This window comes from Fuerstiella sp. (assembly GCA_022447225.1).
GTDB lineage: Bacteria > Planctomycetota > Planctomycetia > Planctomycetales > Planctomycetaceae > S139-18.
Genome location: JAKVAZ010000014.1, coordinates 57,672 through 115,342, shown reverse-complemented (window position 1 = coordinate 115,342; position 57,671 = coordinate 57,672). Strand labels below are relative to the sequence as shown.

Annotated in this window: 39 protein-coding genes, 2 tRNA genes and 1 pseudogene (2 of these 42 cut by a window edge); 16 read left to right on the top strand and 26 right to left on the bottom strand. The window is 55.0% G+C overall.

Features of this window, described 5'->3' with window-relative positions; all coding sequences use genetic code 11:
* Positions 1-348: the beginning of a hypothetical protein gene (locus MK110_16295; GenBank protein MCH2212863.1), read on the bottom strand. The gene continues 1,134 nt to the left of window position 1, outside the view; only the first 348 of its 1,482 coding nucleotides appear in the window; its start codon is at positions 346-348; its stop codon lies beyond the left edge, outside the window.
* Between the two features lie 365 nt (positions 349-713).
* Here MK110_16295 and MK110_16290 point away from each other — a divergent pair, with 365 nt between their 5' ends.
* Positions 714-2,573 carry a hypothetical protein gene (locus MK110_16290; GenBank protein MCH2212862.1) on the top strand — a complete coding sequence of 620 codons (1,860 nt, stop codon included), beginning with the start codon at positions 714-716 and terminating at the stop codon, positions 2,571-2,573.
* Between the two features lie 8 nt (positions 2,574-2,581).
* On the opposite strand, the gene MK110_16285 is transcribed toward MK110_16290, so the two are convergent.
* Positions 2,582-3,163: a hypothetical protein gene (locus tag MK110_16285; GenBank protein ID MCH2212861.1), complete on the bottom strand. Its 582-nt coding sequence runs from the start codon at positions 3,161-3,163 to the stop codon at positions 2,582-2,584.
* Positions 3,164-3,505: 342 nt separating this feature from the next.
* Here MK110_16285 and MK110_16280 point away from each other — a divergent pair, with 342 nt between their 5' ends.
* The 3 genes from MK110_16280 (at position 3,506) to MK110_16270 (ending at position 7,470) form a co-directional block, all read left to right on the top strand.
* Positions 3,506-4,579, top strand: coding sequence for a nucleoside hydrolase (locus tag MK110_16280; GenBank protein ID MCH2212860.1), 1,074 nt, complete (start codon positions 3,506-3,508; stop codon positions 4,577-4,579).
* A complete protein-coding gene (rbsK, locus tag MK110_16275; protein MCH2212859.1) occupies positions 4,580-5,506 on the top strand; it encodes a ribokinase in 927 nt (308 codons plus the stop codon). It abuts the gene before it with no gap.
* A 404-nt stretch (positions 5,507-5,910) separates the two neighbouring features.
* On the top strand, positions 5,911-7,470 hold the full coding sequence (locus MK110_16270) for a sodium/solute symporter (GenBank protein MCH2212858.1): 1,560 nt from the start codon (positions 5,911-5,913) through the stop codon (positions 7,468-7,470).
* A gap of 42 nt (positions 7,471-7,512) precedes the next feature.
* Here the strand turns inward: MK110_16270 and MK110_16265 are convergent, their stop codons facing one another.
* The 3 genes and pseudogenes from MK110_16265 to MK110_16255 form a co-directional block, all read right to left on the bottom strand.
* A complete protein-coding gene (locus tag MK110_16265) occupies positions 7,513-8,244 on the bottom strand; it encodes a carbon-nitrogen hydrolase family protein (GenBank protein ID MCH2212857.1) in 732 nt (243 codons plus the stop codon).
* A 168-nt stretch (positions 8,245-8,412) separates the two neighbouring features.
* Positions 8,413-8,895 carry a glutathione peroxidase gene (locus tag MK110_16260; protein ID MCH2212856.1) on the bottom strand — a complete coding sequence of 161 codons (483 nt, stop codon included), beginning with the start codon at positions 8,893-8,895 and terminating at the stop codon, positions 8,413-8,415.
* A 162-nt stretch (positions 8,896-9,057) separates the two neighbouring features.
* Positions 9,058-9,333 (bottom strand): annotated as a pseudogene (locus MK110_16255) (response regulator).
* A gap of 1,148 nt (positions 9,334-10,481) precedes the next feature.
* On the opposite strand from MK110_16255, the gene MK110_16250 reads away from it, so the two are divergent.
* Both MK110_16250 and MK110_16245 read left to right on the top strand, forming a co-directional pair.
* The gene (locus MK110_16250; protein MCH2212855.1) at positions 10,482-11,630 is read left to right on the top strand and encodes a hypothetical protein; all 1,149 of its coding nucleotides are present in this window, start codon (positions 10,482-10,484) and stop codon (positions 11,628-11,630) included.
* A 629-nt stretch (positions 11,631-12,259) separates the two neighbouring features.
* Positions 12,260-12,499 carry a hypothetical protein gene (locus tag MK110_16245; GenBank protein MCH2212854.1) on the top strand — a complete coding sequence of 80 codons (240 nt, stop codon included), beginning with the start codon at positions 12,260-12,262 and terminating at the stop codon, positions 12,497-12,499.
* A gap of 310 nt (positions 12,500-12,809) precedes the next feature.
* On the opposite strand, the gene MK110_16240 is transcribed toward MK110_16245, so the two are convergent.
* Positions 12,810-13,253, bottom strand: a complete 444-nt coding sequence (locus tag MK110_16240) for a hypothetical protein (GenBank protein ID MCH2212853.1) — start codon at positions 13,251-13,253, stop codon at positions 12,810-12,812.
* A gap of 206 nt (positions 13,254-13,459) precedes the next feature.
* The gene (locus tag MK110_16235) at positions 13,460-14,689 is read right to left on the bottom strand and encodes a DUF3592 domain-containing protein (GenBank protein ID MCH2212852.1); all 1,230 of its coding nucleotides are present in this window, start codon (positions 14,687-14,689) and stop codon (positions 13,460-13,462) included.
* A gap of 434 nt (positions 14,690-15,123) precedes the next feature.
* On the opposite strand from MK110_16235, the gene MK110_16230 reads away from it, so the two are divergent.
* The 3 genes from MK110_16230 to MK110_16220 all read left to right on the top strand — a co-directional run bounded on the left by MK110_16230 (position 15,124) and on the right by MK110_16220 (position 19,668).
* Positions 15,124-17,643 (top strand): hypothetical protein, encoded by a 2,520-nt coding sequence (locus tag MK110_16230; GenBank protein MCH2212851.1) that lies wholly within the window; start codon positions 15,124-15,126, stop codon positions 17,641-17,643.
* Positions 17,644-17,826: 183 nt separating this feature from the next.
* A complete protein-coding gene (locus tag MK110_16225; protein MCH2212850.1) occupies positions 17,827-19,437 on the top strand; it encodes a redoxin domain-containing protein in 1,611 nt (536 codons plus the stop codon).
* 157 nt (positions 19,438-19,594) lie between these two features.
* Positions 19,595-19,668: transfer RNA gene (locus MK110_16220), tRNA-Arg, on the top strand.
* A 79-nt stretch (positions 19,669-19,747) separates the two neighbouring features.
* On the opposite strand, the gene MK110_16215 is transcribed toward MK110_16220, so the two are convergent.
* The 5 genes from MK110_16215 to MK110_16195 form a co-directional block, all read right to left on the bottom strand.
* Positions 19,748-20,890 (bottom strand): site-specific integrase, encoded by a 1,143-nt coding sequence (locus tag MK110_16215; protein MCH2212849.1) that lies wholly within the window; start codon positions 20,888-20,890, stop codon positions 19,748-19,750.
* Between the two features lie 638 nt (positions 20,891-21,528).
* Positions 21,529-21,873: a hypothetical protein gene (locus tag MK110_16210; protein ID MCH2212848.1), complete on the bottom strand. Its 345-nt coding sequence runs from the start codon at positions 21,871-21,873 to the stop codon at positions 21,529-21,531.
* 396 nt (positions 21,874-22,269) lie between these two features.
* Positions 22,270-24,516, bottom strand: a complete 2,247-nt coding sequence (locus tag MK110_16205; protein MCH2212847.1) for an AAA family ATPase — start codon at positions 24,514-24,516, stop codon at positions 22,270-22,272.
* Positions 24,517-24,522: 6 nt separating this feature from the next.
* On the bottom strand, positions 24,523-24,795 hold the full coding sequence (locus MK110_16200; protein MCH2212846.1) for a hypothetical protein: 273 nt from the start codon (positions 24,793-24,795) through the stop codon (positions 24,523-24,525).
* 120 nt (positions 24,796-24,915) lie between these two features.
* Positions 24,916-25,842, bottom strand: coding sequence for a hypothetical protein (locus MK110_16195; GenBank protein ID MCH2212845.1), 927 nt, complete (start codon positions 25,840-25,842; stop codon positions 24,916-24,918).
* A gap of 314 nt (positions 25,843-26,156) precedes the next feature.
* Here MK110_16195 and MK110_16190 point away from each other — a divergent pair, with 314 nt between their 5' ends.
* Positions 26,157-26,594, top strand: a complete 438-nt coding sequence (locus MK110_16190) for a hypothetical protein (GenBank protein MCH2212844.1) — start codon at positions 26,157-26,159, stop codon at positions 26,592-26,594.
* Between the two features lie 393 nt (positions 26,595-26,987).
* On the opposite strand, the gene MK110_16185 is transcribed toward MK110_16190, so the two are convergent.
* From MK110_16185 to MK110_16170, 4 genes are read right to left on the bottom strand one after another with little or no spacing between them, the layout of a single operon-like run.
* A complete protein-coding gene (locus MK110_16185; GenBank protein MCH2212843.1) occupies positions 26,988-28,028 on the bottom strand; it encodes an RNA-directed DNA polymerase in 1,041 nt (346 codons plus the stop codon).
* Positions 27,991-28,488: an HRDC domain-containing protein gene (locus MK110_16180; protein MCH2212842.1), complete on the bottom strand. Its 498-nt coding sequence runs from the start codon at positions 28,486-28,488 to the stop codon at positions 27,991-27,993. Before MK110_16180 ends, MK110_16185 begins: the two co-directional genes overlap by 38 nt.
* Positions 28,488-28,658, bottom strand: coding sequence for a hypothetical protein (locus MK110_16175; GenBank protein MCH2212841.1), 171 nt, complete (start codon positions 28,656-28,658; stop codon positions 28,488-28,490). The genes MK110_16180 and MK110_16175 overlap by 1 nt, the downstream gene beginning before the upstream one ends.
* Positions 28,655-32,173 carry a bifunctional serine/threonine-protein kinase/formylglycine-generating enzyme family protein gene (locus MK110_16170; GenBank protein MCH2212840.1) on the bottom strand — a complete coding sequence of 1,173 codons (3,519 nt, stop codon included), beginning with the start codon at positions 32,171-32,173 and terminating at the stop codon, positions 28,655-28,657. The genes MK110_16175 and MK110_16170 overlap by 4 nt, the downstream gene beginning before the upstream one ends.
* Positions 32,174-32,361: 188 nt before the next feature.
* Here MK110_16170 and MK110_16165 point away from each other — a divergent pair, with 188 nt between their 5' ends.
* A complete protein-coding gene (locus MK110_16165) occupies positions 32,362-34,998 on the top strand; it encodes an FHA domain-containing protein (GenBank protein ID MCH2212839.1) in 2,637 nt (878 codons plus the stop codon).
* Here MK110_16165 and MK110_16160 read toward each other — a convergent pair.
* Complete coding sequence (locus tag MK110_16160) at positions 34,964-36,058, bottom strand: M48 family metallopeptidase (GenBank protein ID MCH2212838.1); 1,095 nt, start codon at positions 36,056-36,058, stop codon at positions 34,964-34,966. The genes MK110_16165 and MK110_16160 overlap by 35 nt on opposite strands.
* Before the next feature lie 727 nt (positions 36,059-36,785).
* Here MK110_16160 and MK110_16155 point away from each other — a divergent pair.
* Positions 36,786-36,867 (top strand) — tRNA-Leu (locus tag MK110_16155).
* A gap of 437 nt (positions 36,868-37,304) precedes the next feature.
* Here MK110_16155 and MK110_16150 read toward each other — a convergent pair.
* Positions 37,305-38,738, bottom strand: coding sequence for an SUMF1/EgtB/PvdO family nonheme iron enzyme (locus MK110_16150; protein MCH2212837.1), 1,434 nt, complete (start codon positions 38,736-38,738; stop codon positions 37,305-37,307).
* A 167-nt stretch (positions 38,739-38,905) separates the two neighbouring features.
* Positions 38,906-39,157 carry a hypothetical protein gene (locus MK110_16145; protein MCH2212836.1) on the bottom strand — a complete coding sequence of 84 codons (252 nt, stop codon included), beginning with the start codon at positions 39,155-39,157 and terminating at the stop codon, positions 38,906-38,908.
* Positions 39,158-40,020: 863 nt separating this feature from the next.
* On the opposite strand from MK110_16145, the gene MK110_16140 reads away from it, so the two are divergent.
* Positions 40,021-40,683 carry a DUF3488 domain-containing protein gene (locus tag MK110_16140; protein ID MCH2212835.1) on the top strand — a complete coding sequence of 221 codons (663 nt, stop codon included), beginning with the start codon at positions 40,021-40,023 and terminating at the stop codon, positions 40,681-40,683.
* Between the two features lie 72 nt (positions 40,684-40,755).
* Here the strand turns inward: MK110_16140 and MK110_16135 are convergent, their stop codons facing one another.
* Positions 40,756-41,406 (bottom strand): hypothetical protein, encoded by a 651-nt coding sequence (locus MK110_16135; protein MCH2212834.1) that lies wholly within the window; start codon positions 41,404-41,406, stop codon positions 40,756-40,758.
* Positions 41,407-42,766: 1,360 nt separating this feature from the next.
* Between MK110_16135 and MK110_16130 the strand changes: the two genes are divergently transcribed.
* The gene (locus MK110_16130) at positions 42,767-44,119 is read left to right on the top strand and encodes an MFS transporter (GenBank protein ID MCH2212833.1); all 1,353 of its coding nucleotides are present in this window, start codon (positions 42,767-42,769) and stop codon (positions 44,117-44,119) included.
* A 43-nt stretch (positions 44,120-44,162) separates the two neighbouring features.
* Here the strand turns inward: MK110_16130 and MK110_16125 are convergent, their stop codons facing one another.
* The gene (locus MK110_16125) at positions 44,163-45,206 is read right to left on the bottom strand and encodes a zinc-binding dehydrogenase (protein ID MCH2212832.1); all 1,044 of its coding nucleotides are present in this window, start codon (positions 45,204-45,206) and stop codon (positions 44,163-44,165) included.
* A 400-nt stretch (positions 45,207-45,606) separates the two neighbouring features.
* Between MK110_16125 and MK110_16120 the strand changes: the two genes are divergently transcribed.
* Complete coding sequence (locus tag MK110_16120) at positions 45,607-46,896, top strand: hypothetical protein (protein ID MCH2212831.1); 1,290 nt, start codon at positions 45,607-45,609, stop codon at positions 46,894-46,896.
* A 264-nt stretch (positions 46,897-47,160) separates the two neighbouring features.
* Here MK110_16120 and MK110_16115 read toward each other — a convergent pair whose 3' ends face one another.
* The 3 genes from MK110_16115 to MK110_16105 all read right to left on the bottom strand — a co-directional run bounded on the left by MK110_16115 (position 47,161) and on the right by MK110_16105 (position 53,157).
* Positions 47,161-50,334, bottom strand: coding sequence for a PQQ-binding-like beta-propeller repeat protein (locus tag MK110_16115; protein ID MCH2212830.1), 3,174 nt, complete (start codon positions 50,332-50,334; stop codon positions 47,161-47,163).
* 199 nt (positions 50,335-50,533) lie between these two features.
* Positions 50,534-50,713, bottom strand: coding sequence for a hypothetical protein (locus MK110_16110; GenBank protein ID MCH2212829.1), 180 nt, complete (start codon positions 50,711-50,713; stop codon positions 50,534-50,536).
* Positions 50,714-50,940: 227 nt separating this feature from the next.
* Positions 50,941-53,157 carry an SMP-30/gluconolactonase/LRE family protein gene (locus MK110_16105; protein MCH2212828.1) on the bottom strand — a complete coding sequence of 739 codons (2,217 nt, stop codon included), beginning with the start codon at positions 53,155-53,157 and terminating at the stop codon, positions 50,941-50,943.
* Positions 53,158-53,346: 189 nt separating this feature from the next.
* On the opposite strand from MK110_16105, the gene MK110_16100 reads away from it, so the two are divergent.
* On the top strand, positions 53,347-54,069 hold the full coding sequence (locus MK110_16100) for a sulfite exporter TauE/SafE family protein (GenBank protein MCH2212827.1): 723 nt from the start codon (positions 53,347-53,349) through the stop codon (positions 54,067-54,069).
* 130 nt (positions 54,070-54,199) lie between these two features.
* Here the strand turns inward: MK110_16100 and MK110_16095 are convergent, their stop codons facing one another.
* Positions 54,200-55,633 carry a DUF1501 domain-containing protein gene (locus tag MK110_16095; protein ID MCH2212826.1) on the bottom strand — a complete coding sequence of 478 codons (1,434 nt, stop codon included), beginning with the start codon at positions 55,631-55,633 and terminating at the stop codon, positions 54,200-54,202.
* Positions 55,634-56,055: 422 nt separating this feature from the next.
* Positions 56,056-57,671: the 3' end of an excinuclease ABC subunit UvrA gene (uvrA, locus tag MK110_16090; protein ID MCH2212825.1), read on the bottom strand. 5,458 nt of this gene lie beyond the right edge of the window; the window shows 1,616 of its 7,074 coding nt (coding positions 5,459-7,074); the start codon falls outside the window, past its right edge — the gene reads right to left on this strand; the stop codon is at positions 56,056-56,058.

Here is a 57,671-nt window from a genome sequence, read left to right as displayed (position 1 = left end):
CGGACCGGCGGACTGCGGGACACGAATCCTCACTTTTCCGTCATCATCCGACTCCTGAACCGGAACAGGTCCCCAGCGGGCATCATCCCAGTCCTGGACACCCGTCTTTGACATCACAAGACAAGGAGAAACTCTGGCACCGGACAAAGGGTGACCATCTTCATCGCTCACTGTCACTTCAACAGTGTGGAATTCCGGGGCTGAACTGAGGCTTCCGGGACGGACGGCGTCGGCATTTGGGGTCGCAATCATCCAGAGTACAACGGCAGTAAGAAACCGCAGACAATCCTGAGCGAGCACCGTGCGGCGCGCAGTGCAGAGCAGGCCGTTCACACATTTACGTTTCATACGTACCTGTGCGGCACAACACCTGCAGCCGTCAAAAACAATGGAGCTGAAAAGTACGATCAGTCGGTCCTGAATCATTGCGAACAAGTAAGAAGTCAGGGGCCCTGATTCCAGAATACCCGAACAAGCCGATGCCTCAAACCGTGCAGACCAAAGCCCGCATCGGCCGCTGAATCTGATTCATCTGCAAAAAGTTTACCGAAACAGAATGCCCGTCCGGCATCTGTTTTCCGCTTTCGTACTTCATCCCGGACATCCGGACTGGTCAGTGCCCGATTACTCCCGACAATGGGCACCCTCCCCGCAGAGATGGTGAGATCATCGTGATCCGCCCCGGTCGTTTCGGTTTGTTCAGAGTGATGTTCGTGTCCAGCGTCCTTCAACTGGGATCAAAGATCACCGTCCTGCCTGTGATTCACGGCAGCGGCGACTTTGCTATCGAGGTGCGGCGTCTGATGCTTAATCATCAGTTCGACCACCTGGCCGTCCCTCTGCCACCGTCGTTTCAAGCGGAAGTTGAATTCGGAGTGGAACAGCTGCCGGCTGTCAGCGCCGTGGTTCAGCCGCGGTCCGGGCCGGATCCGCATGATCACGACCGGACTGACAGCGATGGTGCCGCCACCTATGTACCGATTGATCCATGTCAGCCCGTGATCGCTGCCCTGCGAATTGCCGCTCAGGAACACATCCCCCGTTCGTTCATTGACATTGAGGACGACGACTACCAGCCCGCAGCCGACACTCTGCCGGACGCTTACGCACTCAAACAAGTGGCTGTGGAACGTTTCGCCGCCGCCGTTCTGCCCGCGCTCGCTCCTCCGCAGGAGGGGTCTCAGACAGCACGTATTCACTGGATGGCCAACGAACTGCATCGTCTGACCAAATCATACGATTCCATTCTGCTGGTTTGCGGAATGCGCGAGTGGCCATGGATACGCGATGCCTTTCAGACCGTTGTTGATCGTCCCCCGGATCCTCATGAGCCATTACATCCGGCCCGGATTTATTCGGTTCAGCCTGAGACTCTGCTGTTCATGCTGGGTGAGCTGCCGTTCATCACCGGACTGTACGAACATGCCCGCAGAACTCTGGACGACGATGAAAACCTGTCGATCGATGGAGTCAAAACACTGTTGCTGGCGTCACGGGACCGATATCAGCAGGAGTTCGGCAGCCGGGCACGTCCGATCACACCACAGTTGCTTGGCGTGTGCCTGAAGTACATTCGCAATCTGTCACTGTTGGAACGGCGTTTCACTCCGGATCTCTATACCCTGGTACTCGCTGCCCGGCAGACCGCCGGTGATCAGTACGCGATCCACCTGGCCGAAACCGCTCGTGATTATGCGTTCGATGCCGCCGACGAAACGCCAACGGTGCAGTTTGGAGTCGATCGGATCCGGCTGCCGGACGGCGATGTGGTGTCGACCGTCAGTCGTCTGCCGGGACATCCGGTGAACTGGAGATCATGCCGGCTGAAAGCGCGTCCGGACAAACGCAGAAAGATCCGGTGGAAAAAGTCATGGAACCCGTTCGGACAATGCAGCTGGCCACCCGAAGACGTTGCGATTGAACGATTCCGAACACACGTTAAGGACGTCGCCCTGACCCTGCTGGGTAACGATCTGGCCCGCACCGAAAAATTCACCTCCAGCATTAAAGACGGGCTCGACATTCGAGAGACTCTGCGCAACTGGCACACCGGGGAACTCTATATTCGGGAGTACCCACCGGCCCGTGGAAACCTGGACTGCGTGGTCATGCTGTTTGATTCTCCTGCAGACCCACGGGACTATCCGTGGCGTATCACGTGGCAGGCGGAACATCATGACGAATCCACCCTGTCACTGTTCGCCACAGACTTCAGTCAGGAGCACATTGGTCCGGGTGTCGCCGTTGCCCGTTACGGAGGCTGTCTGTTTCTGTTTCCGCCGCGCCCGGTCCCGGACGTATTTCGCGATCCTCAGTTCGACTTCACCGATACACTGGAAGAACGTCTCATCGCAGCGGCCGTGCATTACAGCAACGAATCTCATATCGCTCTGTTGAGTCATCTGGCTCCCGGTGCAGGCTGGCGGCGACTGGCCAAACGCAGCGGAAAGAAAATCATCCATGTTCCGCTGAATCGGTTTGGATCTGCAACAGTCGACCGGCTGAGAACCGTGCACGTGCTCAACGGCCAGCACGTGCGCAGCTACGCCGCGCAGTTCATTCGGGAACCCTGAAACGAACTTTAAATCAATACCGGCGTTCCACCGGGCACTTCCAGCCCTACCCCCGGCGGCCCGTCGAAATTTTCCTCGACGAAACGGTCCCAGGTATCGCGTGTCTGTTTCGATATCAATTCTGACATCGACGCTTCACAGTCGTGACAGATCATCAGCGGAGACTGTGTTTGTGGTCCCTGCTGCACAACCAGGTTCCGTTCACTGCACAATCCGCCGATCGTATAACGATGGCACTCGGCACGCAGCCGGCTGCAAATGATGCACTGCTCGACACATTTGTGCAGCACGTCATGCATCCCAGTACATTCTTCGAATTCGATTTCCCGACGTCGGAGATACTCCTGCAGAAAGGCCTGAACGGCTCGATTCGTTTCTTCGGAACACCGGGAACTCATGTTCGCTCGGCACGTATTGCAGATCGCAAATTCAAAGACCGGTTCCGTCCCTACATAAGACTTCTGCAGAAGATAGAAATCACATGTCTGCAGTTCACCCCCGCAGTCGACGCATTGAGAAAACGGCGATTCGGAGTACTCTGACCAGAACAGTTCGGGAACCGGAATGAACCAGACGTGAGGAGGAATCATGGCGTAGCAGGAGTTCCAGGAGTACGAGATGTTCAGAGCAAAACAGGAAGTGTATCGTTGTCAGACCCGACTGGTACAATTCTGACACCAACGGCCTCAGATTTCTCAGGACGTTCCGAAGAAACCTCATCAGGAACATTCCGAACCACGTCCGACGAATACCAAAGAACTCTTTCGCAAACCGGAAAACATAAAAAGAGAAATGTAAGTCACGTTCATACGCGTTGATTCTGCTCAAAGGAACGAGGGGCGCGGCTGTGGGATGTGAATGCTTCACCACGGAAGCGACTTCAGCGATAATGCCGGCTCACAGGCTGTTGTTCGATCCGGAAGGTTTGTTTTATGCTGCAATTTTCTGTCGCTGCTTTGACGATTTTTGCCCTGTGTCTGGTGAACGATGTGTCCGGCAAGGAACCCCACAAACCCGTCCCGCTGATCTTTGATACCGATATCGGCAACGATTACGACGATGTCCTGGCACTGGGCATAATCCATGCGCTGCAGTCCCGGGGAGAATGCCGGTTGCTGGCAGTGACCATCACCAAAGATCATGAACTGGCGGCCCCTTTTACCGACAGCGTCAACACGTTCTACGGTCGCGGCAACATCCCGATCGGCGTCTGTCACAGCGGGATCACAAATGACGAAGGAACGTTCAATGACCTTGCAAACAGGGTCGACGGGAACCGTCTGCGCTATCCACACAATTTGCAGTCGGGCAGCGATGCGCCCGATGCGGTGGATGTCCTTCGCAGCGTGCTGGCGTCAGCGGAGGATGGTTCCGTGGTGATCGTGCAGGTTGGGTTTTCCACTAACCTTGCCGGTCTGTTGTCGTCACCGGCAGATTCGTTTAGTCCACTAAACGGCACAGAACTGGTTAGAAAAAAAGCACGTCTTCTGTCAATCATGGCCGGAGCATTTCAGCAGATCCCGGACGGGGACGGCAGGCTGCAGGACCACCGGGAATACAATGTTGTGACCGATCTTCCGGCCGCAAAGCAACTCTGCGAATCCTGGCCGGTACCAATCGTGTGGAGCGGCTTTGAAATCGGCCTGAATCTGCCGTATCCGCATCAAAGTATTCGGGAAGACTATCGCTACGTAACCCATCATCCACTGGCAGATGCCTGTGTTGCTTACAGTCCGCATCCTGATGACCGCCCCACCTGGGATCTGACATCGGTGCTGTATGCCGTGCGTCCGGAACGCGACTATTTCGATATCAGCGAGCCAGGCCGTGTAATGATTCAAAACGACGGCCTGACAACATTCGAACCGGCCGATGACGGTCGCGATCGATATTTGAAAATTCGTCAGGACCGAAAGGCCCGAACGATTGCCACGCTGACCCTGCTGGCCAGTCAGCCTCCACAGACCAAACTATCCGAAATTCACTCCTCCAGGTCCTCCCGTTAGATGACTTCAGCCGGTCCGAACATCGCTGTGATTGGCTCAATCAATATGGATCTGGTGGTGCGCTGTGATTCTCTGGCACGTCCTGGCGAGACCATTCTAGCCAAATCCTCCGCCGAGATATGTGGGGGGAAGGGCGCAAATCAGGCGGTAGCAGCTGCCCGCGCCGGCGGCCACGTCACTCTGCTTGGCCGCGTGGGAGACGATGTTTTCGCCAATCGTCTGCTCACTAATCTGACCGAGGAACAAATCCGCTGCGATACCGTTCAAACCACAGCCAACTGTCCCAGCGGCCTGGCAATCGTGGCCGTGGAACAAAGTGGCCAAAATTCCATCATGGTGGTGCCTGGGGCAAACGAACGGCTGAGTGTGGATGATATTCGGACATTCCGGAACATCATTGCCGCAGCGGACGTTGTGCTGCTGCAGCTTGAAATCCCCATGGACACTGTTTTGACGGCCATTCAGACGGCCCGTGATGCCGGTGTGCCTGTGATTCTGGATCCGGCTCCTGTCCCACAGAAATTTCCGGACGATTTATTCAATGTTGATGTCCTGTGTCCCAATGAATCAGAAGCTGCAATGCTTTCCGGCGGCCCGGTAGAAACGATTGAACAGGCTGCAGCCGCGGCCGACAAACTTCGTCAACGCGGTGCAGGACACGTTGTCATCACCCTGGGTGACTGCGGCGCGGTGCTGTTCGACGGTCACTCATCGTGCCTGGTCAATCCCTTTGAGGTCACGGCAGTGGATACAACCGCAGCCGGTGATGCGTTTGCCGGAGCATTGGCAGTCTGCTGGGCGGAGGGCACAGAATTTCGGGAAGCAGTCCGTTTTGCGAATGTGGCGGGAGCATTGGCCGCCTCACGTGAAGGTGCTCAGCCGGGCATGCCGACAAGAGCCGAAATCGACGCATTCCTGAAACAATGACAGCGCAAATCCAGCGGTTTCCATACGGACCGTGACTCGAATTTTCCCGTGTGGTTCAAATCCGCTGAGCAACAGACGTCAGCGTTGTCCGCGGCCTGAGACAGACGGCGCCCCTTGACAGCTGTGGAACGACCGATTACAGCGGTGTTACTGGCCGTCGGTTTTCATTGGAGAACAAAGCTGGTTTGCAACTGCACCTACGGGCAATTTGGTCTCTTTTGAGCCGGGAAACCAATTGCCTGATGACAGGAGAGCCGCCGTCTTCAGGTTGTCGGCAGGCACGGAATGCCTGGTACGTAACATCTCCGGTTTGAACAGGCATCCAGCGTAAGCAGCGGCAGAACTCTGCTGCGAGTTCCGATTAAAACATCGGCTGTTTTCAGCCCGAATCACGCAGATCCCTCATGGTCACCGAACCTCTGGCGCGCTGGCAGGACCTGGTCGTGATTGCCATCAATCTTGGCATCATGGTCATCATTGGAGTCTACTGCGCACGCCGAACTCGATCAGCCGACAGCTATTTTCTTGCCGACCGCAGAATGCCGGGGTGGGTCGTCGGATTTTCAATCATGGCGACCACCATCAGCTCAATGACCTTCCTGGCCATTCCCGGAGCAACATTTAAAGACGACTGGCGGTTCGTCCCGGCCAGCGTGCTGTATGTGATTCCGGCGGTGATCACGTATCGGATTTTTATGCCCTTCTTTCGCCGCGGACATATCCGCACGGCCTACGAATATCTGGAGCGGCGTTTCGGTTCGTGGGCGCGGCTTTACGGTGCGACTGCTTTTCTGTTTTATCACGGATTTGGCACCGGGATTATCCTGTACGCAGTGAGCCTGCCATTCCAGAGAATGAGCGGCTTCGACCTGACGTACGTGATTTGCGGACTGGGCGTTATCGTGGCCATCTACACAATCGCCGGAGGCCTGCAGGCGGTGATTTACACGGATTGCCTGCAGGGTTTCGCACTGATTGCCGGCGGCCTGATCTGCACACCGATCATCGCCAATATGGTTCCCGGAGGACTCAGCGGGATATTCAGCGAGGCCTGGGCCGACGGAAAACTGGCCGTCGGCAGCACGGCTTTTCGCTTCGACGAAAAGACAGTATGGGTGATCATCCTGACTTATCAATTTTCGTTTCTGCAATTCCTGTGCACCGACCAGACCATGGTCCAGCGGTATCTTGCCGTGAAGACCGATCAAGAAGCTCGGCGCGGGTTCCTGCTGGGAACCGCGATGTCGATTCCGGCATGGGTCTACTTCAGCTTCGTGGGAACCGCTCTCTACGTTTTTTACAAGCACTTTCCCACTGACGCGCTGGACGGCGCCAAACCGGAAGAAATCTTTCCCTATTTCATACTCACGCAGATACCTGCTGGTGTTGCCGGATTTGTACTGACAGGGATGCTGGCGGCTGCCATGTCAACACTCGATTCCAACATCAACGCTTCGGCAGCAATACTCACCAACGACATTTACCGACCATTTCGGCGTTCCCGAACAGACTCGCGGCACTTGCTCCTGATTGGCCGACTGTTCTCTATCCTGTTTTCGATGATTATGGTCGGCGTGGCACTGACCATTCACTTTATGCGGACCGAAACCCTGATGAATGTCCAGACACTCGTCTACCCGATTGTGACGGCGGGCCTGTTGAGCCTGTTTCTGCTGGGATTCATGACGGTCCGAGTGGGCTCCAGGGCAGCCCTGGTTGCCACGGTGTCTGCTGTCCTGCTGGTGGCTGTGTGGACGGTTCTGACGACCGAATGGGGCATCCGTACGTTTCCCGACATTGCCGGACAACTGCCGGACGCGTTCTGGATTGGCGTGCTGCCGCACTTCTTCCTGCTTGCGCTTGGCTACGGGCTAAGCTGGATCGTACCCCGTCGCTCCACCGCTAGTCTCCAAAACCTGACAATCTGGACAAAGGCACCAGCCGAAACGAACGGTGAGTCCTGATTCCGACGGCGAATGGCATCACATCATCCGACTTAAGAAGATCTACACATCAAGGTCGTGAATCAGGATTTCCTCGCGTCCCTCGCGGTTGGCTTTAGCCAGCACCTCACCGTCGGCTGAGTACACAACACACCCACCGGTGGTGTAGTTCACCCAGGACATACCGATGCGGTTCGTGACCAGCATGGGTGCTCCAACGGCACGAACGTCCTGCCCGAGGACATCGAATTCAGGCAGTGTCCGTCGATTGTTGGGATAGAAAACCACGTCCGGTTTCATGAGCCTGACACGTTCCAGGCAGCGTGGGGACTCACCGTCGGCGCAGATGAAGCAGGTGGCCCGGAGGCCATCGAACTCGAACAGCTCCGGCCCAGTGCCGGGATCGTAACGTGCCCACTCGTTTCTGTACCCGCGGTCATCGGATTCCAGCCAGAGCCATGTCTTGCGGTAGCAGTAGATCAACCCGGCCGGCCCCACAAAGACCTGGGACATGAAATACCGCTCGCCATCCGTCTCAGAAATCCCAAAGTTAATGTAGCAGTCGAGCTCTGCCGCCAGATTCCGCATCAACTTTGTGGAACGGCCGTCCGGCAGATGCTCGGCGAAATCGGCCAACTGCGGAGTGTAGTCGCTGACGGTCCCTTCGTGGAACATGATCCACCGCGCCTTTCTGCTGGCGGCTTCGCGTGCAAGGGCCGTCATTTTATCCAGGTTTGTTTCTACCGCTTCCGGCGCGGCGTCGAACTGAATCAGAGCAACGCGAATCTGGTTCATCCAGCAACTTCCAACCTTGTTGACAAGATCAAAGACACACACAGGCATTGTACAATGAATCAGCCCGTCAGGATCTGACCACCGAAGCAAATGGAATTTGGAAGGAATTCACCATCCGAAGGGAAAAGAACCGGGGCAGCGTTGCTGTTCAGCGAACAGCAATACCTGTCACTCTGATCCCTCTAATGCCTGTTCAATGGCCCTGCGCAGTTTGCCGAAAGCAGGAAAGGTCCACGGTCCAAAACGGGCCAGAGGTATTCCGTTTCGCCCCACAAGGATCTTGGTAAAGTTCCAGTTCACTGACCCCCTGACGGGTGAGTCTTTTCCGACCAATGTTTCATAAACCGAATGTCGATCCGGTCCGTTCACAAAAATCTTTGAGAACACCGGAAAAGTAACTCCGTATTTGACGGAGCAAAACTCTTTGATCTCCTGTTCGGTCCCGGGTTCCTGTCCACCAAACTGATTACACGGAAAACCGCAGACCACCAGACCGCGGCCACGATATTTTTGGTGAATTTTTTCCAGCCCCCTGTACTGGCACGTAAAGCCGCAACGAGAAGCCACGTTCACAATGAGCAGAACCTTTCCCTTGTACTTTTTCAAAGACGTTTGATTGCCATCGATGTCGACAATGGGGTGATCATAGATCGACTTTGAAAAAAGACGAGAGCCGGTTTCCGTAGCGATGCCATGCACCAACTCAGGCGAAACCATCGAGTTCTGTTTTGCGAAGATGATGCGTTCAACAGTGCGTGGCAGGTCTTCGGCCAGTCGACGTTTGGTAACGTAGTCTGCTGCTCCCGCCTTCATGACATCTGTGACGATTTGTTCACTGTCGTACCCTGTCATCACCACAACAGGAATCATCGGATGGTCTTCCTTGATTGACCGCAACAACTCAAGTCCGCCCATTCCAGGCATCTTCAGATCCGTCAGCACGATGTCGGGCCTGCGTGCATCAATGTAACCGAGCGCAGCTTCACCGTTTTCAGCGGTCTGTACGTCACATGTGAACTCACTATTCAAAAGACCAGTGACCAGTGTTCTGTCAGTGAGGGCGTCGTCGACGACAATGATATGGGTCATATCAATCAACCGATCCTTGGGAAGGGCTGAATGTGTTGTACATTCGGTCACATGAAAAGACTCGATGTAGTCTTCGGAGCTTTGGGTACCAAGTCAAATGAGAAACAGAGTTATGCAGGAAACCGAACCGTCCTCACGAAACGCACCTGGTACCGAATAACCGAAAGAACATTAACAAATCAGGATATCATCGGAATGCAAAATCCATTCCGAACACTGTGCTCAGCCTGTAAACGGGGTAAATATCTGTTGATATTTAGCGAAATATGGTCCGGGTGCAGCTTGCAAAAGTCGTAGGCGAAACCTGTGTGTTATTCACAAAATCACGAAACAACATTCAGCACGGTGCGATCTTTGCTGCCTCGTTCTTCATTCCGCAACGCCTCACCCACAGACAGATTCAAATCTTGGCCAAACTTGCCGGTCTCTACCAAAAATATCACACCAAATGACATTGAGACACGGACTAATCCCATACAAAATTTCACACGTCGAGAGCAAATCTGATTTTTCCTTCAATAACAAACAATGCCAGATTCACGATTACTTTTCCCGGAAATTCAGTGCAGCAGGGACAGTCGTATTCACAGAATCCCTGATAATTCTTTCAGCATATTCGCACAGAAACCCGGCACGGCGGCGTGGTCAGTGGGGGGGGCTGTAGTAGCAGGACCTCAACATTTGACATGTCCTGCGGCGGTCAAAAACTCGGCGAACGCTAAGAACATGAAACAGATATGAGTTGAGTGCTAAAGCCTGATCAGGTCCCTCGTGACGTTTTGGCGGCAGAGTGTACTCGGTGCCATAAAATGATAGTTAGCGACACTCAAACTGTTCGGAGTGACCCGGATTCGTACGGTCAATTCTCAGGTTGTTTGTTTACAGATCAGTCAGCTCCTCCAAAACCACAGACTCCGTTGTTTTCCAGAACAGCACGCGGAGACTTGCCGGCAACAGTCGCTTGGGGCCGGTTTCCCGGGACGCTGATTCGCCATCATCCAGCCTGCTTGATGAAAAACATCTAAAAACGACACCTAGTTACACTCTGCGTGAAGTCACTTGAGATGGAATGAATCGCTGGATGTTTCCTGCATGGAACATACAACACGTTCACCGATTATTCTGAGTCCGACTCACAGAGATCTGCCGTGCAACTGTCCAGCTCGTCTTTCGACGTGATCATCCGTGCGGGTCGTATCGTGTGTCCGCAATCCGGCATCGATGGCCCCGGACATGTGGCGGTCCGTGGTGATCGGATTGCTGCCGTCGAACAATCTCACACACCCAACCTCGATCCGACCACCGCCCGTTGCTCGTTCGACTTCCCTGACGGAATCTTGCTTCCGGGCCTCATCGACCTGCACGCGCACCCGGCGAACTCCGGATCGGTTTTTGGCGTTTCACCGGACCAGCATATCGTCCCGTATGGAACCACAACCGTGTTGTCTCAGGGAGACGCCGGAGCGTCCACGATCGACCAGTACGTCGCGGAGACAATTTCAACCTCAAAAACCAGAGTTCTGCTGGCCATCAATCTGTCGCGCATCGGCGAATCGACATCACAGGGCTGCTTTGAGAAACTGGACGACGCCGACGTCGACGCCTGTGTCCAGGCAATTGACCGATATCGCGAAATCATTCCCGCTGTGGCCGTTAACGTGAGCCATTACGCCTGCGGTGATGCCGACCCTCGCGAAGTGATGAGCCGCGGGATTGAAGTGGCTGAGCGAGCCGGACTTCCGCTGCTGTTCGGCATGCGGCGTCCGGAAGACTGGTCGCTGGAACAGCAGCTTAGCCGGCTGCGGGCGGGCGACATCGTAACGTACTGTTTTCGCAGCCAGCCTCACTGCATCGTGCAGAACGGCAAGGTACTGCCGTGTGTTCATGAGGCTCGCGAGCGTGGAATTCTGTTTGACGTCGGACACGCCACTGAAGCCTTTGACTTTGATGTGGCTCAGACAGCCATCGCAGACGACTTCCTGCCGAACACCATCTCGACAGATCTGCAACATTTCCATATCGGTCAGACGATGCGACATGATCTGCCGCTGGTGATGTCTGAACTGCTCGCCGCCGGTATGCCGGAGAACAAAGTGTTTGCTGCCGTCACCAGCACACCGGCCCGCCTGCTGAAACTCAACGACTCCGGAGTGCTGCGAACCAATGCTGCGGCGGACCTTACCGTGCTTCAGGACAGTCACACCGGGCCATTCGGCCAGGTTAACCGGCAATCCTGCCCGGGCACACTCTGGACTGCAGCACTTGTAGTCAGAAGCGGTCGTGTCATTAGAATTTAGTCGTCGGTCAGTTGTCCCGGCAGCACATGAATTTTTCCAGGACTCAAAGGACATGGTTCATTGAAATGCGTTGCCCACGATGTGGACAACGCAGGACGTTTCCGGCCGCAGACATCGAGTGCCCGAACTGTTCGCTGAAATTTCGTCATTTCTGACAGTGAACGCACGATTGCGAACCCACGTACTGTGGAACCTGATGAAATCACTGACATTTCGGGTGCGACTTGTATGAAACAGGTGGAGGTACTCCGACCGCTTAAACCGAAGATCACAGTTCGGTCGCTGTCAACAACGGCTTGAGTGCCCTTACAGTTGAGAAACGTCATGGACAACACCAGAGTGTTATCGACCGGTATGTGTCTGGATTTCTTTCCGTACAACTCAATCTCAAAACGGATGGTGATCTGGTCTAAATCAATATCATGCAGGATACTGACAGTGTTTCTGCCGGATCCGTCATGGCGGATCTCCTTCCGGGGAATCATGGTTGGACCCGATTCTGAATCCCGGCACACCTTCACAAATGAATCTTACTCGTGTGCCTTTCAGGTCTTTGTCTTCAATTTTAAATTGCCGTACCAGCAAGTTCGCAGAGCCAACAATTCGTGATTGAACGAGTGGAGTGCCAAATGAACAAATGGTTCTATTTTGAGATGACAATCAGAAGTGTTTGGTCCATCGTGTCTCTGGTTTTGATGGTGATGATTGCCGTGTGCTCAGGATGGGCCTCTTATGAGGTTTCGGACGGGATGGGTTACGCCATTTTCTGTTTGGGCCTTGGTATTCTGTGGGTATTACCGGCAGCAGGAAAGAAGTTGTGGCGGTATCTAAGGTCGAATTTTCTGCAGTATCCTGATGATCAAAACTAGAAGTTTCTGCAGCGTCCCAATGATGAAGATGAGGTCAGCGCACGAAGTATTCCAGGATTCGAAGAACCTGTTTCCCTGTGAATGATCTCTTTCCAGTCCAACCCATTGTGATGCAGCCTGGTCACGCAGGAAAACAGGAACACGCAGGTTGGCATTGATACCGGCAGAGAGCAGGACAACCGCGAGACAGAGGAGCGAAAAACGGTCACCCGCTAAGCAACAACAGAACAGGAACTTCGTCAGCAGTCTTCCGCGGTTTTGCAAAAATTCGTATACGAACCGGAATGATCAGCCTGGAAACATCGGATCGTCAACGAGCCTTCTTTTTGAGTCTGTAGATGGCCTGTCCTGCAGCCGCCAGTATCCCGCCCACGGTGCCGCATGCGATTTTGAAATATGTATTCCCTAACCAGCCATAACCGTGTGACAGATTTTTGAATACCTGAATGCTTTGCGTAAGACTGGTAACACTCATCAACAGGCCGAACAGAATTCCGACCCACACAACACGGCTCCAGGTGTCGCGCCGGCATTGGGAGCGAACGCCGTAGATGCTGCCGATAAGACCCGCAATTGCTCCGAGCGGAACCCCAAAAAACAGCCCCCCGAACCAGAGACTCATCGTCGTTCCTGTAGGATCCGTCCGCGAAGTGATCAGGAAACTGTAAATCATCACCCAGACCGTGATGACTCCCAACAACGTGCCTACAGCGACCGAGCCAACCACGATCAGAACGTTCTGTAGAATCCACATGAGTTGCCTGTTCCTTCACGTACAGCAGTTCACGGGCACTCAACCATCCAACATAGTACGCATTACCCCCCTGCAGGACTATTCATGGAACAGATTCCTTGATCGAAAAATGAATCGACTGACGGAAGACGTTCGAGAAAAACGACAGGACCACCTGCGAGCAGCTCGACAGGCCCGCACCGGAAAGAGAGCAGAGACGGCCGGCACTACGCAACCTGTACCGGCTCTTCCGATTCGACCTTCAGTTCAAAGGTTTCGGTGTAGTCGGGCCAGCTCACAGCGGCGACACAGACTTCAAGCAACCAGCTGATTTGGTTGTACCTCGCATAATTTGTGTCCACAGCGTCTTCGGGAATGTGCAGATCCAGCGTGGCATCAATCGGGTGATGGGAATCAACCTGGATGTCGCGGGCAACCTCATGTTCGGATTCGTACAGGTCGTCACTTTCCATATGGGGATCGCAGTCATCGGTGTCAGACGCAACCCACTTGCGACAGACCAGTTTGACGGTAACACGTTCGACATAAACCGATTGTTTTGCCGACTGCCGATAGTGCACCCGGAACGACTCGTCGGGGCGAAGGGGATGGACTGATGCGGTCAGCGTGGGTTCGGACAACTTCATCCTGGCCATGCCCATCATGATCGTCCTGATAATCAGATACATGCCGATCACAAGGAACAGAACGATCACCAGCCACGACCACCATGGCACTTCATTGGTTTCAAATAAAAACCAGCACAGTAGTGCGATGGTCCAGATGACGGCGTTCCATCCTGCGCAGAACATGACTCTTTGTCCAAAGGAACTCACGTACGGACCCGGTCCATACGGCTTCAGCGGCACATGGTGACCCCGCGGTTCCGGCGTCACGTCTGTCTGGTGTTCTGACAGTAAATTCATCCATTGTTCTGAAGCGGAACTCTCCAGACGCAGTCGCCCGCCTTTCATGCGCCACACCCACAGGCCGATGATGAATCCCAGCACGATCACACCAATAGTCAGAAAAATGGCAGGAAAGAAGCTGAACGAATTATCGATCACGGCCACATCGGGTTTGTTCGGGTCGTACCATGCCCGAACTTTTGAACCCACGGGATAGCGACGGACGACCTCCTGCTTGCCGCTTCGACCACTTGAGCTAATCACCATAATCCTGTACCGGCCGGTATCATGTGTTTGGCCGTCCACTGTGTAGCGGAAGTGGATGTCCGGGTAGAACGTCGTTCCCTCGGTACTCCTGTTAACGCCAACATCGGAAAGCGTCACCTCACCCTCGACCGGCAGAAACTGGCGAACTCGAAACTGCTGGTAGACACCCCATCCGCCAAACCCACCGAAGCCCAAAACGAACATCAACAGGAACACGGTGAGACAGCCGATGCCGAATGGGCTGCGGTTCTGTGTCGACCCAGCGATATTTTTCACAACCACGGTATCCTCCTTTGGCGTCGCGTTCGTCAAACAGAAGCTCAGGCAGACATCGATGCCTGCAGGTGTTCAGCTTCTTTGTTTCGAAGACCTTGCCATGGATCGGAACGCGACCAGGGCGATATCGGACTTATACCGTTCTGAATTTTCAGGCAGAAGATGTGATTTTCAGAATAAAGGGCTCAGAATTTGAGTTTGGTACAGATTCGGCCACGTTCACACAGCGAAGACACGCTGAATGACACGTCGTTCACCCGAAACGGCGGGAGGTCACCGGCCCCATTGAAGCCGGAACAACGTCGACCAAAACTCCACTGCCCTGCCCCACTGCGCTACACCGCCGCAGCGAATCTGCCACAATGATCGGTAATCCTATTTCGGATCCGTTTGGTGACGGTGTAAAACAGGTTCCTGTTCATCAATAAGGCAACACTCGTATGACCGACTCCATCTCTGGCCAGTGGTCACGTCGGCAGGTTCTGCATTCCATCCCGGCTGCGCTGATCGCACCGTCTCTGCATGCGGGCTCCTTCCGGACACGCCCGCGGATCGCCGCAGTGGTGACCGAGTACCGTCGTTACTCTCACGCACAACATATTCTTGATCGTTATCTGATGGGCTACGGCTGGAATAACCAGCACCATCTTCCTCCGGTCGATCTGGTATCACTGTACGTGGATCAGCAGCCGGAAAATGACCTGAGTCAGGCGCGGGCACAGGAGTTCCCTCAACTCAAAATCTATCCGTCCATCGAAGAAGCACTCACCCTGGGCGGTGAAGAAATGGCAGTCGACGGCGTGCTGCTGATCGCCGAACACGGCGACTACCCCAAAAACGAAATGGGACAGACGCTTTACCCTCGCTATGAATTCTTTCGACGCATTGTGGATGTCTTCGAACACAGTGGCCGAACGGCGCCCGTGTTCAACGATAAACATCTGTCGTGGAGCTGGGACCAGGCCAAAGACATGGTCGATACGGCAGACCGAATGGGATTCGCGCTCATGGCCGGATCCTCATTACCGGTGACCACACGACTGCCTTCGGTTGATCTGCCGCTGGGCTGTGAAGTGGAAGAAGTCGTCAGTGTCGGTGTCGGCGGACCGGATGGTTACGACATCCATTCCCTCGAAGCTGTGCAAAGTCTGGTCGAACGTCGCAAAGGCGGAGAGACCGGTGTGGTGGCCCTCCAGGCGATCCGTGGAGACAAATTCTGGGACGCCATGCAGGCGGGTTCCTGGGACGCCGGCGGATGGGATCCCGAACTGGTCCAGGCCTGTCTGTGCCGCAGCCTGGAACTGATGCCCACCCGGAAGGGATTCAATCATCACCTGCCAACAGTGGACGAGATGAAGGGACAGGTCGCCGATCCGATCGCGTATCGATACGAGTACGCTGACGGACTGAAAGCCACCATCATGCTGGTGGAAGGCATTGTGCAGGACATCACCGTCGCCGCCCGACTCAGGGACCAGCCCAAACCAATATCGACGCTGATGTACGTTCACCCGCGCGAGGTTGTGAATACCTTCAGTCCTTTAGTGCATCACACCGAAACCCTGTTCCTGACAGGCAAGTCTCCGTATCCGGTGGAACGCACACTGCTGACCACGGGACTGACCGAAGCGGGTGTGACATCCCTGCATCAAAACCAGCGTCGACTGACCACGCCACACCTGAACGTGCGCTATCAGCCTGAACATCAATCGACGTTCCAGACCAGTCCCAATCCGGCACCGGTCGACCTGAAACGCCCACGGGTCGACGTTTCGTGCTCCCCGCGCAAACGTATTGCGGTTATCACCACAATCTGGACTTATCTTTCCCACTCTCAGCATATCACCGACCGGTTCCAGGTGGGTTATCCAATGCACGGTGAATGGCATTACCCCGATATGGACGTGGTGTCGCTGTGGGTGGATCAGCATCCCAAAGGCGACTTGAGCGCCACACGCGCTGAACAGTTTGGCTTTGAGGTGCATCCGACGATTGCTGAAGCCCTGCGCTGCGGCGGCTCGGAACTGGCGGTGGATGGTGTCCTGCTGATCGGTGAGCACGGTCGTTATCCGTCCAACGAAAAAGGGCAGAAGCTGTATCCACGTTACGAATGGTTTGAAGAGATTGTTTCTGTCTTCGAGCAGGACAACCGTGCTGTCCCGGTCTTTAACGACAAACATCTTTCGTATGACTTCCGGAAAGCACAACGGATGGTGGATGCATCAAAACGTCTCAACTTTCCGATGCTGGCCGGTTCCTCGATTCCTTTCACCTGGAGACTGCCTGAACTGGAAATCCCGCCTAGTGCAGAGATCGAAGAAGTTGTGATGGCCGGAGCCGGAAGTTCTGATGCACACGATTTCCATGCACTGGAAGGGCTGCAGTCGATGGTCGAGCGTCGTAAAGGTGGTGAATCGGGTGTCAAATCGGTGCAACTGCTGCAGGGGGACGATGTGTGGCGTGCTGCCGAAGAAGGTCGCTGGTCCGCACAAATTCTTGAAGCCGCTTTGTCGTGCAGTGATGAACTGAAAGGGATCACGCTCAAAGATGCACGGCCCCAGGATCTGCTCCGCAGCGGCGTGTTACCGGAAATTGTGGAAAAGCCGCGTGCCTACATCATTGACCGGAACGACGGTCTCAGAACAACGCTGCTGTGGCTGAATGGCGCGGTGGGTGATTTTCTGTTCGCGGCAAAACTGAAAGGCCCGGCCGGAATCGTGGCCACACAGTTCCTGCGGAGTCCCGGACCCAATGTGCATTATTCCGCCTGTCTGGCATCGAACATCGAAGAGATGTTTGCCACGGGCAAAGCACCTTATCCGATTGAACGCACGTTACTGGTCAGTGGAATGCTGGAACGCTGTCTGGATTCGATGATGCAGGGAAACCGCCGCCTGGAAACACCCGAACTGAATGTTCGTTATCGTGTGGGAGATGCGTCTCAACATGCTCGCAACTAGGCAAACGGTTGCGTTGCCGCTGTCAGCGCGGATGGGAATCCGCGACTCGGATCCAATTAAGTCAATTGTCGGGTATCACAACCCGGATATAATTAAGACGTCCGGAGTGACTGTTCCTCAATGGCTGTCGTATGTCGGGAATCACATCGGACAGACTGTGAACCCGTGTGGGAATTTCCAGCCGTGCCAATCAAGCGAAATTGTCGTCTGGCCGTCGTACTCATGGTGATGGTCGGTCTGTTGCTGACCGGTCGCCAGGCGATCGCGGTCCAGAAACAGTTCGCCGCCCCGTCACTTTCGGGAGGGATGGGCTGGATCAATACCTCGCAGCCGCTGAGTATGCGGGCCCTGCGCGGTAAGGTCGTGCTGCTCGACTTCTGGACCTACTGCTGCATCAACTGCATGCACATCCTGCCGACACTTAAACAGCTTGAAGAAAAGTATCCAAACGAACTGGTGGTAATCGGAGTACACTCGGCAAAATTCCGCACCGAACGTGATCTCGAGAACATTCGCCGGGCAGTGCTGCGATATGAGATCAGCCATCCGGTACTCAACGACGGCCGCCAGGCCGTCTGGCGACGCTGGAACGTCAACCGCTGGCCAACGCTGTTCCTGGTCGACCCCGAGGGGATGGTGTGGTCCTGGCAAAGTGGCGAGACCCCGTTCGAAGCAATCGACCGGGATATCGCCCGGATCATCCAGATCCACCGCAACAAGGGAACACTCAACGAGCAGCCGATCCGTTTCGAACTGGATCGCAGTCGTCTTAAACCAACTCCGTTGTTGTTTCCCGGCAAGGTGATCGTCGATGCTGACAACGAACGGGTGTATATCGCCGACAGTGGCCACCACCGGATCGTGATCGCCGGGTTCGACGGCAAGCTGCTGGACACGATCGGTTCAGGCCTGGCCGGACAGATTGACGGTGACTTTAGTACGTCCAGCTTCCGCGATCCTCAGGGTATGGTGCTTTCCGGCAACACGCTTTACATCGCCGACAATCTGAACCATCTCGTCCGCGCGGCCGATGTGTCTACCGGCCAGGTGACCACGCTCGCCGGAACCGGCCGGATGCTGCCCAGCTATGAGACACTGACTCGATACAGCACGACGCCGCGTCAGTATGCGCTGTCCAACCCCTGGGACCTGGCATTGATCGGTTCTAAGCTCTTCATCGCGATGGCCGGCACACACCAGATCGCAGTACTCGACCTGGCCGGCAGCGGGATCGGAGTCTTCTCGGGAACCGGGGTCGAAGACATTCAGGACGGTCAGCGGACCATGGCGGCTCATGCCCAGCCAAGCGGGCTGGCGACTGACGGTCGGAACCTGTTCGTCGTCGACAGCGAAGGCAGTTCACTGAGAGCCGTATCACTGCCACCGCAGAACCGTGTCACCACGCTGGTGGGGACCTCCGGACTGCCTCAATTCAAAAGCCTGTTTGCGTTCGGCGACCGGGATGGACGAGGCAGCCGCGTCCGACTGCAGCACCCGATTGGCGTGGCGTTCCATGCCAACTCGATCTACATCGCCGATACCTACAACCACAAAATCAAACTGGTCAATCCAATCACTCGCACCTGCAGCACACTCGCTGGCGACAGGTCCGCCGGCCCCGGTATCTCGCCCCTGCAACTCCACGAACCGGCCGGCCTCGCGGTTCACGGACAAACGCTGTACATCGCCGACACCAACAATAACCGTGTGGTCACCGTCGACCTGCACACCCAGGAATCCCGGTTGTTTGAGATTGAAGGACTGGCACCACCCGCGGCTGCCCGGGGGCAGTGAGTGCTGGAGCCGTCTTTTCACGGCCTGTTCAGCTTGTGTTTGCTGTTTTTTGTGGCGGTTGACATAATCCGCCTCTGGATATCACTGCTTTCGTGGGGCCGATGTCCAAAGTTTTACGACAGACGTCGAAACGACAAAACACAGACGAAAACATCAAGCGCCCGTAGCTCAGCTGGATAGAGCAACGGTCTTCTAAACCGTAGGTCGCAGGTTCGAATCCTGCCGGGCGTATTTGTTTTTTCATTGGTGAAACAACTGTGTGTATTCTCGAACGGTCTGCTGTGTACCTCAAAAATGTACCTTGGCGGATTCAAACAGGTACATTTACAAACAGCCGATCCACCTTTTCAGCAGCCTCTGCCTGCGCCCCCTTCATCAGATGGCTGTAGGTATTCGCTGTTAAGGTGTAATCACTGTGCCCTAGTCGTTCCTGGACGATCTTCATCGGCACGCCAGCCGCAATCATCAGGCTTGCCTGAGTGTGTCGCAGATCATGGAACGTGAAGTCGTCCGAAATTCCAGCGGCTTCCCGAATAGGATGCCAGACTCTGCGATCGAAGTTTGATGGCCGCTGTAGGGTGCCAGTCGTTGTCGGAAATACCAACGGGATCTCTGACGGCTCCATGCCGTCTGCCAGTGCTTTCTTACGACGGCGCTTTAGTGCTTCGACAGCAATGGCTCCCAGCGTTACGACTCGCCTCCCTGCTGCCGTCTTCGGAGCCTTCGTTCGCAATCCTCCAGCAACCTCTTCCAACGTCTCACGGACTACCAGAACACCTTCTGACAGATTCACGGCAGCCCACTTTAATGCCAGGACTTCACCCTTTCTGAGTCCCGTAGTCGCTGCCACGATGATTGCATCACCTAATCGATGATCTTTACAGGCAGCAAACAGCGAATTGCATTCACTGACTTCGAGTGGCCTGATTTCACGCTTTCGAACCTTTGGCATATCAACCGCATTGGCGGGATTGCTGTCCACACACTGTAGTTTGATGCCTCGGTTGAGTGCCGCGCGACAGACACGCAATGCCCGCTTCCGCATGTTGTTCGTGAACTTCTTTCGAGACATAGCCGCCATCCACTGACTGATATCCCTGACGTTCAGTCTGGCAAGTTTTATTCCGCCAATGAACGGCACGATGTAGAGCCTGACGGCAAGTTCATATTCCAGATAAGTCTTGCCAGCCCGATTCGGCTTCACTTCGTATTCCAGCCACCATGAGAGAAATGCCGCCAGCGAATCCTTCTGACGTTCAAAGTCTATCGCCTTGCCAGACTGCATCCTGAGTGCCGCCAGTTTGCCAACGACTTCTTGTTCTGTCTTGCCGTAGACGACTTTCCGCTTCTTGTTTCCTGTGACGGCATCAACGCCGATCTGGATTCGGCCTACCCAGCGTCCGTCAGATTTGCGACAAAAAATCGTGCCTTCGTTTTTAGCTCGCTTAGCCATTGAAAAACTCCACGCAAAAACGCTGCGGCCTTAGCGTCCTTCGGTTCTAGTAAACCGTGCAGCCGTTTCCGGACATGCAACACATAGCAGCAGCGTTTAACCGTCCACGCGGGACGGGAGAGTTCAAATTTTTCACACTAGATTTAAGGATCTGTATGTTCCCAAAAAACTATTCGATTGCAACTGACGCGATCCTGCACTTGTATTCACACATACAACAGTTGAAGCAGGAGCTCTGGTTTATAGACTCGGAGTCAGTCATAAATTTCATCCACTACCGAAGGTTCAATGAAATGGCTCTGACACCATGTCCGCACTGTGGAAACGGGATTGGCCAAGGCGGCAAAACATGCCCACATTGTGGCGGCGGAATAACTTGGCCAGGTGAAGAGGATGAAGCAGTAGCCCTTGGTTGCATCGTTCTTATCTTTATTGTCGTGTTTTTTTTAGGGGCTTTATTCCTCTTGTAGTGACACATTGAACTGCTGTAGCGAAGTAGTTTATTTCCCACGGAATTTGTTAATCCCAATTAACAATTCAAAAGCGTCTGTCATATGAACCCCGTGGAACACCGCCAGGCAACGCACCTGGCGGTTCACCTAAAAGAGCGCCATTACACTGGGAGTCTTTGCCGCAAACTATTCGATTGCAACCGCGCTCTTCGACAGGTATTTGTGCGCCGGCCCTCTAGTCACTGGCTCAGGGACGTTGTCCAGGTCGAGTGATTTCAAGGCGGCCAGGTAGAGACTCTTTGCTGACTTCTCAGCGTCTGATGCGGGATGAACTTTGCTTTGGCCGTAGCGATCAAGAACCATCAGCCCAGCCGCTTCAACCTCTCGACGACACTGCTGCGACCGATCAAATGCCTCTGCCGCAACCAACAGCGTCCGCAGTTTGACGGTTGACAGCTGATACATCTCAGCAATGTCGGTGTACCACTCAGCCGTACCAGGATCCAGATGCCCAATGTCCTCGGGGTTCATGTCATCTCTGCTTTCAAAAATCGATTTTTTTGTGCGCGTTAGGATTGGGGTTCTGTGAAGGGATGGCTTGTAACTTTTTGCCCCCTTACCCCTCCCTGAAGCTTAGTAACGACTGCTGAACGACCTTTTGCCTATTCAATCAGCCACATGATCTTCCACCGTGAGTTCGCCAGCTGTGCGTCCGTCATGCCCGACCAGAGTATGTTTCTTTCGTTTTAACCCTCGGATCGAGTTCACCTCACTTGATTCTGCCATTTAACTCTCCGTTTCTGTAACCCTTGCAAAGATGCCGTATGTACATGAGGTATGTGTTTGTCGTTGTTTCCCCCTAAAGGGGAAAACAACACACACACACCTCCTTCCGAATAGATGTTCGTTGGTCCTCGTTAACGAGCATCAACGAGTATCCTCCTCAGGTTCCTCACACTCTTTTGGCTTACCGTCTTCCTGTTCAGTGTCGTTAGTCGCTGATTCAGATTCGACTGATTCAGATTCGACTGATTCAGATTCGACTGATTCAGATTCGGCGAATTCCTTCTCGTACTCGTCGCCGTACTCAGCAAGCAGATAGCCGCCTTGCACAAGCCGACGCTGAACGTCGCGGTACGGGTGAATCGCGATGGTTTTTTCCGTAACCATGTCTGCGAAGGCCTCACGAAACGCCAGTTGCGGGACTTCACCTCTAAGGTCTTCGATATTCCTCTTAGATCGCGGAGTCTTGTGGTTCCGCATAATGGAAGTAATGCGTGCTCGGGCACGCTCGACTTTGGCGTGATGGATCTTGGCTTCAGCTTCGTGTTTTTTTGTTTGTCTGTCGGCTATTCGTTTTTCTCGGTGTTCCTGGAGGTCCACAAAATCTGCTTGCCACAAGATCTCGTTAAAATTCATTTGTAGAAGGTGGAACTGATCGTCTCGACCGCCTGCGCGGATCGCTATGTTATGAATGCCTTCGCCTTGGTATTCACCCATCCGGCCCATCAACCAGTAGTTGCCAGCGAATTCAGCGATGCCGGCTTGGCTTAGGTCCTCGAGATTGGGAGCGTCGTCAAAACTGGCAGTTTTTTTTACGTGGTGGCAGATAACGACTTCAGCTGGTCGGCACGCGGCCATGAATCGTCGCATTGCCGGACCAACCTCGGTGAGATTGGCGGTATTCAAGCCCTCCAGGCCCATGTAAAGCGGGTCCAGAATAACGACGTCGATGTCATGTTCCACAATAGCCGCCGCCACGGCATCACAATCTGGCTGACGGGGCAATGTTGGGAAGTTTGCAGCTTCAACCCTGATCCAGTGCTTAAGCTGTTCCGGACCACACCCGGAGCCAGCTGCCTTGCCAAGCTTCTTCAAAGCTGACTTGAGAGAAGCCTCCCCTGTGATTAACAGCACACGCCGTTGCAGTGGTACAGTGAATTCCCCCAGCCAAGAACGACCAGTTGCGAGAGCGACACAGAGGTCAGCCATTAGAGTTGTCTTAAGTGACTTCTGCTTAGCCCCAACGATGGTCGGTTGACCGCATGAGAAAATGTCATCCACCAGCCACTTCGTCGGCTCATTGATAAGGTGCCAATGATCCGCAACGTCTACTCCGGCAAACCTTAGGACTCGTGTGACTTCGCTGCCGCTTTCGCCTTCTGTGGAAGGTCTGGATTCAATGGCTTTCAGACGCTCAAGTATCGCTGGTACATCCAGTCCTTCCGTGTGATAGTGCTCGCACCAGTTATGAAGGTCGCCACCAACCGGAATGTCAGGCCAGTCGTCGGATAGACATTTGATTTCCACGACTGTGTGAGCTGCCTGTTCGCGGATCAACTTCGCGACTTGGGATGCGTACTTTTTCCCCGCCTCGTCGTGATCGGGAAGCAACACCACATGTTTACCACTTAGTACCGACCAGTCCGATTTTTGCGGTGATGCAGAACCCTGGCTGGACGTCGTAGCAGCTAATCCCAGCAACCGAGCAGCGTCTGCTGCTTTTTCGCCCTCACAGACATACACCGTTTCCGCCGCGACCAGATCTCTCAAGCCATACAGCGGTCGGGGTTCATTCATCGCTCCGCACACCCAGCCAGTGTCAGTGCGGCTTACCTGCCGAATTTCTTTGCCGTTCTGAGTATCCCATCGCAAAACATATCCAATCGGCTCACCTTCCCTACCCGTGTATTCCCAGAGAGCATCAGGTGCCCGTTGCGTAGTAATCAGGTGATTCTGCTCGAGGCTCCATGCTGTTGCGGAAATGGCCCGCTCAACATCGTCGTGGGCGGTTTTCGATTTATGGCTCTTCTGCAATTTACCGGCATTTGCCGGCAATGTTTTTCTATTGCCACCGCCACCACTCAGCCAATCATCGACCCGCTCTAAGGCTTCAGGAAAGGTACAGTCCAGCATCCATTCTATGGTCGAAAAACCGTCTGCGTTCCGCTTGTCGTGGCACTGGTTGCACAAGACGCCGCCGCTTTCAGCCACATCGTCGAACGCCCGGAATCGGTCTTTGCCTCCGCATTTGGGGCACGGCCCATGCACTTTCGGATCCAGCTGTTCATTAGTCAGCCCGCACACATCCCACAGGATGTTGCACCATTGGCCTCGCGCGTGTTGCCGCGTTTCTTCTTTGTCGTTCGGGTACTCATTTAATAACATGTTCATAGTTAACTATCCGTTAATTGTGTATTCAACGCCCTGCCGGCCTTGTGAACCGGCGGGCGTTTTTTTTTGTTTAGAGGCGTGTTCTTCTACGGTTCCGTGTGACTGCAGGAATTCGATCCAATCGCTTCCGAGGACGTATTTGCGGTTTCCTCGTTTGCGGATCGTCAGGCCATCTCGGCGGGCCTGTGCGAGTGCGTTTCGGCCTTGTCCGGTGATCGACATAAAGAGGGGCAGCGGATAGGCAACATCAGCCTCAACCGGTTGCAGCGTGCTAAGCATTCAAATCTCCATATTCAGTGTCGCGGGAACGATTGATCACGCATCAGCGTGACACTGAAAGGAGTATGCCGGGGCTAGTGTGGCCCATATGTGGCCCATATGTGGCCCAGATGTGGCTTTTTAAATTTCTTCAAGTTTTCCGTCTGCCAATTTGCGCTGGTTGCTAGCTCCAGCCTTAACGATGAGTGTGTTCCATGCTGGGTGATATACGCCTCGTGAACGAAATACATCCCGCAATAGACCTGCGTCACTACCACATGCCTCCAAGAGATCGGCATCGGAAACAACGTGCGTGCCATCAACCTTTGCCTGCCAGAGATGCTGCACGACGCCCTGCTGTGTCGCTGAGAATGTGAATTTGGTTCCGTACCAGTTCACATATCCAAAGTTTTGTGAATGGGTGCAGTGTTGCGGCCAGTCGTTAACTGTATTGCACTCGTCAGGTGCTACGTTTTTCACACCCCCACACAGATCCGAAAATAGACTCTCTACAGCCCTCCCGGCCAGGTTATTTCGCACATCGTTTTCGTCAAAAGTCACCGTGGTACCAAGCGAGTGTTCGGTAAACTCTTGGCCATTTTCTGACAGGATATAACCCCGGGCCAACGGGGGTGCCCCTTCAACAGGAACAGGGACGAATTCACCCAGCCCAGGATAGGCACATAGGCCACATCCCCGAATCGTCAGGTATCTGTGCAGTGCTCCCTGAACGCGAGATATGGTGCTGTCTTGAGAGTCGTCGCTCTGCGGTTCACATTCCAGCCGGACCAGTTCTACAAACAACTGGTACAGGCGTTGAGTGATTCCATCCTCTCGAATGTCACCGAACAGTGCCGTGAAAACATGTCCGTAGGTTTGGAAATCCATACGCCAGCGAGGAAACAACAGTTTCTGTCCAAACTGATCAATTCGCCCTCCCCTGTCATCGTGCGTAAGCGAGCCCAATAAAGGCCGAACGCGAACTCGCAATTCTTCATAAGAGATCTTTGCGCTAATAAAGTCGTAGAGATCAGCCAGCTGATCATCAAGTTCCTTGAGTCCTGCCATATTGATTTGCTCGCTTCAAGCATTGGACGAATCAGAACGCGACTTCGGACCATCACCACGGTATCCATAAGTGGTATAATCGGCCTCATGACACACTTTAACTCTTGCTGCTGACTCTAGTTAGGGTCAACAACAGAGGATCTCCAAATTTGGCACGGAGGCGTCAAATAGTGAAGAGGAAAATCACGGAAAAACCTGTCAAATTGTGTTCAGAGTGCGCAGAGCTCAAACCGCTAACCAGCTTCCGGCGGCGCTATCGAGACCGCCCGCAAAGAGTGACGGTATGCAATTTCTGTCATGTCAGGCGAGAGCGATTGCGAAGGCGTAAGAAACGCCAACAGCAGGATCAGCTCGTCATCCAGAAGTTCGCTACCGCGTACTGCAGTACCCGCGACCAGCAACGCCGACGTCGTATCTTTCAGCTCGGCATCAAAGCCGTGGGTGGATTCGATAGCTTCCTGAAGAAGTGGGTCGCTGCAATCCATGATCTGGTGAACAGAGGACAGTCCTCTCCACGTCTGTTACGTCTGTTTGAACTTCTCTGGGAACTTCAACGCGAACAGGACATGCAACGTCGTGCGACCCTGGACAATACGTCTGATGCCGACTTGAAGAACCTAGTCGACATGCAGCTGAAAAAGCTGATCGAGCAGGATCCAGAGCTCGTGCTCAATGCAGCGCAACGACTGGGTTGGAGACTGATCCCGGCAAACAGTTCGAACCTTGGCGACCAGGCCGTACTGGCCAGTTGATCATCTCTTCGTGCAGCACCATGCCGCATCCAGAGACTCGTTTCAACCAGCATCTGCCGTGAGCGATCAGGCCGTCTCATCGTTCACTGGCTGGTGTCGCGTGTGCACTGCAGGCGCTGTGGTTGCGGATCGGTCTGTCCACCCAATAAAAACCGCCTGAAACGTTCGACAGGTCATCTGACCCGCTACCAGCGTCAGGCGGTCGTCTTTGAGATTTGCTGATTAAGCACTCGCCCAACCAGACAGAGGGCCGATCTGTTCCGTCCGGGAACTCGAATCTTTCGTACTCCAGCGGAATTCAGGACCAAGCGGAAGCCCAGGTTGTTGTTGCGGTTGTCCGGCGTGTTGTTGTTGCGGTTCGCCGACCGGCAATTCCTGGCGGTGTTGTTCCAGCTACCGCCCCGGTTCACCCGGTTCGAGCCTTTCATGATCGTCCACCTGAAACTGTTCTAACACTGTTGAACGGAAATGCCAACTCTGCGTATTTGCGGCGACACCGAAGGCCGTCAGAGAGTTGAGGCGTTGTTGCAGCCCGTGTTCACTGATCAATCCCTGTGCCCACTGGCGTTGCACGTCTTGTAGCTTTCGCCGCCAGCGAATCCTGCTGCGACGGCTGAGAATCGTGTGCGTCGGAAACACTCGGCAGCCCAGAAAATTGATTCCAAAGTCAGTACGGTTCAGGATCGGCGGCTTGACATCCAAATCCAGATTTTCCTTCAGGTATTGCGTGCATTTCTGTGTGATCCGTTCCAGTTGTTTTCGATCATCGTGCCACAAGACCATGTCATCCATGTATCGCACATAACCTGGCAGTTGCAGTTGTTCTTTGGCATACCGGTCAACGTGCCCCAGATACAGGTTGGCAAAATGCTGTGATGTCAAACTGCCAATTGGTAATCCACGCCCGGATTCCCCGCGAAATGCGACAATGATGCGTCGCATCAGGGCCAGCAGTGGAAGGTCTTTGAATCGTCGGCGCAGCAGGCACAGCAGTCGCTGATGCGAAATGTTGTCAAAATATTTCCTGACATCCAACTGTGAAAACCAACGGTGCCTGCGGGAAAACACACTCGCTCTGTTTATTGCGGCTTCGCGACCTTTGCCTCGGCGGCAGGCATACGTGTCTTTGATCAGCCATCGTTCGAAGTACGGCTCGCAGATATTGATAATCGCGTGATGCAGAACGCGTTCCGAAAAACAGGGAGCAGTGATCACGCGCTCTTTCGGATCGCGAATCACAAACTGCCGGTACTGTCCAACGGGAACGACGCCGGCGAGCAATTGTTCCGACATGTTCTCAAGGTTTCTGTCCAGTTTCTTTGCGAACTGACGAACGACAGAGCGATCGCGTTTTCCGCGAGCCGCACGATAGAATGCGAGCCGCAGGTTGTTTCTTTTAGGTATCTGTGGAAACAGCTGGCTCGTTCGTTTCATCGTCCGGACTTAATTGAACGCAAAGAACTTCAAGAATCTGACTGCCATACTTTTCAACGCGTCCCTCTCCGATTCCCTCGATGTTCAGCAACGCTGTTTTTGACCGACAGCGTCGCTGCACCATCTGAGCGAGCTGCTCATTCGTAAAAATGGCATACACCGGAACTGCTTCTTTCTGCGAGATCGCTTTACGAATTCGTCGCAGTTCCGAAAACACGGTGAATTCATCGGACGACAGGATTTCTTTGTAGTCGACCTGACTTCGCCCCCGCGACGCCACTGGAGACTTTTTCGATTCGCCTGCGAAGAAATCAACACAGATGGCCCAAAAGGAGTTCACACCCTGGTCAACGAAGTGCCGTTCCACTGATAACACTTTATGAGCGTTCAGAAACGAGTTCAGCTCCTGAGCTGCATCATCGTCTGCCTGAACTGGAATCGTGAAAAAACGTAAGGCCATCAGGCTGTCCGGATCGCAGGACGGATCATGAAATGCTTGCGCCCCACAAAATCAAACGCCAGCGCCTCGCTGCGCTCGTCGCCGGAAACTGTGGCTACACGTACACTCCAGCCGCGGCGGTCGCGGCTCCGCCTTGCTCCCTCCGGGCTTACGTCGCACGCTCCGCTCATCTCGCGCCTCCGGCGGCGGACGGACTCAGGACCAAGCGGAAGCCCAGGTCGCGGTAGCGGTCGTCCGGCGCGCTGTTGTCGCGGTTCGCCGACCGGCAATTCCTGGCGGCGTAGAACCAGCAACCGCCCCGGAACACCCGGAACGAGCCCGAAGACGGTCCGCTGGGATTCCTCACAGAGCCACTTGGGTATTCCCCGTACCAGTCACTACACCACTCCCACACGTTCCCATGCATGTCGTACAAGCCCCAACCATTCGCGCGCTGTCGACCAACCGGATGGGTCGTCTTACCAGAGTTGTCTGCAAACCACGCGTATTCGTCCAATCGCGAATCACGGTCACTGAAACTGTATTCCGTGGTCGTTCCCGCTCGGCATGCGTATTCCCATTCTGCCTCCGTCGGTAATCGATACACTCGACCCGCAGACTTTTCCGCAGGCAACGAGGACAACATCCGGCAGAACGACACCGCGTCATCCCAACTCACCTGCTCAACTGGATGCTTTGCACCTTTGAAGTGACTTGGGTTGGTGCCCATCACCCGCTCGTACTGCTCCTGCGTTACTTCGGAGACGCCCATGTAAAACGGCTGCGTGAGAGTCACCTGATGAAGACGTTCATCACTGTCTCCTGAATCTGATCCCATACTAAATGTCCCACCAGGAAGAAACTTCAACTGCATACCGATGGAATTCGTCTTTACGGGATCCGTTTGCTGGTCGGAAGTGTCCTGATCTGCCAGCCGTTTCCTCTCGGCGCCCGTATCGCCGCTATCCTCGGTCGCAAAAGTGCCGTTTGCAGCCATCACGGCCGTTGGCATTTCCAAATCCTTGTTGCCGAATCGCAGCACAACCAGAATGGAGCCCATGCGTTCAGCCTGTTGAACCGGGTCGATGCCTGGGGCGAGCCTGGTGGAAATCAATGTTTCCACAGCGGCAATCGCTCGGGACTGATGTTTTGGATCCGGTAGATAGATGACCTTTGTCACCATATTGTTATGGATGACGTGTTCCAGATCTTCTTCGGTGACTTCAACCGGTACAACGCTGTGTTCGAGGTATTCCCGAGTGTTCGGATCTGTGCCACGAACTTCAAGTGTTGGGTACAACTGGAGTCCCTCGTAGCCCTCCATGGAGAAGCCAGTGAACTTCAGCTGGTAGACTGCATTTTGCGGAAAATCGAAGCGACTTCCGGAGATCAACTGGTCATTGGCCCAGCCGTCGGACACTTTCCAGCCAATAACCATTCCTGGCTGTCCGGTAAATTTCACCTGAGTCGCCACAGCCGGGTGTCCATAAGCACCCACATGGGAACTCGAGTGGGACGTACTCCTGCGAGAACTCATTGCACCAGTATGCTCCTGTGCAGCCGGACTCAGGACCACGCGGAAGCCCAGGGCGGAGGGCCGTTTGTCCGGCCAGTTACTGATACGGTAAGACGAACTACAAGCGGACGCATAGTAGGACCAGCCTCCGCCCCGTCGCACGGCCGTCGAGCCAGACGCGGGGACCATGGGATCTGTCACTGGCCCATCCGGATAAGTCCCGTATCGATCCTGACACCACTCATAAACGTTGCCGTGCATATCGAACAAACCCCATGGGTTTGGTTTCTTTTTGCCAACCGCATGCGTGGTTCTCCCCGAGTTCTCTCTAAACCAACCGTATTCGGTCAGATGACTCTGGTTGTCGCCAAAACTGTATGCCGTCGTCGTCCCCGCACGGCAGGCGTATTCCCATTCTGCTTCTGTCGGCAATCGATACACGCGACCAGCTGACTTTTCCCCAGGCAACGAGGACAACTTGCGGCAGAACTCTACCGCGTCATCCCAAGACACTTGCTCCACAGGATTGCTTTGCCCCTTGAATTTACTCGGGTTGTTACCCATCACCCGCTCATATTGCGTCTGGGTTACCTCGTACACACCAAGATAAAACGGCTTCGTTAATATCACCTGATGGGCAGCACCACCTTCGCCCATCATGAATGTTCCACCAAGAAGAAGCTTCAACTCCATGCCGATGGAGTTCTCCATCTCTGGTATGGAGTTCTCGACCTCTGGCGATGTCGAAGTCGGAACCTGAGACAACACAGCGGGCGGATCGGGGTTCGGTACCAATACGGCGGCTGCTTTCTCGGATTGCTGATCTGCCTCGCGTTTCCTCGCGGCGTCCTGATCTGCCAGGCGTTTCCTCTCGGCGTCCTGATCCGTTTGCTGGTCGGAAGTGACTACCGGGCTCGAGTCGTTGGGACCATTCGGATGCACGTTCCCGAAAACAAAGCCGATCAGAATGGCGAGGACCGGTACACTTAAGCAGATCACACCGCCAACCAACCAGAGAACCACTTTGTTGCGCGACGACCAGTTTTTCTGTAATGGTGCTTTGACAGACTCCTCAACTGCTGGCGGCCGCTTCTCCCGGATGGTCTCTCCACGTTCTGGCTGTGTTTCCGCAAGAGTACGCCGCACGGCAGCCTCACGCACGGTTGACTGCCGCACGGGAGGTGGTGACGATTCCGGAACCGTCGGGGTGCGTGGACGCGCAACAGACTTGCCCGGCCGCTCAAACTGCGTCGCTTGCCGCCTGGCCGCAGCCGGAGCATCCGTCTTGCGACGGGGGGACGATGGTTTTCCCACGGCCGGCTCCGCTTCCCCGCTTACAGCCGATGCAAACGATTCTGAAAACGCCAGACAGCTCGCGTAACGACGATCCGGCTTCTTGAATAACGACCGACCCACCACACGGGATACCAACTCCGGAATGTCGGAATTCCGATTGTGCAGCAGCGTGGCCGGCTTTGTCGCCAAAAGTACGACCACCTCCGCCATCGTATTTCCACGAAACGGCGGACGACCCGACAACTGCTCATACACGGTCACTCCCAACGAGTACTGATCAATTCGTTCGTTGTACGCTTCCTGATAGGCCGATGGAATCAGCATCTCCGGCGCCATGTATTCCGCCGTACCGATCAGGGTCCCGGTGCCGGTCAGCCGCTTCGCGTCCGACTCCTCACTCTCGGCCAGCACCTTGGCGATGCCGAAATCGCCTAGGTACGCGCGACCCGACGCATCGAACAGAATGTTGTCGGGTTTGATGTCCCGGTGGACCAGACCTTCCGAGTGCAGAAAATCCAACGCAGCCGCTACGTCGGGTAACCAGGCCGCGACCTCCGCCGGGCGGCAGGGACGGACGCGATCTTCCAGGCTGCCCCCGGAAAGGTACTGCATCACCGCAAACGGCAAACCGTCATGCACACCAACGTCCAGCGCCTTGACGATGTTCGGGTGCGACAGCTTGACCAGTGAGCGGATCTCCAGGTGAAAACGAGCGGCAAACTCGGCATCCCTGATCATCATCGGGTGCGGGACTTTGATGACCACGTCGGTGACCAACCGTATGTCGCTGGCCTTGTAGACGGTCCCCATGCCTCCGGCACCGAGTTTCTCGGTGACGTGATAACGCTCGGCCAGCGTCTGGCCGATCCAGCCGTGAGCGTCCTGGGACGACATGCAGATCCTCGACTTAACAATCGTGTATCCACTCAGCATACTCACGCCACAGCGTTCGGACAATCTGGCGTTCGTCTATGAATCCGAAATCCAGCCCGTATACCTTTTGTAACCGCCGAATTCTCGTCAGAATTACCAAATGCCACACAAGACGTTTGTGTCTCTTACTCTCATAAAGAACGTTGACGATGGACCGCGAATGGATCATTGGCAGTTCTGCGGACTGCGATGTCGTAGTCGAGGCCCCCGTTGTTTCCCGTCAGCATTGCCGTTTGCGACAAGTCGGTGACGGATTTCTGATCGAAGACCTGGGCTCGGCGAACGGTACGTTCGTCAACAGGATCCAGGTGACAACATCGGTTTCAGTCAAGCGATCGGATCGTATCACGCTGGGCCAGAACGTCCCGATGCCCTGGCCGGACGCGGACCAGGATACGGGCGCTGTTAGGACGCAGATCATTCGTATTGGCCGCGCGCCGGATAACGACGTGGTAATCGCTCGTTCGGCGGTTTCTTCTTATCACGCACAGATCATCCTGAGTGGAGATTCTCTCGTCATCGAAGACCTGGGCTCGACCAACGGCACGGGAATTGGAACACCAGACAATCACATCGAACGTTCGCCGCTTTCGCCGACAGACATGGTCTTTTTCGGTTCACACGCGGTTCAGGCCAGCGAACTCTTGGGGCGGTCATTGCCCGATCCACGCGGATCCCAACTTGCGACTGCCGATTCGAAAGAATCAACGTCAGGATCGTCGAAGGCAATTTCCTTCAGTGGCCGAGAGATGACCTTTGGTCGCTCGTCAGATTGCGATCAGGTTCTGGACTTTCCCATGATCTCGGGGAAGCACGCGCGCATGATTCGGACGGGTTCGTCAATCATTGTGGAAGACCTGGATTCCACGAATGGCACGTTCGTCAATGGCCTAGCAATCGACGGATCAGCCCCGGTCAATCCGGGAGACACAATTTCGTTAGGCAGCTTCAGTTTTGTGTTGACCGCGGACGGATCTCTGAAAAAGCGTGATTTTCGTGGCGACCTGACCCTGGAGGCACGATCGATTGCCATCGATGTTCCCGGCTTTCGGTTACTTGACAAGATTTCACTGACAATAAACCCATCGGAGTTCACCGGTTTAATGGGTCCCAGCGGGGCAGGAAAAACGACCCTGATGAAGGCCATGAACGGTTATACGCCACCCAGCAATGGGAACATCCTCTTGAACGGCGAGGATCTCTATCGCAATTACAGCCAGTTCCGCGGTCAGATTGGGTATGTGCCGCAGGACGACATCATCCACTCGGATCTGACCGTTGCCGAGGCTCTGTATTTCACGGCCCGCCTGCGGCTGCCACCTGATTTTCGAGATCGTGAAATTCATAACCGGATCAAGAAGGTACTGGCCGATCTGGACATTGAACACACGCACAACGTACTGATCGGTTCGCCCGAAAAAAAAGGCATCAGTGGCGGCCAGCGCAAGCGAGTCAATCTCGCCATGGAGCTGTTGACCGACCCATCACTTTTGTTTCTCGACGAACCGACGTCGGGACTTTCCTCCGAAGATGCGCTGAGCGTTATGAAGGTCCTTCGCAACTTGGCAGATTCCGGAAAAACGATTTTGCTTACGATCCACCAGCCCAGTCTGGAGATCTTTCAACTGCTTGATAACCTGGTCGTCGTTTCCAGGGACCAGGAGTCGAGGCAGCCAGGACAGATGGCTTACTACGGACCGGCCTATCCTGACTCCGTTAAATTTTTCAATCCAGATGGAGTGTCCGACCTGATTCCCGGAATGTTCCCAGGACCTGACGAGGTGCTGCGGGGACTGGCGCGTGGTCAGACAGACGACTGGGTGCAGAAGTACTCCGGATCGGATTATCAAAAGGAATTCGTGTCGAAACGGCGCCGTAGATCCGCCGTCATTCAAGAGCACTCGACTCAAACCGGCCCGACCACTCAACGTCCATCAATCCAGTGGCGGCCGCTCGTTCTGCGCTGCCTGGCCATCAAGATGAAGGACAGGGCCAATACGCTCATTCTCCTCGCGCAGGCACCAATCATCGCGATCTTGATCTGGCAGATCTTCGGGCGCGAGTCGAGCAAGGCGATGGACGACGGGAATTGGCTAAGCGTAGCCAAGGCCTCCACCACCACAGTGTTTCTGCTTTCCCTGTCAGCACTCTGGTTTGGTTGCTCTAACTCCATTCGCGAAATTGTTGCGGAGTGGGCCATCTATCATCGCGAGCGGATGGTCAACCTGCGGATCGTGCCATACATCGGTTCGAAGTTCGCGGTTCTGGGCTCCCTGTGCGTGGTCCAGTGCATCTGCCTGCTGGGCATCGTTCACTGGGGCAACGGCCTGGAAGGCTCCGGGCTGGGCATGCTGTTCATCCTGGTATTAGTGTCGCTGGTCGGCCTGTCGATCGGGCTGTTGGTTTCGGCACTGGTCCGCACGTCAGAAGCTGCCGTCGCAATTCTCCCGTTGATCCTCCTGCCCATGGTCATGCTCGGTGGTGTCCTGATGCCCCTGCACCAGACGAGCACAATGATGAAAATCGCGTCATATATGATGCCCTCTCGATGGGCATTCGAGAGCGTACTGCTCATCGAATCCGATCAGAGAATCTCCTGGACGAAGCCGATAGTTCCAGGGAACGTCGAAGGCAACAAAGAACAGGACATGGCGGAGACGTCCTTCCCCGAAGAAGACGGACGCACCAGCATCTTTGCCGGGATCGTGGTGCTACTGACCATGCTATGCGTCACGCTCTATGCCACGGGCGCTATTCTCTACCGTCGCGACGTCCATCAGACGTGACGTTCAGCCCTTTCAACCGCCGCAGTCGTTCGGCGGCGGCAGGATGAGTCCGGAAGTGATTGTCGATTTCCTGGACGACGGTATCGGCAGGAGCCCGCGACCTGGGCCGTTCTTTGCTGCGTCCCTCCCGCTTCTCCTTCTCTGCAAACCGGCGAGGCAGAGCCAGGGCCTTATCCTGATCACGTCCCAATGCGATCATTTGCCGAAAGGCCCACTTGTCGGCTGCAAATTCCTGGTCCTCCGAATACCCCACGGCAACCAGATGGTACGCGATCTGAACCAACGTTTCGCCCAATTCTCCCGCCAGTTCCGACGCGCGGGCCGCATATGTCAGGTTGCGCGTACAGTGCTTTAGTTCGACATGCGCGATTTCGTGCCCCAGCACAAACTCAAGTTCCACATCTCCCCCCACGAACTCCAGCAATCCTGTGTTGACGTAGACGTAACCGCCCACGTGCGAGAATGCATTGATTTCGGGTGAATCCAGTACGGTGAACGTGTAATCAATGCCCGGACGCTTACAGCTCTGCAGCAACGGTTTTGCCAGTCGGTTCAATTGAGTTGCCTGGCCGTCCGACCTCAACACCTTGTGCTGTTTGCGAATGAGGTCGTGCAACTGACCACCGATCCGCTTCTCATCTTCGACGCTTAATGCCAGGACTTCCTGCCCAACGTTGTCGACCGTCTTGGTAATTGTTTGGCCCAGCTTGAAAACATCTGAAACAAAGTCACTTGCATCACGCTGCCTGGTCTCCGAATCAACCTTATCGTCGAATGTCGGGTCGCCCTTCGCATCGGTCTCTGCGGATGAAGAGTCATCCAGGACGCCGTCTCGGATTTCGTCCAAAATTTGTCCCGGCAAGCGAACCACTTCCTTCGCAGCCGCTTTCACGGACCTGCCGGGAGCGTCTCGGATTTCCTGTTTCAGATCGGTGCTCGCTTTCTCGAAGGCCTTGCGGTTTTTCTCACCTTCGCTGCGAACCAGCCAGACAGCGATTGCGACCAGAATGATCAGACACACCGGCGTCCATTTTTGAATGCGTGGTTTTGTTTCCGACATAGCACCGCAGCCTCGCTTCACAAATCGGCACGTTCTTTAAGTATCACTACGCGATCATAACTCACTCACCAACCGATCGTCACTCAACACGCGGATGCGCTACATCGTGGTTTGTGTCATACTGCGAATCATCTGAACCGAACGTGATCGGGAAATCGCCGGTTGGTGCGTGGACGTCGATGGTCATCGCATCGACGCTCAGTCTACAGGCCCGTGGCTAAGCCACTCCGCGGCTCCTGCGATACTGGTTTGATCGCGAGGACTTTTGTCGTGATCTTTGGCCATGCTCTCGCTCGACCTGCGTTACCCGGGAAACCATATTCTGCGACTGAGTATGACCTGTTGCCCTAAATCACAACAAGCTTTGGGCCGGGAAAAAACTCAGAGGCCTGCCTAAATACATGTGGCACCGCGATGGGGGTCAAGGCCCCCCTTGCGTGCGGCGAGGTACAACTGACTGAGGATCCATTGCACGTCCCAGCGACAGCCTGCTCACGTCGGCTGCCTGCAGTTCATGCTGCGCAACTTGAAGCTGCTGAATGTTCCCACGCTCGTTCAGCAAAACCCGATGGCTTAGCGGATCTCATCCAGATCATGTTTTGACATCTCGACCTGCCGATCCCAGGCGAGGTGTCACCTAAAGTGTCACCTCGCACTGGATGCAGCAGCCATTTGGCGCAGTTTCCTGCATCAATCACACGCGTCAAAAACCAGTGTTCCGACACTCGCCGGACACTGGTCAGACAGTATGGGTGGACTTAAAATCCCGGGTCCGTAAAGGGCGTGCGGGTTCGAGTCCCGCCTCGGCTATCTTGTACCAGCGGTTTGACTGATGAGCTGTGTTTATCCGGACAAGTCACTGTTTGATGAGAGGCATGCCAGGCCAATTCAGACCGTTCGGGCTTCGCTTTGACGAATTGTTCTTCCATTGTCTTCAGGTCATACTTTCGAGTCACCTTTTGGGCTGTTTTCCATCCAGCTGCAAAACACATGAGTCGGTAACAGTCAAACTATTCGATTGGTGATCTCTTTCCGCAGCTCCGACTGCGGAGCGCCGGCCCGGAAAGCTCTGTTTCCCTGCTCACCGTGACAACCAATGTTCCTCAGTGATGAAACGATCCACGCACCGCTTCCAGAACTGGCAATGTCTGGCCGGAACCTGGGACTGAGGGAGGGCGGAGCCTGAGATTGAAAGAAAACGCGAGAGACTGGCTACGCTGGTCGCGATACTTCTGTGCCATTGCCCTTACCGGCCTCCGGCCCCCGACGGACTCAGACACACACGAAAGCCCAGGTTGATGTAACGGTTGACCGGCGCATAGTAGATGCGGAACGCTGAACGGCAATACCTGGCGTTGCTGATCCAGCTGCCACCCCGGAGCACCCGGTCCGAACCCTGCAAAGGTCCCTTGCGATCACGGACAACTTCGTCCGGATATTCACCATACCAGTCCGAGCACCACTCCAACACATTCCCATGCATATCGAACAGACCAAAGTCGTTCGGCTTCAGCAGACCCACAGGATGGGGATAATCTCCACTAATCTCCCCGTGCCAGGCATACCTCGACAACAGGTCGTTCGTATTGCCGTAGTTATAACTGGTCACTGAACCCGCTCGACACGCATATTCCCATTCCGACTCCGTCGGTAAGCGGTAACCGCCCCGCTCCCAAAAATTATCATGAGATTTCATTCCCGGACCGTAAACACCGTCAGCATTCGCTTCGTAACACCACTGATCCTCTGGAATCCCTTCCCGCTCGCTTAGCCAGTTGCAGTAATGGACGGCCTGAAACCAGGTTACATTCACCACCGGTGAGTCATCGCTGCCACTGACAGACTCATCATCCGTCAGACCCGCCTGACTGCTGAACGTGCGCCACTGGGCGAACGTCACTTCTTTCACACCTATCGCAAATCGACCTTCAATCACACGACGGTGCAAATTTTCATCTTCTTGATGGTGAGCTTCCGTTTCCGCAGATCCCATCTGAAATTCACCGCCATCAAGCGCGGCAAACGTCTGCCCCTGGCCATTGATAAACCAGTCGCGGGCGTTGTCATCGACCGTCAAAAATTGTCCACCGGTCTGAGCAAGCTCTTCATCAATCATCACCAGTTGTTCCGCCGCATACCACCGACGCAGCAGCCATTCGGCCGCTGCATGAACACCCGCTTCCGGATCGTTCCTGTAAACATCCAGCAGTTTGTCGATCAGTGGCTGACGAGCCGAATCCGATAACTCAAACTCCCCCAGACAAAGCAGCAGCGCACGCCGGACGCTCACTTCCGATTCCTGTTCATAGCGGGAGATGACAGTCTGCACATCACCTCCCCGCGGGCCCAGCCAATTGATAATAGAACTGCGGAGACCGGGATCCGGACTCTGTTTCAGCAAAGGCCACACCGACTGTGGCTTATCCAGTTTCAACAGCAGGATTGCCGCATTGGCCTGACGACGAACCAATACTTCGGATTCTTCCGGACTGACATCGCTCTTAATCGGCTGAGCAAGTTCCTGTTCCGCCAGACGTACGGCCGCATCACCGTGATCGCTTTGTATCACGGTGAATTTTGACAGAAAATCGGCAGGACTCGACGAAATTGCCAGCTGATCAAACAAGTCTTCAACAGTCGCGACCGGGATTTCCTGAGGTACCACCTTCTGTGAGTTCACTGCTTTCGGTTCCGGAGGCGTTCCCGAATCGGCTTGATCCTGGGCGCAACCACAGCAACTCACCACCCAAAGGCTCAGACACAGGATTTCATACTCACGCCACATTTTGATCCCTTTAATCTGGTGACCAGACATACAATCGGTGATCAGCTCATTCTGAGGACCAATCACAGTCTGACCATTGTTTGTTTTTTATGAATTTCACAGCCCCTTCGGTTCCATGCTGCCATTTCAGCCGATTTGCAACGTTTCAGCATAAAGCAGGAAGTGCCGTGCTTCGTGATCCCCACACCCGGCAGATTGGCAATGTGCGAATGATCCGTCATGGTCAGGGTCGAACGTTCGGCTTCAAACCAAGCGATCATCTGCTTGATGTCCATGCTGGATTCAATCAGCTTCAAAGCGATCGCCTGTGACATCACTCTGCTGCTGCAGAGATAAGGAAGGATCGTCAGAGGCGTCGGAATCAGATATCAATAATTTCCCACCAAAGGAGCAATGACTGTGGCGAGGATGCTCAGCAAAGTAAACACGCGACCGCTCAGCATAACACCGTGCCCACGGCAATTCACTTCGCATGATACAGCAGCACCCTCTGTTCTTCAGAGAACACGCCAGTGAATCGGACAGAAATTTGAGGGACGTCTGCCTCCGTGCTTACCGCCCTTTCCCTTCGAGCAGTCGGGCGGTGCAGAATGCTGTCTGTGGTACCCGGTGCACGTTGAATTTGGCCTACAGAGGGAACGGCGGAATCCACGGTTTGACAACCATTGAACTTGCTGAATCCAAACAGGGTCGACCCCGCAAAAACAGTCTGTCGACTGCTGTGGGAACGCCGGCCTGCCAACAAAGGCCAGGCTGCTGAAAGACATCGGTTTCTGACCGCGGCGATGTTCAATCTAGTCCCGGACCACAGCTTTGGGGTGAGCGTCAAATGGTGTCCAGCGACTGCCCGTTTGCTGGTGCAATTTGGCACACCTAAGCTGAAGGCCTGTTTCGAATTGCTGCACTGCAGAAGAACAAATCCAACACGAGGCCCGTTGGCGACTGCTTTTGGCGGCTGTTCGACGTTTGGCACGAATTATGTAGTACTGCGGCCCTGTCACAATTCGTCACACCAAAAACGTTTGACGGGATGAGCTGTCTGTAGCCGGTGACGGTACGGACCGCCTGCGACGGTTGCTTTGAATCATACCCCCTGCATGATCACAAATTTCACCCCGCAGATCACAATCAGCCTGCGGAATCGAACAGGACTCAATCACCACTCTGGAGATCATTGATGAACAAATTCGTGCTGTTGATCGCCGTGTCTCTCGCAGCCGTGTTTCTGGTATTTAAGTTTCTGCCGTGGTGGGTTGGAGTCATCTGTATTGTGGGAGCGGTTTTCAGTCTCGCGTGGATCGTACCGTTCATCCTGCATCGGGCCTTCCTGGGCCCTTTTAAACTGAAAAGCAAAACCCTGTCGGGCGCTCAGATTACGCTGCATGACGTCAGCACCGCCGCCCCGCCGGAATTCGATGCTGAAGAATTCGATGAAGACGATGACATGGAAGAAGATCTTCAGGATCTGCATGAGGAAGTCACACAATTCATCTGGCATAAACTGGACGTGACCATTACACCGGCTGCGGGTACTGATGGATTCGCGCACTGGGAACCGAGAGAACTGCTGCTGGTCGGGCCGGACGCGACCCCGGACGATATGGACGAGGAAGATGATCTATGCCGTATTGACGACTACAAAGTATTCCAGGACGGAAAGTTCTGTGAAACAGAAATCGACAAGTACACCGGTCCTCAAAGACTGCAACTGCACGTCGGCATCAAACCTGGTGTGCAAAAGCTGCAGTTTCGTTACTACTTTGCGTTGTTTGGCCCAATTGCCCTGTCCGATTCGGCAATTGTGATTCCGGAGCCTCGCATTAACCACTCTGATGCCTGATTGGATGTCGCTTTCACGTGTACCGTTTCACGGGCCGTGGCGCATTCGTGATTGCCGGACGAATCCGCCGGTTCAGTTCGCATGGACAGTACAGGCAGGCAGCGCTGTACTCAGTTCTTCCAGCCCTGCGTCGGTGAACCGACTGCGATCGAGGTAGACATCCTTCAGACCGGTGAGTCGTTTGAGGTGTTCCAGACCCGCGCCGGTAACCGACGTCCTGCCGAGGTGAAGTGACTCCAGGCTGGTGAGTCCGGTCAGGTGTTCCAGACCCGCGTCGGTAATCGGAGTGAAGGACAGGTAGAGAATCTTCAGACTGGTCAGTCCGTTGAGATGTTCCAGTCCGGCATTCGTGATCTGTGTCGCAGTCAGGCCGAGGCTTTGGAGTCGGGTGAGCCCGCTGATGTGCTCCAGCCCGGCATCCGTAATCACCGTGTTGTTGAGGCGGAGTTCTGTCAGGCCGGTGAGTCCGGTGAGGTGTTCCAGACCCGCATCAGTAATCGACGTGAAGGAGAGATGAAGACTCTTCAGACCGGTGAGTCCGTTAAGATGTTCCAGCCCGGCATCCGTAATCGGTGTCGCGGTCAGGCCGAGGCTTTGGAGCCGGGTAAGCTCCTTGATGTGCTCCAGATCCGCATCAGCGATCTGCGCATAGGAAAAGTTGCAGTCGTTGGCGACTCCCTCCCGCTGGATGACCACACCTCCCAAAGCTTCAATCACAGCCATAGCTTCTTCCTCTGCGTTCGGTTGTTCAACTACCGATGGTGTTTCAGCTATGGCCGGTGTTTCAGGCGATGACGGTGTTGGGTCTGCCGTCGATTCTTCACCTGCCGTCGGTGTTTCAGCTATGCCCGGTGTTTCAGTCGATGACGGTGTTTGAATCGATGAATCACAACCTGCGAAAATCAGTAATGTCAAAGAAATGAAAAAACCTGCCGAGCTGGCGTTCATTACATGGCCCCCGTAACCGGTGTGTTTGTTTGGTGTATTCGATCCATAATTCTCCGTTTCCGATCGTTCGTAACAATCCACCTGGCCGCTGATTATGACTTTGCTCAAAAAACAGGTCGTGTCATCCGGGAACCACCGCGGGCCTTCAGGAGCCAGGCAATATCGAAAACGTGTCGTCAACATTGTCTCTGTTTCTTTCGAGAGAGGCCAGGGTTAGCCCCGGAGAAACGGTGGAAATGAACAACGCCGCACACATAAATGACAAATTTACACCTGCTGGAATCTGCAGCGACGTGAACTGTTTCCAGTCATTCGTAAACACGGAACCGACAGTGACCCGATGCGAAACACCCGTCACTTTGGCATTGGATGTGAAATCCTGACAATTCAATGGACTCACTTTGCAAACCTGAAAACCTTGAGCGAAACTGTGCCGGACTGGACGAAACTGCCAGCTGGTCGAACAAGTAACCTGAATTCTCTGCGCAGCCGCCGCAAATCGCCACGCAAAACTCATACTTAATATTCCACAAACGCGTGACATTGTGGGGCCTTATATTTGGTGGGCTGACATAGTCTGCGAACAGGACAGCATAAAACCGGGGGAGATCCTGAACGCTGCGGGCAGAACGCAGACGGTTTGACTACTTCGACCTCAACGTAACTTCAGCTGTGTTCGGAATCAACAATCCGAACCGGCGCGACTTGTTGTTCATGAGTCCCGGAGGCTCAGTCATTTCATCTAATTTGCCAGGTTCCAAAGCCAGCTAAGAATCACCGTCATTGGCTAATACCGGTATGCGAAATTTTGAAAGTTGCCAAACGACAAATTTTCAAGGCGATGTGCGTGTCAAACAGGCCTGGAGTTACTGTCACCATGCGTGGTGCTAAAACCTGTTGACCGTCCGCAACTGCTGCAACTGCGGTTCGTCTTCCTGAGAGATTTGTGCGTTATTGCTCCACGCCTCACAGGATTGCAAGTTAACTTGTCAAAATGCAGAATTGATATTTCATAAACATTTCGCACGCGGACCGAAAAACACGTGGCCGGTCAGAACGGTTCCCACTGGCGGAACAAACTGCTGATTCATCAGTGGATCGACCCGCGATCAATACGGACCCAACGAGTCAATTTATGTCATCGACACCAGACCTCGTTTCATCAGGTGACAAAATCGACGCCGATCAGCCGACCAATGTGCGCTGGTTAATTTTTGGACTGGCCTCACTCGCCAGCTACATCAATTATGTCCATCGATATTCCTGGGGCGTGATCAAACCGTACATGCTGGAAGACGGCGTGGTCACCGAAGAGCAAATGGGGTGGCTGGATGGCCTGATCGGAATCACCTACTCGCTGGGACAGTTCCCGGGAGGGCTGGCGGGTGACCTGATGGGGCCGCATCTTGTTATTCCTGCCAGCGCTGTTCTGTGGTCGGTAGTCACAGCGGCACCGGCCGTGATGTCCACATTGTACGGTCTGGCGACCATTCGACTGGCGATGGGACTGGCCCAGGCACCCTGTTACCCCTGTCTGGGCAAGATCACTCAGACCTGGATTCCCCGAGCCACACGCACGACTCAGCAGGGGTTCATTTCGTCGTTCGCCGGTCGGGCCGGCGGTGCCTGCTCATCACTGATCATCGGCATGCTGCTGATGGGCTGGTGTCAGCTGACCTGGCAAACAGCATTGCTGGTCACCGCCGGCGGTGGAATCATTTTTGCCGTCGTATTTGCTGTGTTGTTTCGCAATTCGCCTCGCCGGCATCCTCGTGTTAACGAAGCTGAAGCCTCATTGATCGAAGCGGACGAACCGGTGGTCACATCGAACCTTCCCCTGCGGTGGGACTGGTCCGCCGGCAACATTCGTAATATGGCTGCCTTCTTCGGTGCATCGTTCTTCAGCACCTTCGCCGACAACCTGTTTGTCTTTTGGATGCCAACTTTCCTGGTGCAGGCCAAAGGATTCAGCCCGACAGAAATGGGATTGTTTGCCAGCCTGCCGCTGTTTGGTGGTGCCCTGGGAGGCCTGTGCGGGGGGATTCTCAATGACGTACTGATCCGGGTCATTGGTAACAGACGATGGGCCCGGAGATTAATTGCCGGCAGCTGCAAGGTGGTCGCTGCGGCGCTGATCTGTTCCAGCCTGCTGTTCGACGACGGCCGGGTGATCATGGGAGTGCTGTTCCTGTGTAAATTCTTCAGCGACATGAGTCAGCCCACCTGGTGGGGAACCGTCACCGACATCGGAGGCCCCGCCGCCGGTCGGGTGTTCGGGATGGTCAACACAGTTGGTGCGACCGGCCTGTTCGCAGCCGGACCGATTATGGCATGGGTGAAGACCAATTACGGTTTCAATGGGCTGTTCTACTTTGTTGCCGCAGTCTATTTACTGACGACAACCTGCTGGTTGATGGTCGACTGCACCCGCCGCCTGGTTGTTGTCGATGAGACAGTGTCAACCTCCGCAACGACCGGTCAAACCTGATCAATCGTCGTCTGCAGCCGGAGTCTGTTCAGCAACAGCGGCCTCATGTCTGTACGATCTGCACCTTGATCGAACCGGTCTTCTTATCGTATGCCGTCTGAAAACCTCGATCAATCTCCTCAAGTGAAAACGAGTGGGTCACCAGCGGCGCCAGCGGTGCCTTGCCGGACTCCAGAAGCTTGATGGCCAGCTCGTAGTCGTGCTGACCGTCCTGAATGCCGTAACACGACGAGAAAATGATCGACTGCTCCTTCAGCAGCGGGGGCAGCCAGTCCAGAGTGATTGGTCTCCGAAATCCACCGAGCACCACGATGCGTCCCTGCATACGCGTCACCTCAATGGCCTGCTCCAGTGTGGTCCCCGTCAGACCTCCCACCGTCTCGATTGTCAAATCTGCCCCGCGGCCGTCGGTGGCATCTTCGACAGCCGCCCGCAAAGCCTCACCGTCGGCCGGCAGCACCTGATCTGCTCCAAGACCCCGGGCGGACTCCGCCTGCTGCTCATGCCTGGCGGTTGCCAGAATCTGACCGGCTCCGAGTGCACGCGCGGACACGATTGCGGTGAGACCAATGCTGCCGGATCCAAGTACGACAACGGTCTCACCACCCCGCATCTGTCCCCGGCGCACACTGTGGACGGCAACCGCCAGCGGTTCGACAAAGGCGCCTTCCTCCCATGAAAGCTGCTCCGGCAGCACATAGCACCCCACGGCGCGGCGTTTCATGTACTGAGCAAAGCCACCACCTTCATTTTCCGCCTTGTTAAGACACTGCCGGAACTGTCCGTGCCTGCAGTACCAGCAGCGCAAACAGGCCAGCCCCTGACCAATCGTCTCCACGGCAACCCGCTGTCCCACCAGACACTTTTCGACACCACCACCGACCTCAACAATTTCCCCCGAAACCTCATGCCCGAAGGGAACAACATCAGGTTCTGTTTTGTCATTGTTCATCAGCAGATCTGATCCGCAGATCCCGGTTGCCCGAACCCGGATAATGACGTCGTCAGAAGTGGGCAAAGGTTGAGGCACATCGGCAATTTCCATCGTCCCTTTGCCGTTGAAGAAGGCGGCCTTCATCGTGGTCATTCGTTCTGTTCCCATATACGGTTGCCGGACAGGTGCCTGATCAGAAAGGACAGTATGGACAGAACAGAACGAATTTGAAACACGCGAACCGGCCTGCCGGCCGTTCAGATGTTCGCAGGCCGGTGAACGGCCTGTTACTGTGACACTCCTGTCCGGCCAACACCGGAACGGTGCCCCGCGTTCACAGCCGGAACGATCCTCAACATCAACATTTTTTCTTTCGCATAACCGACGACTCGCATCAGCTGCCTGGATTATTTACTCGAACATCATTACGACGATGCCCTGTCAGGACCTCACTGTCGAGAGAGTTAATGAGTGGTTTCCTGCACCAGCCGTGATAGTCGGTTGATGAATACAGCGATATCCTGCTCAGAACTTTTCCCGGGAAGAGACCAACATGCATCGTCGTGCTTTCATCAGGAACGCTGCCGCTGGTGGGCTGGCGTATCTCAGCAGCGAAACCGGAACATTGGCAGGAAATACGGTCACCCGTTTCCCGGAACCAGCCCCTCTGAGTTTTCTGAAGGAAAAGAGCGGTCTCAAAATCACATCCATTCGGGCTGCAAAGCTTGTCCCCAAACGTCCGCGGCCTGCCTACAAACCGGCTGTCGGATCGTGGAATGCCCTGCAGGTCGAGGTCGCGAGTCCGTTGTCCATCTATCCAAGATTCAAACCAAGGCGATCGCTGTTTTTCCATGAAGACCTCGGTGCCGAAACGGTTGTGGTCGAAACCAACAGGGGGATCACCGGGTATGGCTACGGAGGGCCGGGCGCAGCTTTTGTGGCCGAAGGTCATCTGGCCAGGCTGCTGCATGATGAGGATCCGTTTCAGCTGGAGCGATTGTGGGACATTATGTGGCGAGGGACGCTCTACTATGGTCGCAAGGGGCTTGCCATACATGCCATCAGTGCTGTTGATAATGCACTCTGGGACATCGTCGGCAAAGCCCTTGACACGCCGGTATATCGACTGCTTGGCGGCGGGCATCGGGAGCGTGTGCCCGGATATTGCACCGGCAACAACATCGAACAGGCGGTTGAGTTCGGTTTCACGAAACTTAAACTCGCACTTCCGTACGGTCCGGCCGATGGAGAAGCCGGACTGGATCAGAACGAGCAGCTTGTTGAACGGGCCCGCAGACTGCTTGGCCCTGACGGCCGGATTATGATCGACTGCTGGATGGCTCTGACAGAATCATACGCAGAACAGCTGGCAGCACGGCTCCGGCCACATCAGGTTTACTGGATGGAAGAGTGCCTGACGCCGGACGACTATGCGGGGATGGAACGTTTAAACGCTCGGGTCAATTCGACACGGATGGCAACCGGCGAACATGAATACACTCGCTACGGTTTTGAGTTGCTGGCACGTCACAACGCCGCCGACATCTGGCAGCCCGACATGAGTTGGTGCGGCGGACTGACAGAATTGAGATGGATTGATGCACTGGCCCGGGCCGGCAACACACCTGTGATTCCTCACGGGGGCTGGCGAGGTGGAGCCGCCCATTTTGTGTTCAGCAACGAGAACACTCCGTGGTGTGAGATGTTCCTTCCCTGGCCCGGCGGCCCGGCAGAAGTCTACGAACGATTTGAGGAGGAAAATGGAGTGACACGAGGTCCCGAGGGGGTTTATATGCAACCGTCGAATCGCCCCGGATTCGGGTTCGAACTCAAACCTGTGTGACGAGTGCTGTCAACAGCACGGTGCGACTTCACAGACGACGTTCGTTGCCGCCAACCTGATTCCGGGAATCCCACACTCTACTTTTGAGTCTCCGCCACGTTTCTCGGATCAGATCTGCTGAAACCGGGTGCAGATGAATACAGGCGCTGACCCGGAATCCAGGGTTATCCAATAAACGCCCTGTGCCGGAAGTGAATGGAACAAACATTCGATGCACACGAACAGCCCGACCACAACAGCGATTGTCGCCGGCGCAGCGGATTTTTACGGTCCGAAACAGACAACTCCCCCGTCGAGCATGGCAACCATGACGTGGCCGTTTCGGTCAACAAGCAGTCCGCCGGGCAGTGGTTCGGCCGGGAGTTCCATCTGGAACATTTGTTCACCGTCTTCTGAGTTGAGTCCTGTCAGGAAAAATTGAGGCACCGCACGGTGGCGATTTTGGTATCTCGCGACTGCGACCACCGCATTGGAGGCCAGCGCAACGGACAGTGATTCAAATTCGCTGGAATCACCCAGGTTTGACTGCCAGCGAACATTTCCGCGGGTCGACAGAGAACTCACAAGGTTTCGAGCACGGGGCCTTTTCTTTCGGGACTCCGCATCCAGTCCTTCGTGTATTTTTTCTGCCAGCGTGTTCACACTCAGACTCGTGATTCTGCCGTACTTGTAGTTGGCCACAGCCAGGGCTTCATCATTCCACGCCGGAGGAATACCTCCGTAGTTCAGCCGCATGGACTCACCATCAGCCGACCAGACTGCAAATGCCCCTTTGGTGGAAACGTTTCTGGGCGAGGAGTAAAGAATACGGCCGCCGGCGACCAACGTGTTATCACCAAACACACCGACAAACTTGCCACCATTTGCCTGGGGATTTCCCTGCTTGCGAGGCGATTCCAGGCACTTCCCGCTCTTCAGATCGAACCGCGCCGGCGAGACCACATTGCCTCCGGCCATCACCAGCATGTCATCCAGAATGGTTAGATTTCCCTGGACACTGACCCCTTTGCGGAGGTCCGGATTGAGATGTCCGGACGTGGTATTTTCCCAGATCATCTGACCGGTGCCTGCATCAACGGCGTAAATGAATGTACCGTCGTGGTCTACGATTCCGGCACCGAAATACGCGACACCGTCATGCACCAGCACTCCGGTATTGACCGGCCAGGTGGAACTCAGTGAATCATAAATCATGATGTGGCGTTCGACCGGTGCCGCGCGGAAACGCCACAGCAGTCGACCGGTGGCCGCTTCAAGGCAATACGCAAACCCGTCGGCACTTCCCGCATAAGCCCGGCCGTCCCACAACGACGGTGGGTACTTCACGGGACCTGCTGTCTGATACGACCAGCGTACTTTTCCGGTTTCCCCGTCGATCGCGCGAACTTTGCCGTCTTCACCCCCCACAAAAACCAGTCCACCGGCTGCGCTGAGGTCACTGGGGACAAACGCCCGGTCCGGCTGGTGATGCCAGTTCAGACGTCCGGCTTTTTGCACCGCAACCGTTGCTGCAGCAGAGCGATGCAGGTTGCTGCGATACATCGGCCAGTCGCCGTCGTGGATCTCAAAAGCCTGGACAGTGTCCGCGTTCCGGGCAACCTCCAGGCGTTCCTCGTCCCGTGCCTTGTAGTCAAACCGAAAATCACCCGCTGAACACCTCGCCACATTGCCAATCAGTGCCAGATTACAGTCACAGGCCCAGGGCCCCAGATAGATCAGGCCGTGGGCAGGAATAACGCCGTCATTGCAGGCAGGCCGCACAGCACCGTCGATCTGAACAGCTCCACTCACACGATCGAATCGAGTCATTCCTTCGCCGCGTGCGAAAAACGAATCGGTGCTGGCCGTGAGACGCGTGCATGCCACCTTCACAAGGCTGAGGTAGTTCTCCACATCACCAGTTCTGGGATCGATCACCAAATGCCGGCCGCGTTCTCCGATTCCCACAATGACTTTGTTATCAACGTAAATCGCATTGGGATTGTTGGTCACCTTGGGTTTGTGCCAGAGCAGCGAACCGTCGTCGGTGGAGAGCCCGACCACATTCATTCGGGTCTGTCCCTGTACGATGAGTGATTCCGGGGTCGCCACCACCAGCGTCTGCGTCCGCCAGCCGGGTGTCGAAGTGAGTCCCTTGCCTGGCTGCTCAATCAGAGCCAGCATCTCTTCTTCGCCGTTGGTCCAGCGGACTTCGCCGGTCTCACTGTCGAGTGCTCGAAAGTGTCGATCGGGGCAGTACAGATAGAACTGACCATCCCGGATGGCCAGCCCCCGGGAATCAATCAAAGATTCCTCATTGTGTTGCCACAGCACGGCTTTGTGTTCAGGATCATACGCCACCAGCACGTCACCGAAACCGTGCGGGATTCGCTTTCCATAGTAGCCTTTGCTGAGGTCCGCCCAGCTCCAGCCACCGAAGGCCCGTGTGCCCCTGACCAGTTCCACACCGTCCCCGGGAGCACCGGCCAGTACATACAGAATCCCGTTGCTGAGAGCCATCCATTTCCAGTCCCCCGGAACTCCCTTGATTTGAATCCGGTCTCGTTCCTCCCCGGTCCTGGCATCGAGCAGCAGACAATGATCACCGTTCATCATGTAGAAGGTTTCCTTCGTTGCCACAAATGCGGAACGATGGACAAGATAGTCTTCGGGCAGCTGACGTTCCCAAAGCACCATACCGTTGTATCCATTCCGCGCGATCAGGCGATTGAGCGCACCCCATTCACGCTTGTGGTGCGCGATATGCCCCATGGCCAGAAATGTCCTGCCTCCGGCCGCGGTGGTCACCGCCGGCATTCCGATATACCAGGGCTTGGCCATGAACTGTGTCATGTACGGCGCCTTGATATGTGCATCCTGTGAGACCGGATTGTTGTCGGGAGATTTCTCCCAGTGCGACCACTCGTCGAGACCTGCCGGAACAGGTTTGGAAAACTGCACCCAGTCACCGTGTGAGTCTGACCACAACTGTGCGCCTTCGACATCAGCCGTAAACGCCCGCAGTGCGTCGGCAGCATCCGTACCTCCCAGAATTGCCACCCCTTCCGGTCGCAGGGCCCGAAAGACGTCACTGATTTCCAGAGCGTCCAAAACATCGGGCTGATTCGAAATCAGCAGGTCGAGTGTGTTGTCGGCATGAGGGAGCGCACCAGGATCGCCCTTCTCTGCCACCACACGCTGGATTGAAAAGCCTGCGGCATCGGCCTGCCGCCGAATTTGTTCGACAGCATCTATACTGGAATCGCGGACATGAATCAGCATTTGGCTGCTTCGCGCGAGGGCCAGTGGCAGCATCCCGTCCCCGGCTCCAAGTACGCAGCACAGCCCGCGTTGCTGCTGTGCACGTTCGATCAGTCGGGACGCTTCCTGAGCGATACCATTCTGAATAATCAGCGCACAGGCGAACAACAGACTAAGAGCAGATGAAAACAAGCGCATAGCGTTAATCTCCGATTGGAGTGACTCTCAACTGGCCGATACCGTCTGAAGCAAATAGTTCATCATGTCATTCACAGCGGCAGATGCAAAGTAACTCGCTGAAATGTTCATCACAGCCAACTCAAAAAACACTTCACATGCGGACTCAGCCTGGTAACTTTGTCTCCCGGAGTGACTGAAGATCACTGCCGAATGTGAGTCAGCGTTCGGCATCCCTGGTCTGCAATTCAGCCGGCATACAAATCTCAGGGACCTCGAAATCATCCGAAAACTTAAGGACTTCGCGTTTAATATTTGGTTTCTGGTTCCAGCTGTCACCGGCCCCAAAACGGACTTCACCCACATCCTCCAGTTCAATACGAATCCAGCCTCGCAGCACGTAATTCAGCTGAACCTCAACATCGTGGGTATGATCACCGTCGGGCCCGCTGCAGGCCCCGACGGCCCGAATGACGTGTGCCGGAACTTTACCCTGAGTCGCTTCAACTATACCGAGATCCCGGTACCCAAACTAACCCGGAAGACCGCCTGTCCACTCGGTGGACTTGTGAAAAGACATAATGGTCACAGCAACGGCTTCTGGGTTTGACCAGAGTGATTCGGTCCTCACCGGTCGAGTTTGATTACTTTTATGCGGTTATTGTTGCGATCGCTGATCAGCAGGACGTTGTCACCGAACAGACACAGTCCGTGCGGTTCGTTAAGCGAAGCGGATGACGCAGGACCACCGTCACCGCGATCCCCGGGAACATCACATCCGGCCACTGTTCTGAGTGTGCTGTCCGGGGCGATTGTGCGCACTCGGTGGTTGTACGAGTCCGACACATAGATCGTCGCATCGGACGTCACTGCGAGGCCGAAAGGACAATGGAGTCTCGCGCCTGAAGCAGGTGTTCCGTCCGCTGAAAATCCCGGCTGACCACAGCCAATCACGGTGCTGATTCGTCCGTCGGGATCGACCTTGCGCACAACGTGATATGCCTCATCGGTAAAATACAGATTGCCGTCTCCGTCGAATCGAATGGCCGTCGGTCGACCGATCCTGGCTTCTGTAGCCGGTCCATGATCACCGGTGTATCCAGGCAGGCCACAACCGGCAACGGTGCTAATCGTTCCCGACTGCCGGTCAACCCGACGAATACGGCCGACCCCCGCATCCCCGATGTAGATATTGTCATGCTTGTCATGTGCCACGCACAGGACCTGAACCAGGCAGGCACTGTTGGCAGGTCCGCCGTCACCTCTGTCCCACTGAAAAGCGGCACCCGCCACACCGTGAATCATTCCTGCACGGTCCACACGACGCACATGGCCGTGGCGTGTGTCAGCGATGACAACACAACCCGTGGAATCGACCGACACATCGTGCGGGTTGCCAAGAAAAGCGTCCTTCGCCGACCCGCCGTCGCCTCCATAAGCTCGGGCCCCGTTTCCCGCCACAGTTCGGATGATGCCCGTGCTGAGATCAATGGAACGAATACGCTGATTCCACACATCTGCAACGTACAGGTGACCATCCGGTCCCAGTGACAATCCACCGGGACCGCACAGAAAAGCACTCGCAGCCTGCTCGCCGTCATGAACACTGGTGCCGCCAAAGACGGTGGTCACAATCCCCGTCGTACCATCGTAGCGGCGTAGCCTTCCGCTGCAGTCGCCCCAGTAAACACTACCATCCGGATCGGCCCAGATACCTGCTTCGCATGAGTTACACGTCGTCCGCGATCCGTGGAGCCCTTCTTCGCCAAATCCGGGCACACCATTGCCAACCAGCGTTCGGACGATGCCTGTCGAAGCTTCCACCTTGCGCACCCGAAATCCATACTTTTCGCCAACGTAAAGATTATCGTGCACGTCCAGGCAGATCGCGTCAGGCATCAACACACTGGCCTGGTCGGCTGGTCCGCCATCTCCGTTGGAGGCACGCTGACCGTTACCAAGAACCGTGGTGACAATGCCCGTATCACCGTCGATCCTGCGGATTCGATCGTTCGAATTGTCGCAGACATACAGATTGCCCTTTGAGTCGAACGCCAGATGTTCGGGATGATAAAATGCGGCTTCGCTGGCTGGTCCACCGTCACCGTGGTAACCCATCAGGCTGTGTCCGGGTCCCGCTGCCGGCCGACTGCCGGGTTGTTCTGAAGGATAGTGGCGGGCATTGAGACCAGCCCAGGTCTCGATGATCCCCGTGTGTACGTCAATCCGACGAACGTTGCAGGCCCATTCGTCTGAAAGATAGACATTTCCCTGCTGATCGACCGCCACACCGGAGGTGCAGTCGAGTTCCGCTTGCACGGCCGGTCCACCGTCGCCTCCTCGGGCTGACCGGCCGTTTCCGGCCACCAGTGTAATGATTCCCGTAACAGCATCGATCCGTCGGATCGTTCGGTTTCCCAGATCCGACAGATAGAGGTTGCCGCTTTGATCCTGGGTCAGATCGTGTGGATTACGGAACCTCGCTTCGCTCGCCGGTCCGCCATCACCATCCTTTCCCGGAACACCGTCACCGGCAAACGAATGAAGAATCCCGTTTCGGTCGATGCGCCACAGCCGATGGGCGTGGTAGTCACAGACAATCAGATCTCCGTCGGCGCGGCGAACCACTCCCAACGGCCAGCCTGCGTCTGTTTCCTGAGCCGGAACTCCGTCACGATAGCCAACACCGGCAGTTGTCACGATGTTACCTGGAGCGAGACGCTCAAATACGTCGATCAGATTCACAAAATGTTTCCAGACCTGGGAAATTGAAATCAGCCGATGGACAGTGTGATCACTGAAGATTTGGTTGCTGCATTCCTGACCCGAATTGTACAGTACCATGCAGACTGCGTCCTGCAGGAGTCATAATTTGCCCCTAACATTCTGAGACAGGCTGATGCCGGTCAAACACCCTGAAATTCAGATTTCCAGGAAGAATGGGACGGAATTTCAGTACAGTTTTATGATGGTCCGGGATCACACTGACCATCGATCAAAGGGTCATGCGCGGGACATCGGGCAGGAGCTATCATGATCGTTTTTGCGCTCCTGATCGCTGCAGTTTCATTCATCGTCTCCGCTGCCGCCGGGATGGGCGGATCCCTCATTATCGTGCCTACCATGGTCCTGCTGTTTGGTACACACCACGGCGTGGTACTCTCTTCGCTGCTTCTGGCCTGCAATAACATTGCCAAGGTCACCGTGTACCGGAAGACAATTCCAATTGAAAAATCGTTGTGGATCCTGCTGCTGACGATGATCGGTGCAGGCGCCGGAGCAACTCTCCTGCGCTGGGCTTCAGCACATCTGATCTATGTCGGAGTCATGATCAGTGTGGCAGGTAGTCTGATTCTGGAGAAGAAATCAACGATGATCGATCGCAGCCCCGTGACCGTCGGTCGGATGTTTTCAACGGTTCTCGCATTCTTCGCAGGCGCGACTTCCGGGTTGACCGGAACTTCAGGCCCTCTGAAAGGAATTGCGATTCGCAGCCTGCGTCTGGACCGGATGCACTTTGTTGGAGCCGCCTCACTGGTGTCACTGGGTGGCGATGTGACCAAGTCACTGGTCTATGTGCAGTCGTCGCTGATAAACGCAACCACCTGGAAGATCGTACTGACAGCACTTCCATTAATCCCACTGGCGTCGTTACTGGGTCGTCGAATCAACCGGGAACTCGGTGAGCGGGCCTACGCCGTTCTGTTCTGGACAGTGATGGGCGGTTACACAGTACGGCTGCTGTGGCTTTGGTAACCGGTCGCATCGGCATACCGCTGACGCCAGTGACACTTCAATGGGGCTTAATCAGTGAAACAATGAATCACCCTGCCCGCTGCGTCTGTTCTGTCTGGCGACACGCCGGCAAAACACGGCAAGTGGACTGTTATGCGATCACATCATGAATCACGTTGCCGTGAACATCGGTCAACCGTCGCTCGATCCCGTTGTGGTAGAAATTCAACCGTCGATGGTCCAGCCCCAGAAGATGCAGGATAGTGGCATGCAAATCATGTGGTGTTGCCACGTCCTCCCGGGCCCGATACCCAAACTCATCAGTGCTCCCGTAGCTGAAGCCCGATTTGACTCCGGCTCCTGCCAGCCAGCAGGTGAATCCCATCGGATTGTGGTCACGGCCGAAGGTGCCTGCCTGAAACATGGGCATACGTCCGAATTCCGTGGCAAACACCACTAAAGTGGAATCCAGCAAACCTCGCTGACGCAAATCCGTCAGTAAACCGGCAACCGGCTGGTCAAGAATTTCTCCGTGCACGTCGTACTGGGTCTTAAGCTGACTGTGCCCGTCCCAGTTAATCCGCCCACCCGATGCGTAGGCTCCATTAAACAGCTGAACAAACCTGACACCTCGTTCGACCAACCGCCGTGCCAGGAGGCAGTTACCGGCAAAGGCAGCTTTGTGTGGGTTTCCGCTGTCCGCTCCGTACAATGTCCTGATGTGCTGTGGTTCGTCATCAAGTTTCACAACATCCGGAATTGTCAGCTGCATCTTCGCCGCCAGTTCATAACCGGCCATCCGGGCCGCTAACTGCTGATCACCGGGAAACTTATATTGATTGATCTCTTCAAGCAGTCGCAGTGCGTTGAGTGCCGCCTGATCTGCCTCCTGGGAAACGGATTTTGGCCGTTCCAGAAATCGAATCGGCTTCGTGCTGCTGAACTGCGTTCCCTGAAAGGCGGCCGGAAGGAACCCGCTGGCCCAGTTGTTAGGACCCGACTGAGGCATTCCGCGTGGATCTTCGATGGCCACGAATGCCGGCAGGTTTTGATTCTCACTTCCCAGAGCAAAATTGATCCACGCCCCCATGCTGGGAAACCCATCGAACGTGAATCCGGTGTTCATCACATTTTCAGCCGGACCGTGGGTGTTGGATTTGGTCGTGAGTGAATGGATGAAGCAAAGTTCGTCAGCTTTGTCACCAATGCTCGGCAGGAGATCAGAAGTCATCTTGCCACTGTTTCCTCGCGGTCGGAATTTCCACAGTGGCTGCGTCAGATTACCGTTGGGTCCCTGGAACGATACCAGGTTCTCGTTGCCCGGCAATGGTTGTCCGTGATACCGGATCAATTGCGGCTTGTAATCGAAGGTATCCAGGTGACTCAGTGCCCCCGAACAGAACACCACAATCACGTTCTTCGCGCGAGGCTCAAAGTGTGTGGCACGTGGTGCATACGGACGCGTCGGATCAATCGCCGGTGACTCTGCCGCCACCCCTTCATCGGCAAGCATCGAAGCCAGGGCAATTCCCGCAAGCCCATGGAGGCCATCAGCAAAGAATTGTCGTCTGCACGACATCGACATTGGCATCAGTCCGGGACAGAGATATTGATTGACTCACAGAGCAGATGACAAATCCGCAGAAAACGCCGCGGGAGGCAAACTGTTGTAAGGCTTTGATAACAGGCCAGTGCAATTTTACGACTCTGCAGCGGCAGAGCAATGATGTCATCATTCGCAGGTCGACAGGTGACTTACTTCCTTAACGATTAATGATCGGCAATTGTAAGTGTTCTGTCTCCGTGGCAGTGACTACCGGCTGACTATCGTGGCGACGTCCGCGTACAAATGCTCAACCCATACTTGTCTGCCGGAAGGATGCGAATCCGCGTGAGGGCTTCCTTTCAGTCACCCCGATCACAGGTAACATTTTTTATCGAACACATTATCTTAATAAGTGTTCAAACGAAAAGAGGGAGACCGGACACCTCTGTGATGCGTGCAGTTTAACCCCTGGTTGCGGACAACCAGCGTTTAAAATCTGCCGACACCTGACTGACTCCTGCAAAGCGAATTTTGACAGCATCAGTACCACTGCGATGCGCAGAGATACTCTGTTCGAAACCAAGTTCGGCGATGGCGCCGATGGTGACAGATCCCGATGGAACGTACAGCACCAGATTCAGACCGTCTTTACGTTTCGTGTGTAACTCCGCCGCGGGTGAACCGTCTACGTTCTTCCAGTTGATCTTAGTTCGGATACCGTAGTCGACCTTGCAGCCATTCATAGCGGATTCCACAACCGGCAACAGCTTTTCGATGGTACTGAACTTCCAGCCAATGCGACCGTTATTGGGCAGGCCTTTCTTCAGCAAATGCCACTTGCGACCGAGCTGTTTCCATGGTGTCAAATCCTGCGGATTCAGTTTTTCTTTGGTGGCCTGAGCCAGATAGGCCTGTACGGCTGACTGGAGGAACTTTCGGAACTGTGGTGTGTCGATTTCTTCTTTCTTCCAGACTTTGATCGTGATCTCCTGCCAGCCGGCTTTTACATTTCGTACTTTCACGCGAGGAGTTTCGCTGTAGTAATGGATCTCATCCACTTCGTCGATTGGTATCAGCTTCAACCGGTCGATCAGAGCTTTACTTTCAAACGTCTTGTTCTTCACACGGAAACACAGCGTCAGCAGCCATTCGTGTCCTGTCCGGGCGTGCAGCAGCCAGCCGAGACCTTTTTCAGCTTTAACCTCTACCGTGCTGCGCTGATTCCAGTTGGCGGGACTGAGTGCGGAAATTTTTCCCAGCAGGTCGGTCACATACTGCAGCGATGCACCTTCCCACCTGCAACGTTTCCCGTCGTGACTCAGGCACTCCCGTGTATGCCACTTTTGGCCGTCCGTCTCCCACGGCAGTTTCGCTTCTTTGCCCAGCTCACGAACGCTTAAATCTGTTGATCGCTTCCTGGCAACACGGGCCACATCAAAAACCTCAATGGTTCCGACGCTGGATTCCTCAAGAACATCAGCCAGTAACTCTCCCGTCCACGACCGAGGATGTCCGGAAGGACGGGTAACAGATTTTGCATAGGCGACGACGTCTTCGGGCGTACCTGCCGTCACGATGCGACCGCCACCGGCTCCTGCTTCCGGTCCAATATCCACAATCCAGTCGGCCGTCTTGATAACGTCCAGATTATGTTCAATCACAACCACCGTGTTGCCCTGTTCGACGAGACTGTTGAGCACACTCAAAAGCTTCGCAATATCATCGAAATGCAGACCGGTCGTCGGTTCGTCCAGTACATACAGCGTGCGACCCGCGTTCGGTCGTGACAACTCAGACGCCAGTTTGATACGTTGAGCTTCACCTCCGCTCAAAGTCGGGGCTGACTGCCCGAGTGTGACATATCCCAAACCGATTGCGTTCAATGTCGCCAGTGGAGCCCGGATCTTCGGCACACTGGAAAACACGTCCAGTGCCGTCTGAACAGGCATCTCCAGGACATCGGCGATGGAATACCCGTTGAATTTCACGGTCAGCGTTTCGCCGTTGTACCGTTTGCCGCGACAGGTTGTGCATTCAACCCACACATCCGGCAAAAAATGCATTTCAATTTTTTGCT

Excerpts from the sequence above, each read along its gene's own strand:
- MK110_16285 (MCH2212861.1), bottom strand. The coding sequence starts at position 3,163 with ATGATTCCTCCTCACGTCTGGTTCATTCCGGTTCCCGAACTGTTCTGG.
- MK110_16280 (MCH2212860.1), top strand. The coding sequence starts at position 3,506 with ATGCTGCAATTTTCTGTCGCTGCTTTGACGATTTTTGCCCTGTGTCTG.
- rbsK (MCH2212859.1), top strand. The coding sequence starts at position 4,580 with ATGACTTCAGCCGGTCCGAACATCGCTGTGATTGGCTCAATCAATATG.
- MK110_16270 (MCH2212858.1), top strand. The coding sequence starts at position 5,911 with ATGGTCACCGAACCTCTGGCGCGCTGGCAGGACCTGGTCGTGATTGCC.
- MK110_16265 (MCH2212857.1), bottom strand. The coding sequence starts at position 8,244 with ATGAACCAGATTCGCGTTGCTCTGATTCAGTTCGACGCCGCGCCGGAA.
- MK110_16245 (MCH2212854.1), top strand. The coding sequence starts at position 12,260 with ATGAACAAATGGTTCTATTTTGAGATGACAATCAGAAGTGTTTGGTCC.
- MK110_16240 (MCH2212853.1), bottom strand. The coding sequence starts at position 13,253 with ATGTGGATTCTACAGAACGTTCTGATCGTGGTTGGCTCGGTCGCTGTA.
- MK110_16230 (MCH2212851.1), top strand. The coding sequence starts at position 15,124 with ATGACCGACTCCATCTCTGGCCAGTGGTCACGTCGGCAGGTTCTGCAT.
- MK110_16215 (MCH2212849.1), bottom strand. The coding sequence starts at position 20,890 with ATGGCTAAGCGAGCTAAAAACGAAGGCACGATTTTTTGTCGCAAATCT.
- MK110_16210 (MCH2212848.1), bottom strand. The coding sequence starts at position 21,873 with ATGAACCCCGAGGACATTGGGCATCTGGATCCTGGTACGGCTGAGTGG.
- MK110_16205 (MCH2212847.1), bottom strand. The coding sequence starts at position 24,516 with ATGAACATGTTATTAAATGAGTACCCGAACGACAAAGAAGAAACGCGG.
- MK110_16200 (MCH2212846.1), bottom strand. The coding sequence starts at position 24,795 with ATGCTTAGCACGCTGCAACCGGTTGAGGCTGATGTTGCCTATCCGCTG.
- MK110_16195 (MCH2212845.1), bottom strand. The coding sequence starts at position 25,842 with ATGGCAGGACTCAAGGAACTTGATGATCAGCTGGCTGATCTCTACGAC.
- MK110_16185 (MCH2212843.1), bottom strand. The coding sequence starts at position 28,028 with ATGAAACGAACGAGCCAGCTGTTTCCACAGATACCTAAAAGAAACAAC.
- MK110_16180 (MCH2212842.1), bottom strand. The coding sequence starts at position 28,488 with ATGGCCTTACGTTTTTTCACGATTCCAGTTCAGGCAGACGATGATGCA.
- MK110_16175 (MCH2212841.1), bottom strand. The coding sequence starts at position 28,658 with ATGAGCGGAGCGTGCGACGTAAGCCCGGAGGGAGCAAGGCGGAGCCGC.
- MK110_16170 (MCH2212840.1), bottom strand. The coding sequence starts at position 32,173 with ATGTCGTCCCAGGACGCTCACGGCTGGATCGGCCAGACGCTGGCCGAG.
- MK110_16165 (MCH2212839.1), top strand. The coding sequence starts at position 32,362 with ATGGACCGCGAATGGATCATTGGCAGTTCTGCGGACTGCGATGTCGTA.
- MK110_16160 (MCH2212838.1), bottom strand. The coding sequence starts at position 36,058 with ATGTCGGAAACAAAACCACGCATTCAAAAATGGACGCCGGTGTGTCTG.
- MK110_16145 (MCH2212836.1), bottom strand. The coding sequence starts at position 39,157 with ATGTCACAGGCGATCGCTTTGAAGCTGATTGAATCCAGCATGGACATC.
- MK110_16140 (MCH2212835.1), top strand. The coding sequence starts at position 40,021 with ATGAACAAATTCGTGCTGTTGATCGCCGTGTCTCTCGCAGCCGTGTTT.
- MK110_16135 (MCH2212834.1), bottom strand. The coding sequence starts at position 41,406 with ATGGCTGTGATTGAAGCTTTGGGAGGTGTGGTCATCCAGCGGGAGGGA.
- MK110_16130 (MCH2212833.1), top strand. The coding sequence starts at position 42,767 with ATGTCATCGACACCAGACCTCGTTTCATCAGGTGACAAAATCGACGCC.
- MK110_16125 (MCH2212832.1), bottom strand. The coding sequence starts at position 45,206 with ATGACCACGATGAAGGCCGCCTTCTTCAACGGCAAAGGGACGATGGAA.
- MK110_16120 (MCH2212831.1), top strand. The coding sequence starts at position 45,607 with ATGCATCGTCGTGCTTTCATCAGGAACGCTGCCGCTGGTGGGCTGGCG.
- MK110_16115 (MCH2212830.1), bottom strand. The coding sequence starts at position 50,334 with ATGCGCTTGTTTTCATCTGCTCTTAGTCTGTTGTTCGCCTGTGCGCTG.
- MK110_16105 (MCH2212828.1), bottom strand. The coding sequence starts at position 53,157 with ATGGTACTGTACAATTCGGGTCAGGAATGCAGCAACCAAATCTTCAGT.
- MK110_16100 (MCH2212827.1), top strand. The coding sequence starts at position 53,347 with ATGATCGTTTTTGCGCTCCTGATCGCTGCAGTTTCATTCATCGTCTCC.
- MK110_16095 (MCH2212826.1), bottom strand. The coding sequence starts at position 55,633 with ATGTCGATGTCGTGCAGACGACAATTCTTTGCTGATGGCCTCCATGGG.